The 57,671-nt window shown below is 58.1% G+C and carries 48 protein-coding genes and 1 other RNA gene; 40 read left to right on the forward strand and 9 right to left on the reverse strand.

The window, feature by feature from the left end; translation table 11 throughout:
• Positions 1-324 precede the first annotated feature (324 nt).
• The 5 genes from ABJZ52_RS10325 to ABJZ52_RS10345 all read left to right on the forward strand — a co-directional run bounded on the left by ABJZ52_RS10325 (position 325) and on the right by ABJZ52_RS10345 (position 8,497).
• Entirely contained in the window at positions 325-1,335 is a 1,011-nt protein-coding gene (locus ABJZ52_RS10325) for a metalloregulator ArsR/SmtB family transcription factor (RefSeq protein ID WP_348187935.1), read from the forward strand.
• A gap of 2 nt (positions 1,336-1,337) precedes the next feature.
• A complete protein-coding gene (gene metF / locus ABJZ52_RS10330; protein ID WP_348187938.1) occupies positions 1,338-2,252 on the forward strand; it encodes a methylenetetrahydrofolate reductase [NAD(P)H] in 915 nt (304 codons plus the stop codon).
• A gap of 21 nt (positions 2,253-2,273) precedes the next feature.
• Complete coding sequence (gene metH, locus ABJZ52_RS10335; RefSeq protein ID WP_348187940.1) at positions 2,274-6,002, forward strand: methionine synthase; 3,729 nt, start codon at positions 2,274-2,276, stop codon at positions 6,000-6,002.
• 122 nt (positions 6,003-6,124) lie between these two features.
• Positions 6,125-6,733 carry an NAD(P)H-dependent oxidoreductase gene (locus tag ABJZ52_RS10340; RefSeq protein WP_348187943.1) on the forward strand — a complete coding sequence of 203 codons (609 nt, stop codon included), beginning with the start codon at positions 6,125-6,127 and terminating at the stop codon, positions 6,731-6,733.
• A 621-nt stretch (positions 6,734-7,354) separates the two neighbouring features.
• Positions 7,355-8,497: a DUF2336 domain-containing protein gene (locus ABJZ52_RS10345; protein ID WP_348187946.1), complete on the forward strand. Its 1,143-nt coding sequence runs from the start codon at positions 7,355-7,357 to the stop codon at positions 8,495-8,497.
• Between the two features lie 16 nt (positions 8,498-8,513).
• On the opposite strand, the gene ABJZ52_RS10350 is transcribed toward ABJZ52_RS10345, so the two are convergent.
• Positions 8,514-9,134 (reverse strand): LysE family translocator, encoded by a 621-nt coding sequence (locus ABJZ52_RS10350; RefSeq protein WP_348187948.1) that lies wholly within the window; start codon positions 9,132-9,134, stop codon positions 8,514-8,516.
• A gap of 64 nt (positions 9,135-9,198) precedes the next feature.
• On the opposite strand from ABJZ52_RS10350, the gene ABJZ52_RS10355 reads away from it, so the two are divergent.
• A complete protein-coding gene (locus ABJZ52_RS10355; RefSeq protein ID WP_348200022.1) occupies positions 9,199-9,969 on the forward strand; it encodes an extensin family protein in 771 nt (256 codons plus the stop codon).
• Between the two features lie 111 nt (positions 9,970-10,080).
• Here the strand turns inward: ABJZ52_RS10355 and ABJZ52_RS10360 are convergent, their stop codons facing one another.
• On the reverse strand, positions 10,081-10,512 hold the full coding sequence (locus ABJZ52_RS10360) for a BA14K family protein (protein WP_348187954.1): 432 nt from the start codon (positions 10,510-10,512) through the stop codon (positions 10,081-10,083).
• A gap of 207 nt (positions 10,513-10,719) precedes the next feature.
• Here ABJZ52_RS10360 and ABJZ52_RS10365 point away from each other — a divergent pair, with 207 nt between their 5' ends.
• Positions 10,720-11,514 carry a HugZ family protein gene (locus tag ABJZ52_RS10365; RefSeq protein ID WP_348187956.1) on the forward strand — a complete coding sequence of 265 codons (795 nt, stop codon included), beginning with the start codon at positions 10,720-10,722 and terminating at the stop codon, positions 11,512-11,514.
• Between the two features lie 8 nt (positions 11,515-11,522).
• Here the strand turns inward: ABJZ52_RS10365 and ABJZ52_RS10370 are convergent, their stop codons facing one another.
• Positions 11,523-13,046, reverse strand: a complete 1,524-nt coding sequence (locus tag ABJZ52_RS10370) for a methyl-accepting chemotaxis protein (RefSeq protein ID WP_348187959.1) — start codon at positions 13,044-13,046, stop codon at positions 11,523-11,525.
• Between ABJZ52_RS10370 and ABJZ52_RS10375 the strand changes: the two genes are divergently transcribed.
• A complete protein-coding gene (locus ABJZ52_RS10375) occupies positions 13,017-13,457 on the forward strand; it encodes a hypothetical protein (protein ID WP_348187962.1) in 441 nt (146 codons plus the stop codon). The two genes, ABJZ52_RS10370 and ABJZ52_RS10375, sit on opposite strands and share 30 nt — an antisense overlap.
• 217 nt (positions 13,458-13,674) lie before the next feature.
• On the opposite strand, the gene ABJZ52_RS10380 is transcribed toward ABJZ52_RS10375, so the two are convergent.
• Entirely contained in the window at positions 13,675-17,259 is a 3,585-nt protein-coding gene (locus tag ABJZ52_RS10380) for a hydantoinase B/oxoprolinase family protein (protein ID WP_348187964.1), read from the reverse strand.
• A 237-nt stretch (positions 17,260-17,496) separates the two neighbouring features.
• Here ABJZ52_RS10380 and ABJZ52_RS10385 point away from each other — a divergent pair, with 237 nt between their 5' ends.
• Entirely contained in the window at positions 17,497-18,759 is a 1,263-nt protein-coding gene (locus tag ABJZ52_RS10385) for a glycosyltransferase family 87 protein (RefSeq protein ID WP_348188139.1), read from the forward strand.
• On the opposite strand, the gene ABJZ52_RS10390 is transcribed toward ABJZ52_RS10385, so the two are convergent.
• Together ABJZ52_RS10390 and ABJZ52_RS10395 are read right to left on the reverse strand one after the other, a co-directional pair.
• On the reverse strand, positions 18,697-20,157 hold the full coding sequence (locus tag ABJZ52_RS10390) for a glycosyltransferase family 39 protein (protein WP_348187966.1): 1,461 nt from the start codon (positions 20,155-20,157) through the stop codon (positions 18,697-18,699). The two genes, ABJZ52_RS10385 and ABJZ52_RS10390, sit on opposite strands and share 63 nt — an antisense overlap.
• Before the next feature lie 37 nt (positions 20,158-20,194).
• Positions 20,195-20,881, reverse strand: coding sequence for an MBL fold metallo-hydrolase (locus ABJZ52_RS10395; protein WP_348187968.1), 687 nt, complete (start codon positions 20,879-20,881; stop codon positions 20,195-20,197).
• A gap of 172 nt (positions 20,882-21,053) precedes the next feature.
• Between ABJZ52_RS10395 and ABJZ52_RS10400 the strand changes: the two genes are divergently transcribed.
• From ABJZ52_RS10400 to arsH, 7 genes are all read left to right on the forward strand, one after another.
• Positions 21,054-22,049, forward strand: coding sequence for a TRAP transporter substrate-binding protein (locus tag ABJZ52_RS10400; RefSeq protein WP_348187971.1), 996 nt, complete (start codon positions 21,054-21,056; stop codon positions 22,047-22,049).
• A gap of 72 nt (positions 22,050-22,121) precedes the next feature.
• A complete protein-coding gene (locus ABJZ52_RS10405; RefSeq protein WP_348187973.1) occupies positions 22,122-22,679 on the forward strand; it encodes a TRAP transporter small permease in 558 nt (185 codons plus the stop codon).
• Positions 22,679-23,983, forward strand: coding sequence for a TRAP transporter large permease subunit (locus ABJZ52_RS10410; protein WP_348187975.1), 1,305 nt, complete (start codon positions 22,679-22,681; stop codon positions 23,981-23,983). Before ABJZ52_RS10405 ends, ABJZ52_RS10410 begins: the two co-directional genes overlap by 1 nt.
• Before the next feature lie 62 nt (positions 23,984-24,045).
• Positions 24,046-24,579 carry a winged helix DNA-binding protein gene (locus ABJZ52_RS10415; protein ID WP_348187978.1) on the forward strand — a complete coding sequence of 178 codons (534 nt, stop codon included), beginning with the start codon at positions 24,046-24,048 and terminating at the stop codon, positions 24,577-24,579.
• Positions 24,580-24,680: 101 nt separating this feature from the next.
• Positions 24,681-25,013 (forward strand): metalloregulator ArsR/SmtB family transcription factor, encoded by a 333-nt coding sequence (locus ABJZ52_RS10420; protein WP_348187980.1) that lies wholly within the window; start codon positions 24,681-24,683, stop codon positions 25,011-25,013.
• 4 nt (positions 25,014-25,017) lie between these two features.
• Positions 25,018-25,431, forward strand: coding sequence for an arsenate reductase (glutaredoxin) (gene arsC / locus ABJZ52_RS10425; RefSeq protein ID WP_348187982.1), 414 nt, complete (start codon positions 25,018-25,020; stop codon positions 25,429-25,431).
• A 35-nt stretch (positions 25,432-25,466) separates the two neighbouring features.
• Positions 25,467-26,159 carry an arsenical resistance protein ArsH gene (gene arsH / locus ABJZ52_RS10430; protein WP_348188142.1) on the forward strand — a complete coding sequence of 231 codons (693 nt, stop codon included), beginning with the start codon at positions 25,467-25,469 and terminating at the stop codon, positions 26,157-26,159.
• Positions 26,160-26,189: 30 nt separating this feature from the next.
• On the opposite strand, the gene ABJZ52_RS10435 is transcribed toward arsH, so the two are convergent.
• On the reverse strand, positions 26,190-28,442 hold the full coding sequence (locus ABJZ52_RS10435) for an EAL domain-containing protein (protein ID WP_348187984.1): 2,253 nt from the start codon (positions 28,440-28,442) through the stop codon (positions 26,190-26,192).
• 246 nt (positions 28,443-28,688) lie between these two features.
• Between ABJZ52_RS10435 and ABJZ52_RS10440 the strand changes: the two genes are divergently transcribed.
• The 3 genes from ABJZ52_RS10440 (at position 28,689) to ABJZ52_RS10450 (ending at position 31,247) form a co-directional block, all read left to right on the forward strand.
• Positions 28,689-29,381: a DnaJ family molecular chaperone gene (locus ABJZ52_RS10440; RefSeq protein WP_348187987.1), complete on the forward strand. Its 693-nt coding sequence runs from the start codon at positions 28,689-28,691 to the stop codon at positions 29,379-29,381.
• Positions 29,378-30,136, forward strand: coding sequence for an N-acetylmuramoyl-L-alanine amidase (locus ABJZ52_RS10445; protein WP_348187990.1), 759 nt, complete (start codon positions 29,378-29,380; stop codon positions 30,134-30,136). Before ABJZ52_RS10440 ends, ABJZ52_RS10445 begins: the two co-directional genes overlap by 4 nt.
• A 568-nt stretch (positions 30,137-30,704) precedes the next feature.
• Positions 30,705-31,247 (forward strand): lytic transglycosylase domain-containing protein, encoded by a 543-nt coding sequence (locus ABJZ52_RS10450; RefSeq protein WP_348188144.1) that lies wholly within the window; start codon positions 30,705-30,707, stop codon positions 31,245-31,247.
• 121 nt (positions 31,248-31,368) lie between these two features.
• Here ABJZ52_RS10450 and ABJZ52_RS10455 read toward each other — a convergent pair whose 3' ends face one another.
• Positions 31,369-32,085 carry a pyridoxamine 5'-phosphate oxidase family protein gene (locus ABJZ52_RS10455; protein ID WP_348187992.1) on the reverse strand — a complete coding sequence of 239 codons (717 nt, stop codon included), beginning with the start codon at positions 32,083-32,085 and terminating at the stop codon, positions 31,369-31,371.
• A gap of 85 nt (positions 32,086-32,170) precedes the next feature.
• On the opposite strand from ABJZ52_RS10455, the gene ABJZ52_RS10460 reads away from it, so the two are divergent.
• The 21 genes from ABJZ52_RS10460 (at position 32,171) to recN (ending at position 57,298) form a co-directional block, all read left to right on the forward strand.
• Positions 32,171-33,634, forward strand: a complete 1,464-nt coding sequence (locus tag ABJZ52_RS10460) for a PLP-dependent aminotransferase family protein (RefSeq protein ID WP_348187994.1) — start codon at positions 32,171-32,173, stop codon at positions 33,632-33,634.
• Positions 33,635-33,696: 62 nt separating this feature from the next.
• Positions 33,697-34,118: RNase P RNA component class A (gene rnpB / locus ABJZ52_RS10465), an RNA gene on the forward strand.
• A 401-nt stretch (positions 34,119-34,519) separates the two neighbouring features.
• A complete protein-coding gene (locus ABJZ52_RS10470) occupies positions 34,520-34,990 on the forward strand; it encodes a division/cell wall cluster transcriptional repressor MraZ (RefSeq protein ID WP_348187997.1) in 471 nt (156 codons plus the stop codon).
• Positions 34,987-36,027, forward strand: a complete 1,041-nt coding sequence (gene rsmH / locus ABJZ52_RS10475; protein WP_348187999.1) for a 16S rRNA (cytosine(1402)-N(4))-methyltransferase RsmH — start codon at positions 34,987-34,989, stop codon at positions 36,025-36,027. The genes ABJZ52_RS10470 and rsmH overlap by 4 nt, the downstream gene beginning before the upstream one ends.
• A 2-nt stretch (positions 36,028-36,029) precedes the next feature.
• Entirely contained in the window at positions 36,030-36,386 is a 357-nt protein-coding gene (locus ABJZ52_RS10480) for a hypothetical protein (protein ID WP_153768242.1), read from the forward strand.
• 10 nt (positions 36,387-36,396) lie between these two features.
• Positions 36,397-38,109, forward strand: coding sequence for a penicillin-binding protein 2 (locus ABJZ52_RS10485; RefSeq protein WP_348188001.1), 1,713 nt, complete (start codon positions 36,397-36,399; stop codon positions 38,107-38,109).
• Positions 38,110-38,197: 88 nt separating this feature from the next.
• Positions 38,198-39,682 (forward strand): UDP-N-acetylmuramoyl-L-alanyl-D-glutamate--2,6-diaminopimelate ligase, encoded by a 1,485-nt coding sequence (locus ABJZ52_RS10490; protein WP_348188004.1) that lies wholly within the window; start codon positions 38,198-38,200, stop codon positions 39,680-39,682.
• Entirely contained in the window at positions 39,679-41,109 is a 1,431-nt protein-coding gene (locus ABJZ52_RS10495; protein WP_348188006.1) for a UDP-N-acetylmuramoylalanyl-D-glutamyl-2,6-diaminopimelate--D-alanyl-D-alanine ligase, read from the forward strand. The genes ABJZ52_RS10490 and ABJZ52_RS10495 overlap by 4 nt, the downstream gene beginning before the upstream one ends.
• Positions 41,110-41,119: 10 nt before the next feature.
• Complete coding sequence (gene mraY, locus ABJZ52_RS10500) at positions 41,120-42,205, forward strand: phospho-N-acetylmuramoyl-pentapeptide-transferase (RefSeq protein WP_348188009.1); 1,086 nt, start codon at positions 41,120-41,122, stop codon at positions 42,203-42,205.
• Positions 42,206-42,211: 6 nt separating this feature from the next.
• Positions 42,212-43,612, forward strand: a complete 1,401-nt coding sequence (gene murD / locus ABJZ52_RS10505; RefSeq protein WP_348188012.1) for a UDP-N-acetylmuramoyl-L-alanine--D-glutamate ligase — start codon at positions 42,212-42,214, stop codon at positions 43,610-43,612.
• Positions 43,612-44,769, forward strand: coding sequence for a putative peptidoglycan glycosyltransferase FtsW (locus ABJZ52_RS10510; protein ID WP_348188014.1), 1,158 nt, complete (start codon positions 43,612-43,614; stop codon positions 44,767-44,769). The genes murD and ABJZ52_RS10510 overlap by 1 nt, the downstream gene beginning before the upstream one ends.
• Before the next feature lie 19 nt (positions 44,770-44,788).
• Complete coding sequence (gene murG, locus ABJZ52_RS10515; protein WP_348188016.1) at positions 44,789-45,907, forward strand: undecaprenyldiphospho-muramoylpentapeptide beta-N-acetylglucosaminyltransferase; 1,119 nt, start codon at positions 44,789-44,791, stop codon at positions 45,905-45,907.
• Entirely contained in the window at positions 45,904-47,319 is a 1,416-nt protein-coding gene (gene murC / locus ABJZ52_RS10520) for a UDP-N-acetylmuramate--L-alanine ligase (protein ID WP_348188018.1), read from the forward strand. The genes murG and murC overlap by 4 nt, the downstream gene beginning before the upstream one ends.
• Positions 47,316-48,287: a UDP-N-acetylmuramate dehydrogenase gene (gene murB, locus ABJZ52_RS10525; RefSeq protein ID WP_348188021.1), complete on the forward strand. Its 972-nt coding sequence runs from the start codon at positions 47,316-47,318 to the stop codon at positions 48,285-48,287. Before murC ends, murB begins: the two co-directional genes overlap by 4 nt.
• Positions 48,287-49,213 (forward strand): D-alanine--D-alanine ligase, encoded by a 927-nt coding sequence (locus ABJZ52_RS10530; RefSeq protein ID WP_348188022.1) that lies wholly within the window; start codon positions 48,287-48,289, stop codon positions 49,211-49,213. Before murB ends, ABJZ52_RS10530 begins: the two co-directional genes overlap by 1 nt.
• A complete protein-coding gene (locus ABJZ52_RS10535; protein WP_348199975.1) occupies positions 49,201-50,115 on the forward strand; it encodes a cell division protein FtsQ/DivIB in 915 nt (304 codons plus the stop codon). The genes ABJZ52_RS10530 and ABJZ52_RS10535 overlap by 13 nt, the downstream gene beginning before the upstream one ends.
• On the forward strand, positions 50,112-51,434 hold the full coding sequence (gene ftsA / locus ABJZ52_RS10540; RefSeq protein WP_153768253.1) for a cell division protein FtsA: 1,323 nt from the start codon (positions 50,112-50,114) through the stop codon (positions 51,432-51,434). Before ABJZ52_RS10535 ends, ftsA begins: the two co-directional genes overlap by 4 nt.
• A 100-nt stretch (positions 51,435-51,534) precedes the next feature.
• The gene (gene ftsZ, locus ABJZ52_RS10545; RefSeq protein WP_348188147.1) at positions 51,535-53,304 is read left to right on the forward strand and encodes a cell division protein FtsZ; all 1,770 of its coding nucleotides are present in this window, start codon (positions 51,535-51,537) and stop codon (positions 53,302-53,304) included.
• A 254-nt stretch (positions 53,305-53,558) separates the two neighbouring features.
• The gene (gene lpxC, locus ABJZ52_RS10550) at positions 53,559-54,500 is read left to right on the forward strand and encodes a UDP-3-O-acyl-N-acetylglucosamine deacetylase (RefSeq protein WP_348188028.1); all 942 of its coding nucleotides are present in this window, start codon (positions 53,559-53,561) and stop codon (positions 54,498-54,500) included.
• 229 nt (positions 54,501-54,729) lie between these two features.
• On the forward strand, positions 54,730-55,587 hold the full coding sequence (locus ABJZ52_RS10555; protein WP_348188150.1) for an outer membrane protein assembly factor BamD: 858 nt from the start codon (positions 54,730-54,732) through the stop codon (positions 55,585-55,587).
• 40 nt (positions 55,588-55,627) lie between these two features.
• Entirely contained in the window at positions 55,628-57,298 is a 1,671-nt protein-coding gene (gene recN, locus ABJZ52_RS10560; RefSeq protein ID WP_348188030.1) for a DNA repair protein RecN, read from the forward strand.
• Between the two features lie 40 nt (positions 57,299-57,338).
• Here the strand turns inward: recN and ABJZ52_RS10565 are convergent, their stop codons facing one another.
• The gene (locus ABJZ52_RS10565; protein ID WP_348188033.1) at positions 57,339-57,554 is read right to left on the reverse strand and encodes a hypothetical protein; all 216 of its coding nucleotides are present in this window, start codon (positions 57,552-57,554) and stop codon (positions 57,339-57,341) included.
• Between the last annotated feature and the right edge of the window lie 117 nt (positions 57,555-57,671).

Consider the following 57,671-nt stretch of genomic DNA (forward strand, 5'->3'; position numbering starts at 1 on the left):
CAATCACCGGCGTCTTCTGGAGACCATAGGAAACATCCCTCCGGCTGAAGCGGAGGAACGATACTACGCCACGCAGGATCAACCGGCGGTGGCAGCATAACTTAAACCAAACAGCCTCCGGCAAACCCGGGGCGGTTCAAACCTTTTCTAGAGCCTTTTATGATCAAATTGCCTCGTGCTGCATCTAGGCGAGGTGGGTGCTTTTCTGTGTGCCTTGCGATGGGCGCGATCCATTGTTCCTTACACATGCTCTTGAATTAGGCGATTTTATCGTATAAAGATATCTTTATATCAAAACTTGATTTGGCAGACTTGGACGGCTTGATGATCGATCAGGACACTTTATCGGTTGAGGCGACGCTGGCATCGCTGCGTGCAGTGGGGGAGGCGACGCGTCTGCGCCTTGTTGCTTTGCTCGGGCAAAGTGAGTTGACCGTTAAGGACGCAACCGCGATCCTCGGTCAAAGTCAGCCCCGCATCTCCCGACATTTGAAATTGCTGGCGGAAGCTGGGCTGATCCTGCGATTTCCGGAAGGGTCCTGGGTTTACTATCGGCTGGCGGACGGACCCGCAGCGGATTTTGCGCGGGATCTGGTCAAACGGATCTCGGCGAGTGACCCAGTATTGACCGCAGACCGGGAGCGTTTCCAGGCGATCCGCAAAGCGAAGGCAGAAGAGGCTGCGGCCTATTTCGCCGAGAAAGCCGCTACCTGGGATACGGAGCGTTCTCTTCATGCAGCTGACAGCGACGTCGAACAGGCGCTGCTGGCGGCGCTCGGCGAGCGCCCATTCCAGAGCTTTCTGGATTTGGGAACCGGGACCGGACGGCTTTTGGAAGTGCTTTCAGACCGTTATGTGTCTGCGCTTGGAATTGATGCCTCTCATGACATGCTTTCCGTCGCCCGTGCCAATCTGGCGCGTGTGGGTCTGAGCAACGCTCAGGTTCGCCATGGCGACATCTATGCGCTGAATGTTCCTCCTCGGTCCTTTGACGTTGTGGCGATCCATCAAGTGCTGCACTTCCTTGACGACCCGGCGCGTGCGCTTGCGGAAGCTGCAAGAGCGCTGCGGCCTGGTGGTCGGCTGCTGATTATCGATTTTGCCCCGCATGAGCTTGAGTTTCTGAGGGAAACCCATGCGCATCGGCGCCTGGGTTTTGGCCATGACCAAATGAAGCGTTGGCTGGAAGCTCTGGATTTGGAGATGGAGCAGGTCACTGACTTGGCTCCCCAGTCCGACGAAAACACCAATTTGACTGTGACACTGTGGCTTGCCCGGGATCCGCGTATCGTGACGGACCTGCCGGTGGCCGACCCGACCCGAGAGGTTGCCTGAGCATGACACATACATTGACCAAACGGCGTTCGCGCCAGGCGAGCGTCGCGCCGATCACTGCGTCTTTCGAGTTCTTTCCGCCCAAGAACGAAAAGATGGCCGAGTCGCTCTGGACGACAGTTGAGCGTCTTGCCCCCCTTGCGCCGTCCTTCGTATCCGTGACCTATGGCGCGGGTGGATCAACGCGGGAACGGACACACAAGACGGTTGAGCGCATTCTGAATGAAACAGACGTGCTGCCGGCAGCGCATCTGACTTGTGTCGGTGCCTCCAAGGCCGAGGTCGACGCCATCATCCAGGATTACTGGGACATGGGCGTGCGTCATCTGGTTGGCCTGCGTGGTGATCCGCTTGAGGGCATCGGTGCAATCTACCGCCCGCATCCCGAAGGCTATGCCTATGCATCGGACCTTGTGGCCGGTATCAAGGCTATCGGCGACTTCGACGTATCCGTGTCCGGCTACCCGGAACGTCATCCCGAAAGCGCGGGCTGGGACGTTGAGATCGACAATCTGAAGCGTAAGGTGGATGCGGGCGCAGACCGGATCATCACCCAGTATTTCTTCGACAATGACCTGTTTGAGACCTATCTGGAACGGATTGCGAAGGCTGGCATCAGCATTCCTGTCATTCCAGGCATCGTGCCGATCCATAATTTTGAACAGACGATGGTGTTCTCAGCCAAATGCGGAACATCCATCCCTGACTGGCTGGCGCGGCGCTTTGCCGGTCTGCAGAATGATCCCGACACGCGCAAGCTCGTGGGAGCGGCGGTGGCTTGCGAGCAGGTCATGGACCTGGTCGACCGGGGTATTTCCGACTTCCATTTCTACACCATGAACCGCGCTGATCTGACGTATGCGATCTGCCACATGCTCGGCATGGGCAATCATGCTCCTGAACAACAGGCCGCCTGATCGGACCGGAAGGGTAATCTCGTGAAAAAGACTGATGTGTTTGATCGCCTGACCGAGGCAGCGGCTTCCCGTATTCTGGTCCTTGATGGTGCCATGGGCACAGAGATCCAGCAGCTGAAATTCGATGAAGCGGCCTATCGCGGTGCGCGCTTTGCCGACTGGCCTTCGGATGTAAAGGGTAACAACGATCTTCTGAGCCTGACCCAGCCGGATGCAATCCGGCAGATCCATGTTGACTATCTCAACGCGGGTGCGGATATCGTTGCAACCAACACGTTCTCCTCAACCACCATCGCCCAGGCCGACTATGGTATGGAAGAGCTCGCCTATGAGCTGAACGAAGTCAGTGCAAGGCTAGCACGCGAAGCATGCGATATCGTGGAAACACAGGACCCTTCGCGCAAACGCTACGTGGCGGGGGGGCTTGGGCCGACCAACCGGACCGCCTCGATCTCTCCGGACGTGAACAATCCGGGCTATCGGGCGGTGAGCTTTGATGATCTGCGTATCGCTTATGCCGAGGCCGTGCGCGGGTTGATTGCTGGCGGTGCAGACCTGATCCTCGTCGAGACGATTTTTGACACGCTCAACGCCAAGGCAGCGCTTTTTGCAATTGATGAAGTGTTTGACGAAGTCGGCAAAAAGCTGCCTGTCATGGTTTCTGGAACGATCACCGATTTGTCGGGACGTACCCTGTCTGGCCAGACGCCGGAAGCCTTCTGGAACTCGGTTTCTCACTCTGAACCACTGACCATCGGGCTCAACTGTGCGCTCGGTGCCAGGGAAATGCGGGCGCATGTGGCCGAACTCGGACGGGTTGCGGACACGCTGGTCTGTGCCTATCCGAACGCCGGTCTTCCCAATGAGTTCGGCGAATACGATGAAAGCCCGGAGCATATGGCCGGGTTGATCCGGGAGTTCGCAGAAGCGGAACTGGTCAATGTGGTAGGCGGCTGCTGCGGTACGACGCCTGCGCACATCAAGGCAATCGCCGAAGCTGTCGAGGGGCTGGCGCCTCGAGCGATTCCGGATGTGCCACGACACATGCGATTATCCGGCCTCGAGCCGTTCGTGGTTACGCCGGAAGTCAATTTCGTCAATGTGGGTGAGCGCACCAACGTTACCGGTTCGGCAAGGTTCCGCAAGCTGATCAAGAATGGTGACTACAATACTGCCCTTGATGTGGCCCGTGACCAGGTGGAGAACGGCGCTCAGATCATCGACGTCAACATGGATGAAGGGCTGCTCGATTCCGAGGAAGCCATGGTCACCTTCCTCAATCTGATTGCGGCGGAACCGGACATTGCGCGCGTTCCGATCATGATCGACAGTTCCAAGTGGACTGTGATTGAGGCCGGTTTGAAGTGCATTCAGGGCAAGGGTGTCGTCAATTCCATCTCCATGAAGGAAGGCGAAGAGGCTTTTATCGAGCAGGCAAAGCTCGTGCGCCGGTATGGTGCTGCGGTCGTGGTCATGGCGTTTGATGAACAAGGTCAGGCAGATACCTATGAGCGCAAGATCGAGATCTGCGAACGGTCCTACAAGATTCTGACCGAGAAGGTTGGCCTGCCGCCGGAAGACATCATCTTCGATCCGAACGTCTTTGCGGTTGCGACCGGCATTGAGGAGCACAACAACTACGGCAACGACTTCATCGAGGCGACCGGCTGGATCCGTCAGAATCTACCGCACGCACATGTTTCCGGCGGTGTCTCCAACCTGTCATTTTCATTCCGGGGAAATGAAGGCGTGCGCGAGGCCATGCACTCCGTGTTTCTCTATCATGCCATTGCCAAGGGCATGGACATGGGTATCGTCAACGCCGGACAGTTGGCGGTCTATGACAAGCTTGAGCCGGAACTACGCGAGTTGTGCGAGGACGTTGTCCTCAATCGTTCATCGGAAGCGACCGATAGGCTTCTCGATGCTGCCGAGCGCTGGAAAGGCGAGGGCGGCAAGAAGAAGGAAGCCGATCTGACCTGGCGGACCTGGGACGTTGCCAAGCGTCTTGAGCATGCGCTGGTGAACGGCATCGACGATTACGTTGTCGAAGACACAGAGGAAGCCCGCCAGAATTTCGACCGGCCGCTGCATGTGATCGAGGGGCCGTTGATGGACGGAATGAACGTGGTTGGAGACCTTTTCGGCTCGGGCCAGATGTTCTTGCCGCAGGTCGTCAAATCTGCTCGCGTCATGAAGAAGGCCGTCGCACATCTGATGCCCTTCATGGAGAAGGAAAAGGAAGAGAAGGGCCTAGAAGGTCATTCCTCCGCAGGCAAGATCCTGATGGCGACGGTGAAAGGCGATGTCCACGATATCGGCAAGAACATCGTCGGGGTTGTTCTCCAGTGTAACAACTTCGAGGTGATTGACCTTGGCGTGATGGTATCTGCCGCCAAGATCCTTGAAGCGGCGAAGGAAGAGAAAGTCGACATTGTCGGTCTCTCCGGGCTGATCACGCCTTCGCTCGATGAAATGTGTCATGTGGCTGCCGAACTGGAGCGTGAAGGGCTGGATGTTCCGCTGCTGATTGGTGGGGCGACGACCAGCCGTATTCACACGGCGGTCAAGATCCACCCGAACTACGAGCGTGGCCAGGCGATCTATGTGACCGATGCCGGCCGTGCGGTCGGTGTGGCTTCCCGGTTGATGAGCGAAGGCCAACGCGCGCCCTATTATGCCGAGGTTCGTGAGGAATACGTCAAGATCGCCGAGGATCACGCGAAGAGCCGAGGCGGCGCGAAGCGTGTTTCCATTGACGTAGCACGTGACAATCGCCTGCAGCCCGATTTCGTCGCCCATGCGCCGGTCAAGCCGTCGTTCCTTGGAACGAAGTCGTTTGACGCTTTCCCGCTTGAGGAGCTCGTGCCTGTCGTCGACTGGACGCCGTTTTTCTCTACTTGGGAAATCAAGGGACGGTATCCGGACGTTCTGACTGACAATCGCTATGGCCCTGCGGCCAAGGCGCTTTACGACGACGCCCGTCGCATGCTGGACGAGATCGTCGAGAAGAAACTTCTGACGGCACGTGGCGTGGCTGGCTTCTGGCCGGCAGCAAGTCGTGGGGACGATATCGTCCTCTTTGCAGATGATGAACGGTCACAGGTGCGAGCGACACTGTACAGTTTGCGTCAGCAGATGAGCCGCACGTCCGGTGGGCGGGCCAATGTCGCGCTGAGCGATTTCATTGCGCCTGAGGCGAGCGGGATTGCGGATTACATCGGTGGCTTCGCGGTGACTGCGGGGCATGGCGAAGAAGAGCTGGCCGCGCGCTATGCTCGTGAGAGTGACGACTATAACAAGATCCTCAGTCAGGCACTTGCCGATCGTCTTGCGGAAGCCTTCGCCGAGAAGCTGCATCAAATCGTACGCAAGGAGCTTTGGGGATATGCAGCCGGCGAGACTCTTTCAAATGAAGAGCTGATTGCAGAAAAATACCAAGGCATTCGCCCAGCACCGGGTTATCCTGCGCAGCCGGATCACACTGAGAAAGCGACTCTGTTCGATCTTCTCGAAGCGGAGAAAGCAACGGGTATTCGGCTTACGGAGAGCTTTGCGATGGCACCTGGATCTTCTGTCTCCGGGCTGTATTTTGCGCATCCGGAAAGCCACTATTTCGGCGTCGGCAAGATCGAACGTGATCAAATTGAAGACTATGCAATGCGCAAGGGATGGGATGTTGCTCTTGCCGAGCGCTGGTTGGCTCCGATCCTCAACTATGATCCGCGCCGGCTAGAAGCGGCTGAGTAGTCGCGGAGACTCGATGGATCGAACGCAATGTTCACCAATCCGGGCCTAGTGTGTCCGGATTGGTCACATTATTTCCAGGACGAAGCGGTGCATGGCACCTGCGCTAGTCCCTGGAGATACAAATGTCTGCAAATTCAAAGACAATCCTGAAGATCGATGCATCGGCGCGCAAGGAAGGGTCCATGACCCGCGAACTGGCCGATGAGCTCGTTGCACGCCTTGTCGAGGCTCGGCCGGAAGACAAAGTCATTACACGCGATGTGGCGGCCGGCCTGCCGTTTCTCGATGAGGCGTGGATCGGAGCAAATTTCACCGACGCCGCTGAACGCAGTGATGAGCAGAAGCAGACACTTTCGCTTTCGGACACGTTGATCGAAGAGCTGCGTAGCGCAGACGTTCTGGTCATTGGCGCGCCGATCTACAACTTCGGCGTTCCTGCAACGCTGAAGACCTGGATCGATCATATCGCCCGCGCACGCGAGACGTTCCGCTATTCCGAGGCGGGACCGGTTGGCCTGTTGGAGGGCAAGAAAGCCTATGTGATTGTGGCATCCGGTGGCACCAAAGCGGGGTCCGAGATTGACTTCGCAACAGGTTACATCAAACACGTGCTTGGCTTTGTCGGCATTACGGATGTGACGATGATCGCAGCCGATCAGCTGATGGAGAATGCCGCCGACAAGCGCGCCTTAGCGTTGGGCGAGGTGCGCGAAGCAGCGGCTGCTGCCTGATCGCAAGTGATCAGAAACGTTGCCGTTCAAGGCTGGCGCTTTTGTGAGATCAATAAAAAAGGCAGTGACGGGTTTTCCGTCACTGCCTTTTTTGAAAACTTCACGCCACTTTTTACTGAGAAACAGTTTCTGGCTCAGGTGGCTTTTGATGTGACCGCTGTCAAACGATCCCCAGCACGATCGCGCCCAAGAACGCGAATGCGACGAAGAATGCGAGCATGTTTATATTGCGTGTCAAGGTCATGTTGGCCTCCCAATAACCGCTCCAACCCGACGCCGATAGTAGGCTAATGCAAGGTTAACGCGAAAGCAAAAAAGTTGCTGCACTGCAATGTGCACACGTTTTTGGTGTTTACAGTTGTATCAGGGATTTGATTTTCTCTTTGAATTCAGTTTCTTAATGCTCATACTTGCCGTGTGAATATCTGATGACGGAATTTTTTCCGGAAATATTCATTGTGAAATGCACATGTCGTTTTCAGAATTCGACTTCGTTCTTTTTATCATTGTTATTTTTAATTATTATTCATCTTCAGTGGGGTATGAATCCTTAAGGTAGTCTATTGTTAAATATAAGATGTTAGGCATTTTAGTGGAAGTCAGCCGAACGAGAGGGTGCGGATGCTGAGCTTAAGCAAGCTGGCGGAACTTGCCAAGGATGGCAGCAAAGGCGGGCGAAAGAGTCTGATCAGTGCATTGATCGACCTCTTTGTTTCGCCTGAACGCGAGCATGCCGAGCAGGTCAGCATCATGTTTGGCGAGATCGTGATGAGCGTTCTCGACCAGCTTGAGGAAGAAACGCGGATGGCACTGGCCCAAAGGGTGGGTACGTTGCCTACGGCGCCTCATGACCTTGTCGTCAAACTGGCGGGCGATGATTTCAAGATTGCTGAGCCGGTCCTGAAGGAGTCTCCGCTTTTGAATGCTGAGGAGCTGGAAGCTATTGCACTCGGCGGCTCGATGGAACACCTCGAGGCGATTGCGGAACGAGATGTCCTGGATGAAAAAGTGACCAACGTTCTGGTGGATCGCGGCAATCGCAAGATCCTGGAGAGCGTGGCAAACAACGAAAACGCCCGGATGGCTGACCAGACCTTCCTGAGGCTCGTTGAGAAGGCCAGAGCATGTCCCGAAATTCAGGAAGCGCTCATCCAGCGTAAAGACATGCCGGCCGAGTCTGCAAATTGTCTTCTGAGTTTCCTCAGTGCAGAGTTGATGGAAAGGGTCAAGGCGCTCGGTGGTGACAATGTCCTCGCCGAAGTGATGGCGGAACGCGCTGCCGAAGAAGTGAAGGCGCGCGCCAGCCGCCTGGAGGCCAGCCGGAACGAGGCGGCAGAAATCATCGATGATGTTGCCAGCAAGAAGAAGACCCTGGACGAGGCCGTTTCCCAGTTCGCTCGTTCGGATCGGGCTGCGGAGCTTGGTATTCTCCTTGCCAAAGTTGGCGAACTTCCAGCTGCTGCAGTGTCACGGCTGATCTATAGCCCGTCGGACAAGCCGCTCATCATTCTTTGCAAGGCCCTTTCGGTATCGGATGCGGCCTTTAAGGACATTCTGACCATGCGGGCGAGAAAGCTTCAAAGCGGCGGCCTTGAGCTCAACGACGCAATCAATCGTTACGCGGCCGCGTCTGTCGCCGGTGCAAAGCAATCTCTGGAAGCGATCCGGGCGACCGGAGAAAACATGGCCAAGAAAGACGAGCCAGAAGTTGTTCAGGAGCGCGGGGCCTTCATGCGCAGCAAGAAAAAGCCGAAGGCGGACTAATCTACCAGCTCTTTTCTTAGTTGCGCTGCAGGCTTGCGGTCATCGCTGCCGCCGACATCAAGAACCCACCACCGACGCGATTGACCACGCGAAGGAACGACGGTGACCTCATCCGATTGCCGACCGCCGAGGCAGCGAGCGCGTATATGGCCGCGTTGAGGACGCCAAGCACCACAAAAGTTGCGCCGAGGAGGAGCAACTGCGGCGCGACCGCTGCATCAGGGGCGATGAAGTGGGGCAAAAAGGCCATGAAGAAAATGATGCCCTTCGGATTCAAGGCTGTCACCACGTAGGCATGCAGGAAGACCTTGCGTGCTGGTGCTTCAGCGACCTGATGCGGTTCCAGTGCCTGGGGGCGGTTGCGCCACATCTTGATGCCGATCCAGAACAGATAGATGGCGCCGACCCACTTCAGAATATCGAACAGATAAGCCGATGTCGCCAGGATCGCACCAAGTCCGAGAAGGGACGCGGTTGCAGCTGTTGCGTCACCAAGACCGACACCCAACACACTGGCGGAGGCGGACTTGCGTCCTTGCGCCAGAGCGTAGCTTACTACGAGCATGATGGTGGGCCCTGGAATTGCCAAAACGATCAGCGTCGCGATGACGTAAGCCGAATAAAGTTCGAGTGTCATGGTCGAAAAGCTCCGCGAAGTGGTTCACTGTCGTAAAGACTAGCGCCTTTAGCCCAAGGAGAGAATGGTGAATTCCGCTATGCTGCGTCGAAGCGAACGATTGCATGAGCTATGGCAAAGCGTTTGGTTTCTGGGGGGACTCTTCTTTGCTGCTCACGTTTGTGCGGCGACAGGGTCTGAGATCGAAGCTCCGGTTCCCATTGCCAAACCATTTATGTCGACAGAGGCAGATGACAAACTCGCTCAAGTTCCAACTGCGAAGACAGAAAACAAGGTCAAGAGTGTTGCGAACCAGGCCGCTTGCGAGATTGAGCTTGCTGAGGTCGAGCGTGTCGAGAGCATTGTAGGTGACAATGGCTGTGGCGTTCCGGAGGCGGTCATTTTGAATGCAGTCACCGGTTCTTCGCCAGTCAGTTTGTTGCCGCCGCCCACGGTTGGTTGCGCCTTTGCCGACAAGTTTGCAGAGTTCCTTTCCGGGCCGGCTGTGAAGAAAGCGGGCGAGGAAATTGGAAGCGATCTTAAGGGGCTCAGGGTCGGTCCGGGATATGTTTGCCGTCGCCGGAACAATCTTCCTGACGGGAAATTGTCAGAACATGCGAGGGGCAAGGCACTGGATATCACCACCTTCGTCTTTGCAAATGACGTGGAGGCTTCTGTTTCGGAGGATTGGGGAAAGGATACGCCTGAGGGGCGGGCGCTGAAGCATCTTCATTCTGGTGCTTGTGAAGTCTTCACCACGGTTTTGGGGCCGGATGCGGACCCTAATCACCGTGCACATTTCCATGTTGATACCGGATGTCACGGTCGGGACTGCAGCTACCTGATCTGCCAGTAGGGCTGTCTGAGCGCTGCGCACAAGAGCCCACCGGAAGACCGGCAGGCCCTTGCTTCTGTCAGGGCTGGCGGGGTGGGACCTGCCAGTCTCAGATATCGGGCCGAGATCTGATCACTGACAGAATTTCTGTTCGCCGCGATAGGTTGTGTATGTTCCCGTGGACGGTTGGAAAGAACGGAACTTGTTGGAGCAATAGCGGTACCAGGCCGGGCTCCAGGGCTGAAGGCCATAGCCAGCTCCATGAACACGTCCAGGAGCCGGTGCTGGTGGGTAATAGGTTTGGGCGGGAGCGGCATAGCTGCGCTGACTGGTCGCGCCGAGGATGATGGCGCCTGCGGCCAGACCGATGATGCCCGCTGCGACGGCTGCGCCGGCGTTATTGTTGTGCTTCTTTGGTGCATGCCCGCGATGAGGACGATGATGACCGTGGCCGCCATGGTGCTTGTGCCACCCCTTACGAGGGCCGGCCTCAGCCATGGAAATTGCCGGCAACAGCATGGCACCGGAAAGGGCAACTGCGAGAATGCGCTTGGTCTTGGTCATGTCATGCTCCTTCGTCTTCTGGGCGGCGCCTTGGCGTCTTTGCCGTGCGCCTCTTGATCTGATGGAGGCACTATGACGTGCGGCCACTGAACCGGTTCTGAGACTGGCATTCATCTTCCGTTCAGGTTTGAAGACTGGGACGTTTCGCTCATCGCCCGGTCAGGATATCAAGGGACTGAGGGAGATTCGGCGCGCAGGAGAATGGACATGGCCACGAAACCAGGCGGCAAGAAGAAAGACGTGCTCAGGGAAACCGACGATGAGGCGAGGCGGCTTGCCAAAGACTTGATGCGCAAGGCGCGTTTCGGTGCGATTGCGGCTCTCGAGCCTGAGTGTGGTCATCCCCTGGCAAGTCGTGTTGCTGTTGCAAACGACATGGATGGGGCACCTTGCATTTTGATCTCGACGCTGTCCGGGCATACCTCAGCGTTGCATGCGGACGCGCGCTGTTCTCTTCTGCTTGGAGAGCCCGGAAAGGGTGATCCGCTTGCACACCCCCGCATAAGCCTGTTTTGCAGAGCTGAACGCCTCGAGAGGGAGAGTGTGGATCATGAGCGGGTGCGCCGTCGTTATTTGGCACGTCATCCGAAAGCCGCGCTCTATGTTGATTTCGGCGACTTTGCCTTCTTCAAACTGAAGGTCGAGCGAGCGAGCTTGAACGGTGGCTTCGCCAAGGCCTATGCCCTGAATAAGGACGACCTGGTCTTGCCCCAAGAGAGTTGGTCCGATCTTGCCGGTGCTGAAGAGGGGGCAGTTGGCCACATGAATGAGGACCACGGTGACGCCATCAAGCTCTATGCCGAAGTTCTCTTAAGGCAGCCGGAAGCCAATTGGACACTCGCGAGCCTTGATCCGGAGGGTATGGATCTGCAGGCTGGCGACCGCACCGCAAGACTTTGGTTTGACGAGCCGCTTGCCAATATGGCAGCGCTTCGGCCGGTTCTCGTGACCCTGGCAAAATCTGCGCGGGCGCTGCAGGAGGCCGCCGTGACGACCTCCTGATGAACTCGTCAGGCAGCCCGGATTGTCGTCAGGAAGTCGCCAAGTTCCTCGTTCAGCGTATCCGATTGATGGGAGAGGTTGGCCACCGTCGAGCGGACCTGTTCGGCACTTGCGCTGGATTGGTTCGCTGCTTTGCTGACATCGGTGATGTTGACCGAAATATCTTCGCTGCCGGCTGCCACACCATTGGTGTTGCGAGCGATCTCGTCAGTCACCGCATTTTGCTCTTCGACGGCGGAGGCAATGCCGGTGACCTGCTGGTCGATGTTGGAGATGGCCGTCACGACTGTCTGGATGGACTTGAATGTGTTTTCTGAGCCGCTTTGGAGTTGGGTCACCAGTTCGCTGATATCCTCTGTCGCTCTGCCGGTTTGAGTGGCAAGGGCTTTGACCTCTGCGGCGACGACGGCAAAGCCCTTGCCGTACTCTCCGGCTCTGGCTGCCTCGATCGTCGCGTTCAGAGCCAGCAGGTTGGTCTGTTCGGCAATGTCATTGATGAGTTTCACCACGTCGCCAATTCTCTGGGCAGCTTCCGATAGGCTTGTAACCGATGCGGTCGATGCCTCCGCCTTCTCCCGCGTGACGGTTGTCTCGCTCATGGCCTGAGAGACTTGCCTGCTGATCTCCTGAACCGAAGAGGACAGTTCTTCGGTGGCCGAGGCAACGGTCTGGATGTTGGTTGATGCTTCATTGGCGGCTGCCGCGACTGTGTTGGCGCGTTCTGAAGTCTGGATTGATGTGGCAGACAAAGAGTTTGCGGTTCCTTCAAGTTCGTGAACCGCAACCGAGATTTCATCAGAGACACTCTTCACCGTCCGTTCCAGCTCGTCCGCCAGACGCATGGTGGCCTCGCGTTTTTCGAGGACGATTCGCTCCTCCTCTTCCTTCGCCTCCAGACGCAAACGTTCGATTTCGATCATGGTCGCCTTGAACTTCTCGAATGCCTCTGCAACCTGCCCGATCTCATCCCGGCTCTTGACCTGGACGCTGGCGCTCGTATCACCCTGCGCCAGACTGGCGAGAGCCGACGCGACCGAGCGTAGCGGCCGGGCTATGCCGACTGCGGCGAAAACATAGGCAATGATGGCACCGAGGAGGGTCGAGAAGATTGAAAGGATGGCAAGTTGCTTTACGCCTTCCTTCTCATGAGCAAGCGCGGTGCGGGCCGACACGCTCGTGGAGTTTTCCAGTTCCTCCAGCAGGTTCACCAGGGCATGATCCAGGTTTTCTTCCTCGATCTCAATCTTGCGGGCCATGAGGCTGGCTTTCTCGAGATCTCCCGTCTCGACTACCTCGATGATCTCTTCCACATGCTCTTCGAACAAGGCGTGCTCGACTTCGATGGCTTTCAGCTTTGAAAGCACAGATCTGAATTTCTCGCGATCCTTTGAAGCCTTTGAGTTTTCAAGGGCGCGTTCGGCGAGGTGTTCACTCTCAATGATCTCCTGATCCACTTGTCTGGCGAGGCGCCTGAACTCTTCTTCCGTATGAAGGAGAGCTGCGTGGTCCCTGTTGTCCTTGATGCCGGCCATCCGCAGCATCCGCTCCAGCAATACGGCCTGCTGGAGCTGGTGGGATGTCACGGCGCTGACCGTTTTGGTCAAAGGGATGTCATTTTCGGAAATCGAGCTCAGTTCCTGGCCGATGTTGTTCATCTGAACAATACCGATCGTGGCAACGGCGAATGTTGCAGCACTGACGAGCCCAACCAGGGTAAGAATTTTGGTGGAAACGGTGCGAAGTTGAAAAATGCGCATCTGTTCAAAGCCTTCTCGCACGAGAATTTGAAGTCGAAAGTTTCGCGCAAGGTAGAGATTGAATTATTTACAACTGATGAAATTAACATTGACAAATATATCAATCACATATGTATTTTTGTTAAAGTTTTGAGACGTTTTAAAGTTTCCTATGGTTACTTTTGTATAATTCTCTGGATTCTGTAGTTTAATTTCGTTATTTTGCGATAATTTATTTGAGTTTGTTTGATCTGAGTTTATTTTTTTGTAAATTATATTTATTATATTTCATTTTATCTATGATTATTGTTTTTTATTTGGTTTTTTCAGTAATTTCGAGGGACTGATGAAGATTCAGACGCAAATCTGCTACAATTTAATGCATACAGAATTGCGCCTGATTTGGTGCGCTGCACCGTTGCGGTTAGACCTTGCCCCAGCCGCCGGCCGTCGGGGTGATGACCGTTACGGCTTCGCCGACTTCAAGAACGGTTTGGTCGCAGCCCTCGAGCTTTTCAACCTTGCCGTCCAGGCGCCGGACTTCGGTGCTGCCCAACTCGCCGTTGTCACCGCCGGCCATGCCCTTCGGCTCGATCGTGCGATGTGAGGCGAGGATCGCGCAGTCCATCTTCTCCAGGAAGCGCAGGGTTCGCTTGGTGCCGTCACCAGCTGACCATTTGCCCCTGCCGCCCGAGCCCTTGCGGATGTGGAAGTCCTCCAGCAACACGGGGAAGCGGAATTCCAGAACTTCCGGATCTGTCAGGCGCGAATTGGTCATGTGAACATGGACGCCGTCGGTGCCATTGAAACCGGGGCCTGCCGGAGAACCGGAGCAGATGGTCTCATAGTACTGGTAGGTGTCGTTGCCAAAGGTCAGATTGTTCATCGTACCCTGGCTGTTCGACATGGCACCAAGGGCCGCAAACAGCGCATTGGTGACATGCTGGGAGGTCTCCACGTTGCCGGCAACCACAGCAGCCGGATAGGAGGGACGCAGCATGCAGTCGTCCGGCAGGACGATGTTGATCGGCTTCAGGCAGCCGGCGTTCATCGGAATGTCGCCTTCCACCATAACGCGGAAGCAGTAAAGAACTGCGGCGCGGGTGACAGGTTCCGGCGCGTTGAAGTTGTTCGGTTTCACAGGCGATGTACCGGTGAAATCAACCGTCGCTTCGCGGCTTTCCTTGTCGACCGTGATCTTGACCTTGATCGTTGAGCCCTGATCCGTCGGATACTCGTACTCGCTGTCGGTCAGTGCGGAAATCACGCGCCGAACGCTTTCTTCGGCATTGTCCTGCACGTGGTTCATATAGGCTTGAACGACATCCAGGCCGAAATGGCCGACCATCTTGCGCAGTTCCTGCGTGCCTTTCTCGTTGGCCGCGATTTGCGCCTTGAGGTCGGCCACATTCTGATGAGGGTTACGCGCCGGATACTTGTGGTCTGTCAGGAGGTGCACCAACTCCTCTTCACAGAAATGGCCCTCATCGACGATCTTGAAGTTGTCAAAGAGCACACCTTCCTCGTCGACGGTCGTGGCGCGCGGGGTCATTGACCCGGGGGCCGAGCCGCCCACATCCGCATGGTGACCGCGAGAAGCTGACCAGAACAGGATCTCCTTGCCGTTGTCGTCAAAGACCGGTGAGACAACAGTGATGTCCGGCAGGTGCGTTCCGCCATTGTAGGGGGCGTTCAGGGCAAAGACATCGCCCGGCTTGATCTTGCCTTTGTTGAGCTTGATCACGGTTTCTACTGAGCGGTCCATGGAACCCAGATGCACCGGCATGTGCGGCGCATTGGCAACAAGGGCACCAGAGGCGTCAAAGACGGCGCAGGAGAAATCCAGACGTTCCTTGATGTTCACCGAATAAGCGGTGTTCTGCAGTGTCACGCCCATTTGTTCGGCAATGGACATGAAGAGGTTGTTGAAGACCTCAAGCATGACGGGATCAGCATGGGTGCCAATGGCGTCGGTGCGATCGAGCGGAACCACGCGGTTGAGGATCACGTGATCCTTGGCGTTGATTTCAGCTTCCCAGCCTGGTTCGACCACGATGGTTGCATGCGGTTCCATGATCAGGGCCGGACCGGCGACACGGATGCCTGGCTTCAGCACGTCACGGGAGTAGATGCTGGCATCGTGCCATGCGCCCTCGGAGAAGAAACGCGTGGTCTTGGTGGCTGCGACATCGCCTGAAGCCAGGGTGTTGTCCGGCTCGGCGATCCCTGCGCCGCCGCCGAAGGTTTCCACTTCAAGGGCTTCCACGACCACCGGCTTTTCCTCATAGGCAAAGCCGAACTGCTTCTTGTGAGAGACTTCGAATGCAGCACGCATCTCGGCTACGCCGCTAAGCGCAACGGGAAGAGGCGTATCTGTTCCATCATAGCGCAGGTGCGCAATAGCGCGGGTCTCGCGGGTGTCAGCACTGATGCTTTGTGCTTCAAGCTCAGCCTCGGTCAGAGCAGCGAGTTCATCGCGCAGTTTGCCAAGTTCAGGGATCAGTGCGTCATCCAGCGTCTTGACCACCGCCTGTTGACGGTTGGCGCGAATATCCGCCAGACCCATGCCATAGGCCGAGAGAATGCCGGAAAACGGATGCAGAATAACCGTTTTCATTCCGAGGCTGTCGGCAACGCGGCAGCCAGCCTGTCCACCGGCTCCACCGAAGCAGGTGAGGGCGTATTCGGTGACATCATAGCCGCGCTGGACCGAGATCTTCTTGATCGCATTGGCCATGTTCTCGACCGCAATCTTCAGGAAGCCGTCGGCGACATCCTCAGGTGTGCGGCCGCCGCCGATTTCCAAGGCCATGGCGGTGAATTTCGATGTGACCGCATTCTCGTCCAGCGGCTCGTCCCGGTTCGGCCCGAAGATCTTCGGGAAAAACTCAGGCGCAAGCTTGCCGGTCATCAGGTTGGCATCGGTGACGGTGAGGGGGCCGCCGCGGCGATAGCAGGCAGGGCCAGGATTGGCACCTGCGCTGTCCGGACCGACCTGGAAGCGACCGTCCTTGTAATGCAGGATCGAGCCGCCACCGGCGGCCACCGTGTGGATCATCATCATCGGTGCGCGCATGCGTACGCCTGCAACTTCAGTCTCAAAGGCACGCTCATAGTCGCCATCGTAGTGGCAAACGTCGGTCGAGGTGCCGCCCATGTCGAAGCCGATGATCTTGTCGAAGCCGGCCATGCGTGAGGTTTCAACCGCGCCGACGACGCCTCCGGCCGGGCCGGACAGGATCGCGTCCTTGCCCTGGAAAAGATCTGCTGCGGTGAGACCTCCGGACGACTGCATGAACATGAGGCGTGGGCCTTCGCCAAGTTCGTCTTGAACCTGCTTCACGTAACGCCGCAGGATCGGCGACAGATAGGCATCGACAACTGTCGTATCGCCACGGCCGACCAGCTTCATGAGCGGCGAGACCTTGTGGGAAATGGAGATCTGCGGGAACCCTATGTCACGGGCAATTGCGGCCAGCGTCACTTCATGGTCGGGGAAAGCGTAGGCGTGCATCAGGACAATCGCGATGGAACGGATGCCATCGTCGAAGGCTGACTGCATCTGCATGCGGGCACTGTTTTCATCCAGAGGAGTCTCTGATGTTCCGTCCGCTCTTACGCGCTCCGTGATCTCATAAACCTTTTCGTAGAGAAGCTCGGGCTTGATGATTTCCTTGGCGAAGATGTCCGGGCGGGCCTGATAGCCGATTTCCAGCGCATCGCGGAAACCCTTGGTGATGAACAACGCCGTGCGTTCACCCTTTCGCTCGAGCAACGCGTTCGTGGCAACGGTCGTGCCCATTTTGACCGTGGCGATCTGCTCTGCCGGAATAGGCGCTCCGGTTGCGATGCCCATGAGTTCGCGAATGCCCTGGATCGCAGCGTCGCGATAGGCTTCCGGGTTTTCAGACAGAACCTTGTGCGGATGGATGCTGCCATCAGGCGCGCGGCCGACGATGTCGGTAAAGGTGCCGCCGCGATCAACCCAGAAATCCCACTTGGCCGTCATCTTGAAAACCCTCTTGTTATTTCCGGACGCCTTTTGATCCGGTTTTTGAAAGTGATGAATTTGAGCCTAGAACAACGATGACAAAATGTCGATAAATTATCGATGTAAATTTCATTGGTCGTTTGTAAGGTCAACGTTCTGATCGTTTAGAGGATATTCAGAGCCGCATCCTAAACTTTCCGCCATTGCGTGCGGGGCAATTGTGAAGTCGGCGAATTTCGGAGCATATCATTGGCTGTGAACGAGGATAGCAACACAGACTTCAAGTTAAACGGCACGCGTACCGCTTTCGAAGTCGCCATCGAACGATTCATTACCAGTGAGGCGGCCAAAGGCGTTGCGGCGTTTCTTGTGGTTGTGATTGTGGTGCGCCTTCTTCTTGATATTGCGAACACCTACATAGGGACGGGCAAACCCTTCTTCGCAGATTTCATTTCCTTTTGGACGGCCGCGAACAGTGCGGTGAACGGCGATTTCCTGCTTCCCTATCATTTCGAGGAGTTTTCTGCCCGGCAGCTGGAGTTGTTCGAACGGGGCAAGTTTGCGTTTTTCTACCCACCCACATGGTTGCTCTACCTATTGCCCTTTGGTTTGCTGCCCTATGAGGCGGCGGTCATCCTTTTTGAAGCCATCACGCTTAGCGCAGCGTGTCTCGTGCTCGCGCTGCTGGCGCGCCGAATGAATGCGGTTTGGATAGTGTTTGTGTTTCCGGGCCTGGCATTCGGGGTACTGCACGGTCAAAACAGTCTTCTGAATGTTGCGCTTTTTGGGGGCGCACTTGCGGCGCTGGACCGAGGGCGACCCATTCTAGCCGGAATCTTGATCGGCTTGATGGCCTACAAGCCGCATTTTGGCGTCTTGATCCCTTTTGCGCTTCTCGCCGGTCGTGAATGGCGTACCTTCTTCGCCGCCGGTGTTACCACGGTGGCGATCGCACTCATCAGTTATGCGGTCTTTGGGCTGGCGACATGGCAAGCTTTCCTTGATCAGGCGCCTGAAGCCAACGCGTGGATGCTGGAAGCCAAGGTCAGCATGGCGAAATATGCGTCTGTGTTTGGCTGGTTGCGGCAATATGACGCCCCGGTTGATGTCGCCATGGCTGCTCAAGCACTTGTCTCCGCCGTTGCTCTTGGCTCTGTCGTCTGGATCTGGTCGCGGAATGTGAGCATCAGCATCAAGGGGGCTGTTCTGGTGAGTGCTGCCTGCGTGGCGACGCCTTTCATTCTGGACTACGATCTTGCTCTTCTGGCCATACCCTTGGTGTTGATCGTTCGCCAGGGTTTGGAAACAGGCTTTCTTCGCTTTGAATGCGAAGGTCTCTTGATCGCCTCTCTGCTAATGCTGGCGACCAACGGCTGGGGTTTTGGTTTCGACAAGACGCTCGCTTACCTTCCTCCGCTCCTGTTCTTCGCGCTCAGTCTGCGGCGCGCGGTCATTTCAGTCATCACCTTCGGCTTCGAGGCGGAGCAACGTGAGGCCACTCTCGCCCCAGCCGAATGAACGCCATCGTCCCGTTTCCTTGAACCGGAAAGGCAACTGATCCCGGAGCTCGGTCATCTCGGAGTGGCTGGCGTGGGCGAAGAGCAACCAGACTGCTGACCGCAGGCTGTCCTCTGACAGATCCTCTGCTTTGGCGAGCGGTTGAAAGGCGATTTTGCCGTGGAGATAGTAGTCGAGCGCCGGTGCGGAAAATCCCTTGTAGAGATAGAGTGCGTCTGTGGTCTTTCTCTCGGCGAGATAGATGGACGAAATCTCGCGCCATTCAGGACGGATCTTTTGCAGCAAGGTGAAGCGCAGCGGTTGGATGGTCAGTAAAACGACTGCCGCAAGCAGTGCGATCGGCCCAAGCTTTGGCAGGAAGCGGCAGGCACCGGCGCTGGCAAGCAGGATGAGCAAAGGCCAGGCGGCAATCAGGTATCGGTCGAACAGGATGGGCCTGAGTGTGATCGACAGACCATAAGCGATGAAAACAGGCGCGATGGCGAAGGCGGCCAGGAGCGCTGCCGCGCGGCGGTCCACATCTGTCTTCGCTGATGGTTTGTGCGTTGGGATCAGGAGCAGAAGTGTGGCGGCGACAAGAGCCAGGAAAAGCGCCTCGGATCCCGCCATATCGCGCATCATGATCTTGATGAATGGCCAATTGGGATAGGCTATCCAGAAGCCATTGTTGACAACATCCCTGGCCCGCGTTGCGAGGATCATCATCCAGGGCAAGAACAGGATGCACGCCGCGCAGAAGGCTGCAAACGCACGGGTGATTACATCCTGTTGGCCAAATCTCTGCTCTCTGATTGAGCGCACCTGCCAGAAAAGTAGGAGCGCGCCGATACCGGCCATCGAAAAGGCAGCGTAAATGTGGCTGTAGAGAAAGAGCGCTCCAAAGGCGGCAGCAAGAATCGGCCACAACAGGCGCCCTCCTTGAAGGGTTCGCACCAGAGCGATCAGAAAGGCCAATCCGGTCATCGCAAAGAGTGCGTACACGCGCGCCTCGGTCGAATACCAGATGTGAAAAGGCGAAATCGCAAGGATGGCCGCTGCAAGCAGGCCCGTGTTTCGGGTGAAGACCAGACGCCCAAGCTTATAAACCAGCCAAATCGACAGGATCCCGGCGATGGCTGAGGGGAGGCGCAGAGCGGTTTCGCTGTCCCCAATGATTGGCATAGTCAGCCAGAGCAACAGATTGTGCAGCGGTGGATAATTGTCGGCTGCGACCAATGCGATCAGTTCACCAAGGCTTCCGCTTGACTGGCTCCACGATACGGCCTCGTCATACCAGAGACTGGTGCGGTCGAGATCCCAGAGGCGGAGCGCAGCGCCAATACCGATAATGCCAGCCAAGGCGAGATGATGCGGAGCAAACCGTTCGCGCACGCTCCGCCGGTTGATTTCACTCTTCATGTGTCCTCCCCAAGGAAGGGAGAGAGTGGCAGAGGTTCTATCGAATCAAAAGAGGCATTTCCTGCATATCTGTCCAGGTGAGATGTCCCGCATCATCCTGAAACAGGGTTGGGAAGTGGCCGGGTACGATGACTTTACCACGTCGCAGAACCTCCTGGATCGATGCCTTGCCGCGTTTTTGCGGATCGATCTCCATGTCAGGGATGCCACTGAGCGCTTCACGGGCGGTCTTGAGCGCATCTGCGGCCAGAACGACCGGCCCGCCGTCCGTCGCCAACTCAAGAGAGATATGCCCGGGAGCGTGGCCGGGCGTCGGGAACATGATCACTCCGGGCAGAACTTCCTTTTCGCCGTCAATCAGGTCCACCGAGCGCTGGGCGAGAAGAGTAGGCAGGTAGCGCGGGGTCGCCGGATCATCCTCGATAGGTGCCTTGATGTAGTCTGCTTCATCGCGGCTCATCAGGATCGGAACGTCCGGAAACAGGTCCATGTTCAGAACATGGTCGAAGTGGGCGTGAGAAAAGATGAGCAGATCAATATCCGCGGGGTTTAGCCCGCGCCTGGATAGTGCGTTCAGCAGCAAGCCTCTCGTTGTGCCATGGCCACAATCGAATAGCGCACGCTTGCCGCCGGCTTCGACGAGGCAGATCGAGGAAATACCGAAGAAACCGCCTTCGAAGGCGAGGCTTGAGCCTGGTACGAGGACATCATAGGTGGCTGGCATCTTTGGTTCCTTCATGGCGTGATGCAGGGCGGCTCGACGGCATTGATGATAATTTGTCGATAAATTGTTGATGTTTGAGAATTGTAAGTCTAGCGTAGGGGATCACGCTGCGGTCGAAAAGGGCAGCGCGTGAGCAATGAGGACAAAGTCCCGCTTCCAAGAGGAGAATAACATGCTGCATTCACGTCGTATTTCGGTTGCGGGCGCCCGTCTGGTCGCTGCCGCTGCCTTTGGTCTTGCTGGTTTGAGCCTTGCTTCTGCCGAGACCAAGTGGGACATGCCAACGCCTTATGGCGATAGCAACTTCCACACTCAGAACATTGCAAAGTTTGCCGAGGACGTCTCGGACAAGACGGGCGGGTCTCTTACGATCCAGGTCCATTCTGCCGGATCCCTGTTCAAGCATCCGGAAATCAAGAATGCTGTCCGTAAAGGTCTGGCTCCGGTTGGTGAAGTGCTGATTTCGCGTCTGTCCAACGAAGATCCGGTTTTCGGCGTTGATAGCGTACCTTTCATGGCGAACTCCTATGACGCAGCCTGGGACCTGTATCAGGCTTCCAAGCCCGTCCTGGAAGAAAAGCTTGCTGCTCAGGGCCTGCAGCTTCTCTACACTGTGCCTTGGCCGCCTCAGGGCATTTACGCCAAGAAAGACATCAACACGATCGATGACCTGAAGGGTCTGAAGTTCCGTGCCTACAACGCTTCAACAGAGCGTCTTGCCCAGCTTGCTGGTGCCGTTCCGACCCAGGTTGAAGTACCTGATCTGCCGACCGCTTTCTCCACCGGTCGCGTGGAAGCCATGATCACGTCTCCTTCGACGGGTGCAAATGCCAAAGCCTGGGACTTCCTGGATCACTACTATGACACGCAAGCCTGGCTGCCGAAGAACATGGTCATCGTCAACAAGAGTGCCTTTGATGGTCTGAGCGATGCGGAAAAGGCCGCTGTTCTGGAAGCTGCTGCCACTGCGGAAACGCGCGGTTGGGATGCTTCCAAGGCTGAAACCGCTTCCAAGACCCAGATCCTGAAGGACAACGGCATCGCTGTTGCTGCGCCGTCTGACGCGCTGCAGGCCTCCATGAAGGAAATCGGCGCCACCATGGTTGGCGAGTGGAAAGAAAGCGCCGGAGCAGACGGCACCACCATCGTGGAAGCTTTCTCCAAGTAAGCTCATTTCGAGTTGGCCGGTCCCTGGGGACCGGCCATTTTTCTATTCCCGCCGGCACTGGAGACCCTGCCGATGCGTGCCTTTCTTGACGGGCTTTACCGGCTCGCGGGCGGCCTTGCCGCCGCATGTCTTGTTACCATTGCAGTTATGGTCGTTGCTCAAGTCGTTGGCAGGTTGATCGACGGCGCCCGGAAAATCTTCGGACTCGAGCCACTCGGCTTGCTCGTGCCGTCACTGGCGGAGATCGCGGGTTTTCTGTTGGTCGGAGCGTCTTTTCTTGCGCTGGCCGCCACTTTGCGGATGGGGGACCATATCCGCGTTTCCATCCTGCTGCAGAACGTGCCTGCAAGTGCTGCCAAGATTCTTGAGATCTGGTCGCTTGCAGTGGCCTTGGCACTGATTTCCTACTTCGGATGGCATGCTGGCTGGCTTGCCTATGACAGCTATGCCTATCACGAGGTTTCCTTCGGTATCATTCCTATCCCGCTTTGGATCCCCCAGGCCGTCATGACCCTGGGCATCGGTGTCTTCGCACTGTCTCTAGCGGATGACTTTCTGGCCGCGGTGACGGGCCGCGCTCCAAGCTATGCGAGCGCCGATCGTGGCGACGCCATCGAGGGAGTTGAATAATGGACCTCTCTCTTGTTGCCCTTTGTCTTGGCGTTGGAATGCTTGCGGCTCTTGCCACCGGCATCTGGGTGGCCGTCGCCCTGTTCTCTGTTGCGCTTGCGGCAATGATGCTTCTGGTTTCCGCTCCGACCGGCCCGGTTCTCGCGACCACTGTCTGGGGCGCGGCCAATTCCTGGGATCTGACAGCCTTGCCCATGTTCATCTGGATGGGGGAGATCCTGTTTCGATCCCGCCTGTCGGAGGACATGTTTGCGGGACTGTCACCCTGGATGCGAAATCTACCCGGTCGCCTTCTGCATGTGAATATTCTCGGCTGCGGGATCTTCGCTGCGGTGTCGGGGTCTTCTGCCGCGACAACGGCGACAATCGGAAAAATGTCTCTGCCGGAGCTCAAGCGCCGCGGTTATGATGAAGTCATGGCCATCGGCACGCTCGCGGGTTCCGGTACACTTGGTCTCCTGATCCCACCTTCGATTATACTGATCGTTTATGGAGCTGCCACCGAGCAATCCATCGCGCGATTGTTCATGGCAGGCGTTCTGCCAGGCGCGATGCTCTGTGTGCTCTTCATGGGCTATGTCGCGGTCTGGGCTCTGCTGAACCGAGCGAAAATGCCAGAGCGGGAGGAGCAGCTGCCCTTCCTGGAAAGGTTGAAAGCCACCCGGCGTCTGTTTCCCGTCGTCGGCCTGATTGCCGGGGTAATCGGCTCGATCTACGCCGGGCTTGCATCTCCAACGGAAGCGGCTGCCATTGGTGTGCTTCTCTCTCTCGTGTTGTCCTGGGCATCAGGAACGCTGTCACGGGAGAGCTTCACCAGTGCTCTTATGGGGGCGACACGAACATCCTGCATGATCGCTTTCATTCTGGCGGGGGCGGCTTTCTTGACCGTCGCCATGGGCTTTACCGGTATTCCACGCGAACTGGCAGGCTGGATTGGGTCGCTTGACCTGTCACCTCTGCAGCTGCTGGTCGCTCTGACGGTTTTCTTTGTGGTTCTTGGCTGCTTCCTTGATGGTATTTCGGTCGTGGTTCTGACCACCTCCGTGATCCTTCCGATGGTCGAACAGGCCGGTATGGATCTGGTCTGGTTCGGCATCTACTTGGTTCTGGTCGTCGAGATGAGCCAGATCACGCCGCCGGTCGGCTTCAACCTCTTTGTCCTTCAGGGCATGACGGGACACAATATCTTCAAGGTTGCGAAGATGGCGCTGCCGTTCTTCCTGCTGATGATCCTCGCCGTTGTGTTGATTGTCGCCTTTCCGGGACTTGCTCTGTGGTTGCCTGAAACCATGCTATCCAACTAGCAAGAAAGAGAAGATTCGGCAGCTTCTGACGCCGGATTGAAGAAGACAAAGAGGGGCGTGGCATGAGTGAGGACAACACGCGGGAGGGGCAGGGTATCGGGCCGGTGGTGTCGGCGGCTCACTTGGCTTCCGGCGCCATGCCTGCGCTGTCGGAGATCGAGTTCGCTGTCACCATGATGGTGAATGCCTATCACCGCTGGATGGTGCGGTGCATGGCTGCCAGTGGTTCGGAGGGTCTCAATGCACTGGATGTTCAGGTGCTGCATTCCGTCAATCATCGAGGTCGTGCCAAGACGCTCTCTGATATCTGCCTCGTGCTGAACATCGAAGACACGCATACGGTCACCTATGCGCTGAAAAAGCTCGAAAAGGCGGGGCTTATCGAGAGTGGACGCCGCGGCAAGGAAAAGACCGCCGGGATCACCAAGGAGGGAGTCGACGCTTGCCTTGAGTACAGGCGTCTTCGCGAGGCGCTCCTGGTTGAGCCTATGAAAGCTCTCGGTCTGGATGAGACTGAACTCTCCAAACTTGCCGCCACATTGCGGCTGGTTTCCGGAAATTATGATCAGGCAGCTCGCGCCGCTGCGGCCATGTAGGCTCACTTCGCTCCGACGATGACGCGGCTTCTCTCAGAAACAAGGGAGAGGACAACTTTCTTTCTAATTGAACTCTACAAGAATTCTTGTATTATCGAATTATGAGAGATGATCTGGCTGTCGAGAGCCTTTCCGCACTTGCGCAGGAAGATCGCCTGGCCGCGTTTCGCCTGTTGGTGAAAGCCGGGCCTGAGGGACTTGCCTCTGGTGAAATCGCAGAAAAACTGTCGATAGCACCGACGCGAATGTCCTTTCACCTCGCGACGCTTGAGCGAGGCGGACTTGTGGTCAGCCGCAGAGACGGCAGGCGGATCTTCTACTCGGTTTCTTTTGACAGGATGCGCGGACTTCTTGAATTCCTCACCGAGGACTGCTGCGCCGGACATCCCGAAATCTGCGGCGTATCTCGCCGCCAGAACGAAGAGGACTGCTGATCCGATGGCCATCACCATCTACCATAACCCCAAGTGCGGGACCTCTCGCAACACGCTTGCCATGATCCGTGAGACTGGCGAAGAGCCAACAGTGATCGAATACCTCAAGACGCCGCCAAGCCGGAATGAGCTTGTGGACCTGATCAAGCGCATGGGTATTTCCGTTCGCGAGCTCCTGCGCCAGAAGGGGACGCCTTATGATGATCTGGGTTTGGCGGATGGCAAATGGTCCGATGACCAGCTGATCGACTTCATGATGGAGCACCCGATCCTGATCAATCGTCCGATCGTGATTACCGACAAGGGAGTCGCGCTCTGCCGCCCGTCTGAAAAAGTCGTTGAGTTGCTAGAAGAAGGGTCGCTCGGAACCTTCACCAAGGAAGACGGTCAGGTCGTGAATGGCGAGGCGGGTCAGTGAGCGACTGGAAGAACGATAAGGAAGGTCTTCCGGCGCTGGATTCTGATTTGCTGCCCGGAGTTGATGAAGAGCGGCTTTTGGCGCCTGCGACGGCAGACCATGCCCCGCGAGTGCTGATGCTCTATGGATCCCTGCGAGAGCGGTCCTACAGTCGGCTTTTGACACAGGAAGCAGCCAGGTTGCTGACGCGCCTGGGTGCAGAAGTGAAGATCTTCGACCCGTCAGGACTGCCGCTTCCCGATGATGAAGGCCCAGAGCATCCCAAGGTTCAGGACCTTCGGGACCTTTGCGCATGGTCGGAGGCGCAGGTCTGGTGCTCTCCCGAGCGCCATGGTGCCATGACAGGGATCATGAAGGCGCAGATCGACTGGATCCCACTGAGCCTTGGAGCTGTGCGTCCAACCCAGGGCAAGGTGTTGGCACTCATGCAGGTGTCTGGGGGCTCACAGTCGTTCAATGCGCTCAACCAGATGCGTGTTCTGGGGCGCTGGATGCGCATGGTGACGATCCCGAACCAGTCTTCCGTTCCCAAGGCTTTTCTGGAGTTTGAGGAAGATGGCCGCATGAAGCCGTCAGCGCTCTATGATCGCGTTGTTGACGTCATGGAAGAGCTGATGAAATTCACGGTTCTGTTGCGTGGCCGTTCGGACTACCTGGTCGACCGCTATTCGGAGCGCAGGGAAACAGCTGCCGAACTGTCGAAGAGGGTCAATCAGCGATCCATCTGACCTGTGTGATCCATTGCGCCAACGCTGGTCCTATCGCGCAGTGGCGCTGCCACGCGGGCGCGATGCGGGGTCAGGTTCAGGCTCCGTGGATTGCAGTTGCTCCGCCGCCTGGCTAGAGGCTGGCTCTGGCACATCTGTCGGGTCGCTGACCTCCAGCCGCTTCAAGGGCTCGGGGATGGACGAGTGTTCCGACCAGCGCGCACGGTGGGTTTCGTGTGCCTTCACGGTGTCTGGGCGGCCGAACAGGTAGCCCTGCACCAAGGTGCAGCCGGCGGCGCGCAGCAGTGTGACCTGCTCCTGGTTCTCGACGCCTTCAGCCGTGATCGTCACATCAAGCGAGCGACCAAGGCCGATGATTGATGTAACGATTGCGTCTGTTCCCGTATCCTTGCCGAGGTTCTTGATGAAGCTGCGATCGATCTTGATCTTGTCGAAGGGAAAACGGCTCAGATAGCTGAGGGATGAGTAGCCCGTTCCGAAATCATCCATGGCGATGGAGACGCCCATGGAGCGAATGTGATTCAGGGTTTCGACAACTGCGTCCGTATTGGCAATCAGCAGGCTTTCCGTGATTTCGATTTCCAACCGAGAGGGATGAAGGCCGCTTTCCTGAAGGGCTTGGGCAACCTTCAACTCGGTGATCCCGGGGCTGAACTGCGCAGCCGAAACATTCACCGCAACACGCAGGTTATCGTCTTCCCATTTGGCGGCTTCCTTGCACGCACTGAAAAGCACCCAGTCGCCGATCGCCTCGATGAGGCCGGATTCCTCGGCGACGGGAATGAATACCTCGGGAGAGATCTGCCCTTTTGTCGGATGCTCCCAACGGATCAGCGACTCGTAAGCTTTCAGCTTGTTGTCGATCAAAGAGTATTGGGGCTGAAAGAGCACTTCGAACTGGTCCAGCCGCAATGCCTTCGTCAAGCCTTCTTCGATTTCCTTACGCTTTTGGGCGTCAGAATCCATCTCCGCCGTGTACCAGGCAAATTGCGAGCGACCGGAGAGCTTGGCGCGGTAGAGCGCCAGATCGGCGCAATGCAGCAGACGGGATGAGCGCCAGCTGCCGTCGCTCGCGCGGGCAATGCCGATGGAGAGAGAAATCCGCAATTCCTTGCCGTCAATGATGCAAGGTTCCTTGGTCGCCGCGATCAGATCGGAAGCCAGTTTGGTCAGGCGTGCGACGTCTGAAACGGATTTGATCATCACCGCGAATTCATCACCGGACAGACGCGCCACAAGATGGTCCGAGAACACGGATCTCAACCGGTCGGCGATCACCTGAAGGAAAATGTCACCTGTGCCGTGACCGTGTGTGTCGTTGACTTCCTTGAACTTGTCGACATCGATGAGCATCACGCCCATGTTGCTTGCTTTCGCGTGGACAAGACGGAGCGCCTCGGTGAGGCGAGCGCTGAAAACAGCTCTGTTGGGTAGTCCGGTCAGCGGATCATGATGCGCGAGGAATTCGATGTCGCGCGTGGTTTTGACCTGATCACGGAAGCGTATCCACAGCAACAGGCCGGCGATCAGGAATGATGCAAGGCAGAGTATTGCAGTGATGTAGCCGATGATCTTGGTGATCATTTCAAGACTGGCAATTTGTGGCTCATGATCGGCAACCATGATCAACGCACCATCGAGCTCGCCGTCCACGATATGTGGAACAATCACAAAGGAACGCGTGTCCAACAGGCCCGACCAGTTCTTGTAAAGGAGAGTGAAGGGTCTCGTGCCATTCGGCAAATCCGACAAGGTCTGGCGCATGAGGCCTTCCGGAAGGCCTGAAGTCTTCACAAAATTGGCAAGGTCTTCGGTTAGATCCTTGCCGGACCGGAGGTCGTTTTTTCCGGCGACAAAGATACTGTCAATGAGTGAGGGGGCCAAGGCGCCCGACAGGGAAGCACTCAATATTGCAGAAGGAGCAGGGGTCGGATCTTGCGTAGTCACAGGTTCCTTCGCCGCTTGTTGGGACACAGCCTCTTTGGTGCGCGGGCTTGAAAGACGCATCCCGAGCGTGGGGTCTTGTGCCGTGCCCGCTTTCGACGGGGCCTTTTGAGGCTGCAGCTCCGCATTGCGCTTCTGGATCAGAGCGTCGAATTCTTGTGTTCGCCCTGATGAAGCAACGGCAGGGGTTATCTGGGCTAGAGCATTGTTCACGTTGCTCGCAACAAGCCAGTCATTCAGGGCACGATTGACCCCATAGACGCCAAGCGCCAGCCCGACGATCAAAGATGCCGTGATTAGAAATAGTGCAATTTTTCTGCGCTGTGAGACCTGTCTCATGCAAGCTCAAACTCTGTAAAAAATAACAATTGAGGAAAAGCTACATGTGATAGGTTTAGTCATCGTGAATCTTCATACCCACATTCTGCGGTATCTCTTGCTTTCGGGGCGATTTGACCGGAGTTTGTGGCTGCGCTTCCAATCCATTGGTTCTCTGGGTAAGACTGTGGCTGTGAACAGAGAACGACTTATGATTCCGCCTTCCTCCAGCGCATGTCCTTTTGAGAACCCGGTCAGGAGTCTTCCTTGAGCGTTTGGAGCAGTCTTGCCAGCATTGTATCGGCGATCGGCTCGGGTGGAGCCCAGGTCGTCGACCGCCTTGTTCAGCTTGTCCTGGCAAAACCCGAAGGGGCCAACACGGTTGGTTTTACCGTTGCGATGATCGCGCTTTCCGCCAAGATGGCGAAAGCGGACGGGGTCGTCACGGCGGACGAGGTGCTTGCCTTTCAGGAGCTTTTTGATGTTCCCCAGGGCGAGGAGCGCAATGTCGCGCGACTGTTTAATCTGGCGCAGGAAGACGTCGCCGGTTTTGATGTCTATGCCAAAAAACTCGCGGATCTGTTTCCCTATGACAGGATCACGCTGATCGATATTCTCGATGGGCTGTTCCACATCGCCAAGGCCGATGGCGTCGTTCACGAGAGCGAGGTCGCCTATCTGGCGCGCGTGGCGGAAGTCTTCGGTCTCGATGAACGCGAGTTCAAACGGGTTCTGGCGCGCCATGTGCGTGAAAGCGGCGATCCCTATGCGGTGATCGGCCTCGGCCCAGAGGCCAGCGACGCTGAGCTGAAGACGCATTACCGCAAGGAAGTTCAGGAAACCCATCCCGACCGTCTGATCGCAAGGGGAGTGCCTGAGGAATTCGTCCGTATTGCAAACGACCGGCTTGCCGCGTTGAATTCTGCATGGTCCCAAATTTGTGCCGAAAGAGGCCTATGAGTGTTGCCACAGATACGGGCGTGACCGCCCGGGTCCATCCGTCTCCCAATCACGGAGAGCGCGCGCGGGACGCGCAGATCGATATGTTGATCCTCCACTATACCGGTATGCAGGATGCTGACAGGGCACTTCGTCGGTTGTGTGATCCACGCAGCGAAGTCTCTGCGCATTACTTTGTCTACGAGGACGGCAACATCCTCCAATGTGTGCCCGAAGCGCGTCGTGCCTGGCATGCAGGCAAGGGCAACTGGCAGGGCCAATCAGACATCAACTCCAGATCCATCGGCGTCGAGGTCGTCAACCCGGGGCATGAATGGGGTTATCGCGACTTTCCGGATGTCCAGATTGAAGCGGTTGCCAACCTATGTGTCGACATCTGCCGCAGACACGATATCGAACCTCGAATGGTGCTTGCGCATTCCGATGTCGCGCCGGCGCGCAAGGAGGATCCTGGCGAGAAGTTTCCCTGGGCCCATCTGGCCCGCCGACAGGTCGGTCACTATGTTGAGCCAGCGCCGATCACGAGCGGGCTGTTCATGCAACTAGGTGAGAACGGCCAGCCAGTCGAAGCCATTCAGTCCATGCTGGCGCTCTATGGATATGATGTCGCGATTACCGGGTCTTTTGATGAGGCCACACAGGCTGCCGTCACTGCTTTTCAGCGCCATTTCCGTCCTGCGAAGGTCGACGGTGTCGTCGATCAGTCAACTGTAGAGACGCTGCACAAACTCTTGAGCGCGCTTCCGGCGCTTTGAAATCATCAAACCTGTGCTGGAACAACTTCGCAGGTCTCGCGTTTGACCATTGATGGGGTCTTGTTTGCGCCACTGGATCACGTAAGCTCCAGAGAATTCTGTGCTCGCATTCGAGCCCGCGCTGATCGTGCCGCCGAGGGCTGCTTTTTTGCGAGACTTTGAATCAAGTTCAAAAAGACGTTTCATTCAATTATCGCACTTTGGCCTTTTCTGGACAGGTTCCCGCTTTATTTCGGCCGTAATCTGCATGTTCTGCTGAGAAATTGCCTGAAACATCAGGGCTTTTCTGTAATAATTTGAAATATTTCGTGATCCGGGATGGCTGATTTTCGTCCCATACGGGAGGCACTTCTCCTCCCCACAAACAAACCCATTCTATCACCAAGAAAAATAAGGGCTCGACGCAATGTTGAAGTCGACGAAGACGCTCGTAAGAGCAGCCTGCCTAACCCTCTCCACGCTGGCTGCTGTCGGATCCGCCAATGCATCTGCCGGTGCCATTGTGCGCCCGGAGCCGATCGTGAAGAAGAAAGCCGTCAGCAAAGATGACGTGCCTGTTGCTTTTGATGTGAAACGCAGCAGCGGTGACATCATCCGCTCGGTCAACACGGGCAAGGCGGTTACCGAAGATGCCCAGGGAACGAAGGCAGCCAAAACCAAGGCCGCTTCCAAGACACGGCACAAGAAGACCGCCTCGAAGCGCACCAAGAGCACGAAGAAGACCGTTTCGGCCCGCAGGTCTTCCTACACCCGCATGATCCAGGCGGCAGCGCGCAAACACGGTGTGCCAATCAAGATTGCGAAGGCCGTTGTTCAGGTCGAAAGCAACTTCAATCCGCGTGCCCGTGGCGGCGCAGGTGAAGTCGGCCTCATGCAGATCAAACCGGCGACAGCACGTGGCATGGGCTATCGTGGCTCAACTCGCGCCCTCTATGATCCGGAAACCAACCTGGAATGGGGCATGAAATATCTAGCTGGCGCTCACAAGCGCGCATCTGGTGACGTTTGTGGCACGATCCTGCGTTATAACGCTGGCCACTACGCCAAGCGTATGAACCCGATCAGCCGTCGCTACTGCTCCAAGGTCAAAACCATTCTGGCCTCGAGCTAAAGAATAGGGTTTCAGGTCTCCTGGGCTCGTGAAACCAGCAAGGTACTCGGAAACGGAAAACCCCGCGCAGCAACGCGGGGTTTTTGCATGTCTGGCAGATCAGCGGGACTTGATCGTGTTGTCAGGCGAATCTGCGCTTGGCAGCCTGAAGGGATGCGGGCACAGGCTGATCCGGTTTGACGTGCTGGTCGGCCAGAGGTTGGCCAATTGCGGTCGCCACGGGAAGAACGCCAGCCCAGATATCGAGTTGATGGTCTTCCTCGTCATCGACGGGCGGCCCTGACCGGACCTTGGTCGCCACGTGTTCGATTTCAACTGCGAGAATGCCTGTTGCCTTGAGCTCCTTGGCAAGCATGGGACGGCTCTCGTTCCAGCGCCCTGGAAGCATGTGATCGGTTATCGCGGCCATGGCTTCTTCTTTTTCCGCGTCGCTGCGAACCTGCCGGGCGGTCCCGTGGACCACGGCGCTGCGGTAGTTCATGGACAGGTGAAAGGCTGCCCGTGCGACAACGAGACCATCGAGCAATGTCACGGCCAGCGTCACTGGCGCGCCGTCCTTCTGGCTCTTGACGATACGGGTCGTGCTGGCCCCATGAATGTAAAGCGTGTGCCCTTTGCGGGCGTAAACCATTGGAATGACCATCGCCCTGTCATCTGCCAGGAAGCCGAGGTGCCCGATCAGCCCTGCGTCCAGAATGGAAAATGCAAGATCCTGATCATAGCTGCCGCGGTTCATCTGCCTGATCTTGGCGTAGGAAGGTCGGTCTGATGTGCTCCGGTTGGTGGATTGCTTGCTGGATGCCGGTTCGACGGGCTCTGGCTGGCTGGGACTGTCCATGATTGTCTCCGATAAGTGGCTTGAACTTGTCAGAATTCTCATTTGCGGCATAATCTGGTTCTATAATAGATCCGGATTTTGAAAAATGAAGGTACCAGATTTGCCGGAAGGGGTGTTGAGCCTCGACCGAGCAAGCGCGCTGTCCTTGAGCCAGCAGATTTACCGCCGCGTTCGCGAAGCGGTTGGCAACGGTCAGCTGAAGCCGGGAATGCGTCTTCCCTCTTCCAGGAAGCTTGCCAATCGGCTTGAGGTCTCGCGCAATACGGTGAATGCGGCCTATGAGTTGCTGCAGGCGGAAACCATCATAACCGTCGAACCCGGGTCGGTTCCGACGATTTCCGGCGGAGTGCAGATCGACGGAGTGCCCGCTCAGGGACCATTGGTATCCGTTGGCGGCAAGCTTTCGGAGCGCGGGCGGTTGCTTGCAGAGAACCTGCGTGGTGATAGTTGGGCCTTTCGGCACGGTGCCTTGCAGCCTGGCGCACCTGCGCTGGACGCATTTCCGCATGATCTTTGGGGCAGATATCTTCGCCGCGCCGCGCGCGCCAGTCCTTGCGCTGAACTTCTTTATGAGAACGCAACGGGTCATCCGGACCTAACGCGCGTTCTGGCAGACTATCTGGCAAGCGAACGAGGGGTGAGGACAGAGCCGCACCAGATACTGGTGACGAGCTCCATGCAGGCTGCGCTTTCCGGGTTGGCGCAGGCTCTTGCAGACCCGGGCGATCATGCCTGGATGGAGGATCCTGGCTATATCGGCGCCCGATCAGCTTTCCACGGAGCGGGATTGAACATTTGCGGCATCCCCGTGGACCGGGAAGGGGCCGTGATTGACGCCATGACGGGTCGACATCCGTCTCCGCGTCTTGTCTATGTCACTCCCTCTCACAGTTACCCTTTTGGCAGCCGTATGCCGCTGTCCCGCCGTCTGCAGTTGATTTCGGCTGCTCGCGAAATGGGGGCAATGGTTCTAGAGGACGACTACGACAGTGAGTTCCTGTTTGAGGGGCGGCCAATCGCGGCCTTGCAGGGGCTGGCAAGCGCGGGTGAGGTGATCTATCTGGGCACCTTCTCCAAGAGCTTTCTTCCAGGTCTCAGAATTTCCTACTGCGTCCTGCCGGAGCCGCTTGTCGAAGGCGTTCGGTCTGTGTTTCGGCAAACGGGACGCCTGTCGAACGTACATGCGCAGATCGCCCTTGCTGATTTCATGTTGTCGGGCGAGTACAGGGCACATCTCAAACGCATTCGGGATCTCTATCAACATCGCGGCCTTGCTCTGGTCAATGCGCTGCGAGGGCGCCTTGGCAACAGGATCGAGGTGGATACACCCACTGGAAATGTCCAGGTCGCGGTGCGCTTCCGCACAGATGTGGATGATGAGCAGCTTGCAAGAGACCTTCAGGTCAACGGCTTTGCTGTCTCACCTCTGAGCCCCTGTTTTGTGGAGCGTCGCCCTGAAAAAGGTCTCGTCATCGGTTTTGCTGCCGCAACCGGGCAACAGATCGCGCAGTTTACCGATCTCCTGGCCGACCGTCTTGGAGGCGGCTGAATTTTCTCATGTGTCTCCGAGCTTGCTTGACCTGCCTGCCAATCCCACATAAGGCAGCGAAGCCAGTCGGCCGGACAGCCGCTGCCGCAAGTGCCGAAAGGCCGCGGGGGAGGAAAGTCCGGGCTCCAGGGAAACACGGTGCCGGGTAACGCCCGGCGGGGGCGACCCTAGGGAAAGTGCCACAGAAAGCAAACCGCCCCGAATGCAGGTCCTGAATCTGTTGGCGGGGTAAGGGTGAAAGGGTGGGGTAAGAGCCCACCGCGCGGCCGGCAACGGACGCGGCACGGTAAACCCCACCGGGAGCAAAACCGAATAGGGGCGACGCGGGCTCAGAAGCGATTTTGAGACCAGGCCAGTTTCCGGGCCAGTCGCTCGGGTAGGTTGCGAGAGGCGCTCGGCAACGGGCGTCCCAGATGAATGGCTGTCACGTATGAGGCTTCGGCCTCGTGCCATACAGAACCCGGCTTATAGGCCGACTGGCATTTTTCATCCTGAGATCGCCGCCCAATCCGTCTTGAGACTCAGTTCTCTGTCCACAGATTTGCATGGCTGTCCAAGGCCCTGTCGGAACTCTCCATGGGGAGTTTTACGAGGCGGGGGACTCCGATTCTCCTTTATTGTCAAGCCTTCGTTAACCATAGGCATGTCATAACTGACGCATGGGCATTAAAGGGTGCGTCAGACGGTTTGAATCCGGTCGATTCCATTGACCTCCCATGAAATCCCATGTTATCCCATAAAGACCCAGAACGGGGAGCGGCGTCCCGTATCGTGTTGGCGCCGACGGATCAGATCTGAACCGTCTCAGGCCCAAGGCCTTTCTCTTCGTGTTTTGGATGATTTTGGGGTTCGTCAGGCTGTTTCAGCCTGTCCAAAGGGGAATTCATGGCCGGCTTCGTGTCGCACTTTACCAACCGGCTGGATGCCAAGGGTCGCGTGTCGATCCCTGCACCCTTCCGTGCGGTTCTGGCGCGCGACGGATTTGAGGGCCTCTATTGCATTGCCTCTCCCCACAATCCGGCCATTGATGCCGGCGGCAATGAACTTCTCGGTGAAATCCAGAACCGCCTTGACGCCTTCACGAAGCTGTCTCCCGACCATGACGATCTTGCCATTGCGCTCTTCGGCGCGAGCGAGACGCCAAAGATCGACAGCGATGGTCGCATGATGATCTCCGACCTGGTGCGCGAGAAGACAGGGGTGACCGATCACGTCACGTTCGCCGGGCTCGGCTACAAGTTTCAGATCTGGGAGCCGGAAAAGTTCCGCGAGTACCGCGCAGAGGCCACCAAGCGCGCGCTCGCCATGTTGTCGGGTCAAGTTCCCCCGACGCACCTGCCAGGAGGGCCGGCATGACGGCGCGCAGCGAACAGGACATTGCTCCGGACGCTGGCGGACCAGCGCGCCACGTGCCGGTCCTCCTCGAGCCGGTTCTGGAGTATCTGGCGCCCAAGCCTGACGAAGTCATCATCGACGGAACATTCGGGGCTGGCGGTTACAGCCGCGCTCTGCTGGAGCGTGGTGCGCAGGTGATCGGCATCGACCGTGATCCGGATGCAATCAGGGACGGGCAGGATCTGGTTGAAGGCTCAAACGGCAAGTTGACGCTGGTTCCCGGACAATTCGCCGACCTCGACCAGCACGCGCGGGCATGCGGCTTCCAGGGCGTTGACGGTGTTGTCCTCGATCTTGGCGTCTCGTCCATGCAGCTCGATCAGGCCGAGCGCGGATTTTCCTTCTTGCGTGACGGGCCGCTCGACATGCGGATGGAGCAGGCAGGGCCGTCGGCTGCAGAAGTGGTCAACGAGCTGCCGGTGCGCGACCTGATCCGGATCATCGGCCTGCTCGGCGAAGAAAAGCGGGCAACCAGTGTGGCGCATGCCATCGACAATGCGCGCAAGGAAAAGCCCTTTACCCGAACCATTGAGCTCTCCGCCTTGATCGAGAAGGTGCTCGGCCGCAATCCGAAGAAGGCTCAGATCCATCCTGCGACTCGAACTTTCCAGGCACTGCGGATCTATGTGAATGGCGAATTGCACCAGGCGGCCAAAGCGCTGGGCGCGGCAGAGCAGATCCTGAAGCCAGGTGGCCGATTGGTGCTCGTGAGTTTCCATTCTCTGGAAGACCGGATCGTCAAACGCTTTTTCGCAGATCGCAGCAAGACACGGGGTGGTGGCTCGCGTCACTTGCCGGAAGAGGATGTGCCGCCGGCCACATTCGAAATGCTGACGCGCAAGGCGGTCGATCCGACGCCTGCCGAGGCGGAGGCCAATCCGCGCGCACGGTCGGCAAAGCTCAGGGCCGGAAAGCGCACGGATGCGCCCGTCCGTACACTCGACATTCACTCCGTTGGCGTGCCGAAGCTCGCCGCGTTTCACGGGCTAGGGGGCTGACCATGGTTCGTTACATCAACATCTTTTTTATACTTCTGGTCGTCGTCGGCGCGGCTGCGGTTTACGATATGAAACTTGCGGCGAAGAAATCTGCGTCTCATGTGGCCGAGCTGCAGCGAGAGATCGATGCGGAGCGGGAGGCGATCCGCCACTTGAAGGCGGAGTGGAGCATGCTCAATCAGCCGGAGCGTCTTCAGCGCCTTGTCGAGCGCTACAACGAGTACCTGCAGCTTCAGCCGCTCGATGTTCATCAAATTGTTTCGCCGGAAGAGTTGCCGGCACGGCCGGTCATGCTTGAGCCGATCGGTGGAGAAGATCCTCTGGGGGGCTATGCCGGCTCTTCCTCGGTGATCAGGTGAGGACACGCTTATGACAATGACAGCGGAAACCACCTCTTTTCTGCAAGTGCGGCAGCGTCGCCCTCGCAAATCGGCGGGCTCGATCTCCTCCGGGGCTGTGAAGTCCAGGGTCTATGTCGCCATGGCGGCCTTCGTCTTTGTTTATCTGGCCATTGGCGGGCGGCTTGTGCTGCTAGCACAGATGGATGAAGCGCCATCCTCTGCCTGGATCTCCGCGCAGGATTCGGTTGCCGCTTCTCGCCCGGATCTGATCGACCGCAATGGGGAAATTCTGGCGACCGACATCAAGACAGCTTCCCTCTATGCGGAGCCGCGCCGCATTCTGGACGTTGATGAAGCCGTTGAAGGTTTGATGAAGGTTCTGCCTGAGCTTGACGCGGATGTGGTGCGTCGGCGGTTGGACAGCCGCGCCGGGTTCGTCTGGCTGAAGCGCGAACTGTCTCCCGGGCAGGCAGATGCGGTCCATGATCTCGGCCTGCCTGGCGTGGGTTTCCTGTCCGAAAGCCAGCGGTTCTATCCGGGCGGTCCTACTGCCGGTCATATCGTCGGGTCGGTGAATGTCGATAATGCCGGGCTGACCGGTATCGAGAAATACATCGATGGCGAGTGGCTCGGTGACCTGCAGGATCTCGGATTTGCCTCCGACCGGTCCATGGAGCCGGTTCAGGTTGCTATGGACCTGAGGGTCCAGCACGTGGTGCGCGATGAGTTGATGAAGGCGATGGATCGCTACAAGGCGATCGCTGCCGTTGGCATTGTGCTGGATGTCAAAACCGGCGAAGTCGTCGCCATGTCGTCCCTTCCGGACTACGATCCAAACGACCGCGCACAGGCGCTCGAAAAGGACCGTTTGAACCGCGCCACCGGTGGTGTCTTCGAGATGGGGTCGGTCTTCAAGACCTTTACGACGGCGATGGCGCTTGATTCGGGCAAGGTTGGCATCAACGACAGCTTCGATGCGACGCGCCCGATCCGTGCTGCCGGCCGCACAATCTCGGATTTCCACGGGAAAAATCGCATCTTGTCGGTGCCCGAGATCTTCATTTATTCGTCGAACATCGGTACCGCCAAGATGATGCTGGCCACCGGCATCGACAAGCAGCAAGAGTTTCTCGGTCGCCTGGGCCTGACCACTCGCCTTCATACCGAGCTGCCGGAAAATGCCAGGCCGCTGCTGCCACCGAAATGGAATGAACTTGCCGCCATGACAATCTCCTTTGGTCACGGCATTTCGGTCACGCCGATGCAGACAGCAGTGGCTGCCGCAGCGCTCGTCAATGGCGGAACCTTGTTGCAGCCGACGTTTTTGCCTCGGTCCCAGCAGGAAGCTAAGGAACTGGGAAAACAGGTGCTTTCGCCTGAAACCAGCCGCATCATGCGCTATCTGTTCCGCTTGAATGTTCTTCGCGGATCCGGTCGTCGCTCGGACGTCCCAGGCTATACGGTTGGCGGCAAGACCGGGACCGCAGAGAAGATCGAGAACGGACGTTATGTCTCCGACAAACGGCGCAACTCATTCTTGTCTGCCTTCCCGATGGATGACCCGCGCTACGTCGTTCTGACCGTGATTGACGAACCAAAGCCAGAGCGCAGCGGTGTTGGGGCCACGGCCGGGATGAACGCCGCGCCGATGGTCGGGGCCATCATTCGCCGCGCTGCGCCAATGCTTGGCGTCATGCCGCGCTTTGGCGAGGGAGAAGAACCGATCGAAATATCCTATTAAGGGCGGGGAAAGACCGACGGGGTCGCAGCCGAAATCCGGTCTTTCCAATACCGCTTGAGACGACGCACAAACCGGACTGACGTATGATATGCAACTTGAACAACTCGCCTCGGGCCTGACGGGCGCGGACGCGTCCTGCCCGGAGGAATTCGGCGGGCTTTCCATTTCCGGGCTGACGGCCGACAGTCGGCAGGTGAAGCCGGGCTACCTCTTTGCCGCTCTCAAGGGCGTGCAGGTTGATGGTGCCCGCTTCGCGCCCAAGGCTGTCGAACAGGGCGCGGTTGCCATCCTTTGTGCGCAAGAAAGCGTTGCCCAGCTTCGCAAGGAGTTGCCGGGGACTGTTGCTGTTCTCGGAAGCGACGAGCCACGCCATGCGCTCGCTATGATGGCGGCACGTTACTACAACAAGCAGCCCAAGGTCACTGTTGCAGTGACCGGTACCAGCGGCAAAACCTCAGTCGCCCACTTTGTGCGTCAGATTTTCCAGTCCGCGGGCCATGCGGCTGCGAGCCTTGGAACCATCGGCACCGTGACGGCCGATGGCCGCGTCTATGGCGGATTGACCACGCCGGATCCGGTGGCGCTTCATTCCGAGCTGAACCGTTTGACCGAAGAGGGTGTCACCCATGCGGCGCTGGAGGCCTCCAGCCACGGCCTTGATCAGCACCGCCTCGATGGTGTGCGCATTGCGGCAGCCGGGTTTACCAACCTCGGTCGTGATCACATGGACTACCATCCGACGATTGAGGACTATCTCGGGGCCAAGCTGCGCCTGTTCAAGGACCTTCTGCCGACGGGCGGCACGGTCGTCGTCGATCCGGGCGAGAAATACGCTGATCGTGTGATCGAGGTCGCCCAGGCTCGTGATCTGCAATTGCTGACGGTTGGTGAAACTGGCAATGATCTCAAGCTGACCGGATTGCGCCAGTCGGGCTCTGCTCAGGTTCTGACCCTTGCAACTCCACGCGGTGACTACACTGTCACACTGCCGCTCATCGGACGTTTCCAGGTCTCCAATGCTCTGATTGCCGCCGGGCTCGCGATTGCAATAGGCCATGAGACCGGACCGGTCTTGCGGGCGCTTGAGAACCTCAAGGGAGCGCCGGGACGTCTCGAATTTGCGGGTCACACCCAAAATGGCGCGCTGGTCGTGATCGACTATGCCCACAAGCCGGACGCGCTGGAAAACGTGCTGGCAGCTCTGCGTCCAATCGCGTCAGGGAAGCTGTCTGTTGTGATTGGCGCTGGCGGTGATCGGGACCCCGGCAAGCGACTGCTGATGGGCAAGGCCGCGGCGGAACAGGCCGATTTCGTCATCGTCACTGATGACAATCCCCGCAGTGAGGACCCTGCTGCGATCCGAAAGGCGGTCATGGAAGGGGCACCCGGGGCGCTGGAAATTGGAGATAGGGGCGAAGCTATTCGGGAGGCAGTCAGGCGCCTTCAACCCGGAGATGTTCTGTGTGTGGCCGGAAAAGGCCATGAAACGGGCCAGATTGTCGGCGAGACCGTTCTTCCCTTTTCCGATCACGAGGCTGTGGCTGACGCCATCGCCGAGGGAGGTAACGAATGAGCGAGCCGCTTTGGACCCTGACGGACTTTGTAGATGCGACCGGCGGTGAGATGCTTGGAGAACCGGGCGAGGAAGTTTCCGGGATCTCCATTGACAGCCGTACGTTGCAGCCTGGCGAAGCCTTTGTCGCAATCAAAGGTGACCGTTTCGATGGCCATGATTTCGTCGGGACCGCTCTGGAGGCTGGGGCATCTCTTGCTCTTGTTGCATCCGAGCGTCTCGACGATCTGCCAGCCGATGGCCGTTATGTTGTTGTCGAGGATCCGTTGGAAGCTCTTCGCCAGCTTGGCGTGGCAGCAAGAGCCCGAACCGAGGCTCGTATCGTTGCGGTCACAGGTTCCGTCGGCAAGACCGGCACCAAGGAAGCCCTGCGCCTGTGCCTTGAGCGGTCCGGCAAGGTTCATGCCTCGGTTGCCTCTTTCAACAATCACTGGGGCGTGCCACTGACGCTTGCCCGGATGCCGGCGGATACGGAATTCGGCGTTTTTGAAATCGGCATGAACCATGCAGGCGAAATCACGCCGCTGGTGCAAATGGTACGGCCGCATACGGCGATCATCACCACCGTTCAGCCCGTACATCTGGAATTCTTTGGATCGGTCGAAAAGATCGCACAGGCCAAGGCTGAGATTTTTTCGGGGCTTGAGCAGGGCGGGGTCGCCATCCTGAACCGGGACAATGCCCAATTTGACCTGCTTTCCTTTCTGGCCACAGCAGCCGGGGTCAAGAAGGTGAAGACCTTTGGCGAAAAGGCAGGTGCGGACACAGTTCTGGAAAAGTCTTCGCAGCAGGTCGGTGGATCAAGCGTTCAGGCGCGAATTTTGGGCCAGGAACTCACCTACAAAATCGGAGCGCCGGGACGCCATCACGTCAAGAACAGCCTTGCTGTTCTGACTGCGGTCGTGGAAATGGGCGGAGATCTGGCTCTGGCCGGTCTTGCCTTGGCCGAGATGCATGCGCCGAAGGGGCGCGGCGAGGTGACGACCCTTCAGACCCCGGGTGGTTTCATCGATCTGGTGGACGAAAGCTACAACGCCAATCCGGCCTCGATGCGCGCCGCGCTTTCCGTGCTTGGCGAAACGCCGGTCACGCGGCCCGGGCGGCGCATTGCAGTCATTGGCGATATGCTCGAGCTGGGCGCCGACACTGACGCGTTGCATACCGCACTCGCTGAGCCTCTTGAAGACGCCGGGATTGATCTTGTGTTCTGTGCCGGGGCGCATATGCATGCGCTGTGGGAGGTCTTGCCCAAGGCGATGCGCGGGATCTACTCCGATGATGCTTCCGGTTTGGAAGAAGCGCTGCTTGCAGACGTTCGCCCTGGCGACGTCATCATGATCAAGGGATCACTCGGGACCCGCATGGGACCGTTGGTCGAGGCGTTGAAAAGGGAATTTCCGCCAGCGGACGAAACCGAGGCGGCTTGAGGACGGCTGAATGTTTTATTTTCTCGGCGAATTCGCCGACCAACTCTCTGCCCTGAATGTGTTCAGGTACATCACCTTCCGAACCGGCGGTGCCATTATGACGGCGTTGCTGTTCGTGTTTTTGTTCGGGCCCAAGATCATTTCAAGTCTGCGGATGCGCCAGGGCCATGGTCAGCCTATCCGTGAGGATGGTCCCGCTGGCCACCTCCTGACGAAAAAGGGCACGCCGACCATGGGCGGGCTCATGATCCTCTCGGGAGCGTTGGTCGCTGCTCTCTTGTGGTCGGACCTGTCAAATCCCTACGTCTGGATCGTCATCGCGGTGACTGTCGGCTTTGGTGCCATCGGCTTTTACGATGACTACCTCAAGGTGACCAAGTCCTCCGACAAGGGCTTTGGGGGACGAGCACGTCTTGGCCTCGAGTTCATCATTGCAGGCGCGGCGGCCTTCGCCGTTACTGCGCTGGACAATGAACCTTTCTCGACATCGATCGCCTTTCCGTTCCTGAAAGACCTGACACTCAATCTCGGAATCTTCTTCATTCCCTTTGCAGCCTTCGTCATGGTCGGCGCGGGCAATGCTGTGAACCTGACCGACGGGCTCGATGGTCTGGCGATTGTTCCCGTCATGATTGCTTGCGCATCGTTTGCCTTGATCGCCTATCTGTCGGGTAATGCAGTCTTTGCCAGCTATCTTCAGATCCATCATGTGCCAGGCACAGGCGAGCTCGCAGTGATCGCCGGCGCCGTGATTGGTGCGGGGCTCGGTTTCCTCTGGTTTAATGCGCCTCCGGCTGCGATCTTCATGGGAGACACGGGTTCCCTCTCGCTTGGCGGCATGATCGGTGCGATCGCCGTTGCTACCAAGCACGAGATCGTGCTCGCGATCATTGGCGGTCTGTTCGTTCTCGAAGCGGTCTCGGTCATTGTCCAGGTTGTTTCGTTCAAGCTGACCGGAAAGCGGGTTTTCCGCATGGCGCCGATCCACCACCACTTTGAATACAAGGGCTGGACGGAATCTCAGGTCGTTATTCGCTTCTGGATCATTGCCGTGGTGCTTGCACTCATCGGCCTTGCCACGCTGAAGCTGAGGTAAGCACTGATGATCCCGCTCACCTCGTTTTCAGGCAAAAAGGTTGCGCTCTTCGGTCTCGGTGGATCGGGGATGGCAACCGTGCGTGCACTGATTGCGGGTGGCGCAGAAGTTACCGTCTGGGATGACGCCGAGCCCCGTGTGGAAGCTGCGATTGCAGCGGGCTTTTCGGCTGAAGACCTGCGCGATGCGGATTGGTCCCGCTTCGAGACCCTGGTGATTGCTCCAGGCGTCCCATTGACCGACCCGGCGCCGCATTGGACTGTTGATCGGGCACGGGACGCGGGTATCGAAGTCATTGGTGATGTCGAGCTCTTTTGCCGCGAGCGGCGCAAGCTCTGTCCAGAAGCACCTTTGATTGCCATCACAGGGACGAACGGCAAATCCACGACAACCGCGTTGATCGCGCATTTGCTGCGCACGCTCGGGTTTGACACGCAAATGGGCGGCAACATCGGGACGCCGGTCCTTGAGCTGGAGCCGCCAACACCGGCGCGTCACTACGTCATTGAATGTTCGTCTTATCAGATCGACCTGGCACCGAGCCTTGATCCGACCATCGGTGTGCATCTGAACCTTTCGCCCGATCATCTCGACCGGCACGGAACGATGGAGAACTACGCCGCGATCAAGGAACGTCTGATCGCGGGTTCGCGAATTGCGGTTGTTGGCGTCGACGATCGCCTGTCGGCGGAAATTGCAGATCGTCAGGATCTCGCGCGCATGCCGGTGCGCCGGATCTCCGGTGAGATGGAACTTCCAGATGGCGTTTTTGCCAAAGGCACGGACCTGATCGAGGCCAATGACGGTGCCCAGGTCAAGGTCGCCGACCTTGGCGGAATCGACAGTCTGCGCGGCCAGCATAACGGCCAAAACGCGGCTGCTGCTTTCGCAACTCTCAGCGCCCTTTGCATAGAAGGTGATCGGATCGCGGAAGCCTTCCGGAGTTTCCCGGGTCTGCACCATCGGATGGAGCTTGTTGCGCGCTCCGGGCGGGTTTTGTTCGTCAATGATTCCAAGGCGACCAACGCAGACGCGGCGGCGCGAGCGCTTGACAGTTTTGAACGGATCTACTGGATCGCGGGTGGAAAACCGAAATCGGGCGGTATTGCTCCGCTTGATGAGTATTTCGGCAAGATCGCGAAGGCCTATCTGATCGGTGAAGCCGCCAAGGACTTCGCCAAGACCCTGAAGGGCAAGGTAGACGCCAAGATCAGCCGTACGCTGGCAAAGGCAGTCGCTCAGGCGGCTGCTGATGCCTCCGCCGACGGCGCGGCCGAAGTTGCGGTTCTCCTGTCTCCCGCTTGCGCTTCCTTTGACCAGTTTCCGAATTTTGAACTGCGTGGGGAAGCCTTCTCCAAAGCGGTGCTTGAGCTCGATATGGTCCGCAAAAGCCGAGAGGTCGCCTGATGGTTAGCCGTGCAGATCGCAGCCGCTTCGCCGAATGGCTCTGGACAGTGGACCACTATCTGCTTGCGGCTTTCTTTCTGCTGATGTTCGGCGGTGTGGTCTTGTCCTTCGCGGCAAGCCCGCCGGTCGCCGAACGGCTTGGCGTTGAAACCTTCTTCTTCGTCAAACGCCAGGCGATCTACCTGATTCCGGCGATCGGCATCATGCTGGCGGGTTCCCTGATGACACCGCGCATGGTCCGGCGGATGGCCCTGGCGGTGTTTGTCGTATCGGTGGTGATGCTTGTTGCGACGCTGTTTCTCGGCATGGAAGCCAAGGGCTCCCGCCGCTGGATCTACATTGCCGGTTTTTCGCTGCAACCTTCGGAATTTCTCAAACCTGCGTTTGTTGTCCTGATCGCCTTCCTGTTGTCGGAATCCGGGCGGCGCCGGGAGGTGCCGGGCGTGCTGTTCGCAGTGCTCTTGTTTGCAATGTGCGCGGCGCTGCTGATTGCTCAGCCGGATTTCGGCCAGACCATGCTGCTCGGTCTGGTGTGGGCCGGGCTTTTCTTCCTCAACGGCTTGCCCTGGTTCGCAATCGCGGGCCTTGGCATTGCAGGTATCAGCGGCCTGATGGCAGCCTATTTCTTCCTGCCGCACGTGACCAACCGTGTAAACAGGTTTCTGGATCCCAGTTCGGGCGACACCTATCAGGTGGATACGGCAATTGAGTCCTTTCTGGCAGGTGGCTGGTTCGGACGCGGGCCGGGCGAGGGGACTGTGAAGCGGATCCTTCCCGATAGCCACACGGATTTTATCTTTGCCGTTGTAGCGGAAGAGTTCGGCATCATCGTCTGCCTGTTTCTCGTATCGGTTTTTGCCTTCATCGTGATCCGCGGGTTGTCTCATGCAAGTCGGGATCAGGATGCCTTTGGCCGCCTTGCGACGGCGGGGCTGGTCGTTCTCTTCGGGCTTCAAGCCACCATCAACCTGTCCGTCAATCTCAATCTGATGCCGCCCAAGGGCATGACCCTTCCATTCATCTCCTATGGCGGCTCATCGCTGATGTCTTCTGCAATGGTTGCCGGGGCCATTTTGGCCCTGACCCGCAAGCGGCCTCGTCCCTCGCGCGGAGATGTCGTGACTGTCAGTCGTCTGTCCCCGTCGAGCCTGATGTAAGGACACAAGCAGGAAGCCGATGACCAAGACTATTTTGCTAACAGCGGGCGGCACTGGCGGCCACCTCTTTCCTGCCCAGGCGCTTGCCAGCGAACTTGGTCGTCGTGGCCATATTGTTGAACTGGCAACGGATGAGCGCGCCGACAAATACGGTGATGCGTTTCCCGCGCGAAAGGTGCATATCGTTGCTTCCGAGACGCTTCGTGGAAAATCTCCTGTGGCACTCGCGAAGACAGCACTCAGCCTGCTTCAGGGAACATTGCAAGCACGCGGGATCGTCAAGCGACTGAAACCGGATGTCGTGGTTGGTTTCGGCGGCTATCCGACCTTTCCGCCCATGTTCGCTGCGCGGCTGACCGGAACACCATCCATCCTGCACGAAGCCAACGGTGTGATGGGCCGGGCCAACAAGATGCTCGCACGTGGAGCGACCGCAATCGCGACGAGCCTGAAGCTATCTGGTCTTCATTCGGCTCTCTTGGCCAAATGTGTCCAGACCGGAAATCCCGTTCGCGACGCGGTGGTCGAAGTCGCCAAAGCGCCTTATCCTGAATTGGCGCCCGAAAGCCCGTTCCACCTTCTCGTGTTTGGCGGATCGCAGGGGGCTCGGTTCTTTTCTGATGTGCTGCCGCCGGCGCTGGAGAAACTGCCTGATGCTCTGCGGCGCAAGTTGAAGCTGGTGCAGCAATGCCGTCCTGAAGATCTGGCCCGTGTCGGCAAGGCCTATACGGACATGAAGGTGGACGCAGAGTTAAAGTCCTTTTTCAAGGATATTCCAAAACGAATTGCAGACAGCCATCTGGTGATCAGCCGCTCGGGAGCCTCCACCGTGAGTGAATTGGCCGTCATCGGCCGGCCAGCAATTCTGATCCCATTTCCTGGAGCGCTTGATCAGGACCAGTTGGTCAATGCTGAGACGCTGGCGGCCGTGGGCGGCGCCTGGCCGATCCGGCAGTCGGAGCTGACACCCGACAAGCTGGCTGATGAAATCGCGCGCCTGATGAGCGCGCCAGACATATTGAAACAGGCGGCAGAGGTCGCTGTTGGCGAGGGGAGACCGGATGCCGTCGGCCGTTTGGCCGATCTGGTGGAGCAGGTCGCCGCTGGCGCAAACACGTTCAAGGGAGACGGCACATGAAAATGCCGCAGGATATCGGGCCGGTGCACTTCGTCGGCATCGGGGGCATCGGCATGAGCGGCATCGCCGAAGTGCTGAAGACGCTTGGCTATACGGTTCAGGGTTCGGACATGGCTGAAAACGCCAATGTTGTCCGGCTACGTGAGCACGGCATCAAGGTGATGGTTGGTCATGCTGCCGAAAACCTTGCTAACGCCGAAGTTCTGGTGGTGTCTTCGGCGATCAGGAAGGACAACCCGGAGCTGGTCGCTGCGCGCGAGCGGTTGATCCCGGTCGTGCGCCGGGCCGAGATGCTGGCTGAGCTGATGCGCTTCAAACAGGCCATCGCGGTTGGGGGAACCCACGGGAAGACTACAACTACCTCCATGATTGCGGCGCTGCTGGACGCAGGAAGTCTTGATCCGACGGTAATCAACGGTGGCATTATCAACGCCTATGGCACCAACGCCCGCATGGGCGACGGCGACTGGATGGTGGTCGAAGCCGACGAAAGTGACGGTACCTTCGTCAAGCTGCCTGCGGATGTTGCGGTGGTGACGAACATCGATCCTGAGCATCTGGATCACTACGGCGACTTTGCTGGCGTTCGAGCGGCCTTCAGCCAATTTGTCGAGAACGTGCCTTTCTATGGCTTCGCGGCCATGTGCCTGGATCACCCGGATGTGCAAACTCTGATCGGTCAGATCGAGGACCGCCGGATCGTCACCTATGGCTCCAACCCTCAGTCAGACGTCCGGTTCACGGATGTATCGATGGATGGCGGCAAGTCCACATTTTCGGTTGCTATCCGCGACCGGCGCAGCGGTGAGACGGTGGCATTGGAGAACCTGGTGCTGCCGATGCCCGGGCTGCACAATGTCTCCAATGCAACGGCTGCCATCGCAGTTGCCTCACAGCTTGGTGTCGGGCCTGACGACATTCGAAAGGGTCTTGCCGCATTTGGCGGCGTTAAACGGCGCTTCACGCATACAGGCACTGCGGGCGGGATCGACGTCTTTGATGACTATGCGCATCATCCGGTGGAAATCCGTGCCGTGCTTCACGCTGCAAGGGAGTCCTCCCGGGGCAAGGTGATTGCCGTTGTTCAGCCGCACCGCTACTCGCGGTTGGAAAGCCTCTTTGATGATTTCTCAAGCTGCTTCAATGATGCGGACACGGTGATTGTCGCGCCGGTCTATGCAGCAGGGGAACAGCCTATCGAGGGAGCGGGGCATCTGGATCTCGTATCCGGACTGAAGACGCGCGGACACCGGTCGGTCCATGCCATCGAGGGACCGGAAAAACTGGCTGACCTTGTGCATGAGCTGGCTGAACCAGGCGATTACGTCATTTGCCTTGGGGCAGGGAACATCACTCAGTGGGCCTATGCCTTGCCTGATGGTCTCAGGCGCTTGCAGGAGGGCGGTGCGTGAGTTTTCCCGACCTCCTCGAAACTCACCCCGGCCTGGGCGAGGGCATTCGGGGCAAGCTGACAGCCAATCAGCCGCTGTCGGCAGTGACCTGGTTCCGCGTCGGCGGACCGGCTCAGCTCCTGTTCCAGCCCGCAGATGAAGCTGATCTTGCGACTTTCCTGTCCCGGCTTCCTGAGGACATTCCTGTCCTTCCGGTTGGCCTTGGGTCCAATCTGCTGATCCGGGACGGCGGGCTTGAAGGCGTGGTGATCCGCCTCAGTGCCAAAGGGTTTGGCGGCATCGAAGAGGTCGGAAATCATCGTTTGAAGGTTGGTGCTGCTGTTCCTGATAAGCGGCTCTCGGAGGCGGCGGCAAAGGCCGGTCTTGGCGGCTTTGCCTTCTACACGGGGATTCCTGGCGGTGTCGGAGGTGCCTTGCGTATGAACGCGGGCGCCCACGGCACGGAAACGCGCGACCGTATGGTTGAGTTGATCGGCATAGACCGACAGGGTCATCGTCACGTGCTGAGCAACGCGGACATGAACTATGCCTATCGGCACTCCGAAGCGCCGAAGGACATGATCTTCACTGAAGCGGTTTTCGAGGGCGAGGCCGTGTCGGAGGACGTGATCCGGCAGGAAATGGACGAGGTTGTCGCGCATCGCGAGCGCGCCCAGCCAATCCGCGAAAAGACCGGAGGTTCGACCTTCAAGAACCCGCCGGGCACTTCTGCCTGGAAAGAGGTCGATGCTGCGGGTTGCCGAGGTCTGAGCGTCGGCGGTGCGCAGATGTCAGAGATGCACTGCAATTTCATGATCAATACGGGTCGGGCGACCGGCGCTGATCTGGAACGTCTCGGCGAGACAGTACGCAAACGCGTGTTCGAGCATTCGGGCATTCGTCTCGAATGGGAAATCAAACGGCTTGGCCATTTTGGTGAAGGCGATGCGATCGAACCCTTTTTGGGTGCACACAAGGAGCAAGGCTGATGTCCGGCAAACATGTTGCTGTCCTGATGGGTGGCTGGGTCCATGAGCGGCCTGTCAGCCTGTCAACCGGAACGGAGTGTGCGGATGCCCTTGAAAAGGCGGGCTATCAGGTCAGCCGCATCGATGTGGACCGCGATATTGCAGCTGTTTTGAAGGCACTGTCGCCCGACGTTGTGTTCAACGCACTTCACGGTCCCTTCGGTGAAGATGGGTGCATTCAGGGTGTCCTGGAGGTGCTTGATATTCCCTACACCCATTCGGGTGTCATGGCCTCTGCGCTGGCGATGAACAAGATCAAGGCCAAAGCGGTCATGTCGGCGGCCGGTGTTATGGTTACTCAACACTTAATTGTGAATCGTCACGATGTGGGCAATCAGCACCCCATGGACCCTCCTTATGTGATCAAACCGATCAACGAAGGATCGAGTTTTGGCGTGCTCATCGTGAAGGAAGATCAGGCCCATCCACCACAGGAGCTGACCGGCTCGGATTGGCCGTATCCCGACGTTTTGATGTGCGAACGCTACATCCCCGGGCGGGAGCTTACCTGTGCCGTGATGGGGGACCGTGCCCTTGGTGTGATCGACATCGTCCCCACCGGTCCAGGGTTCTATGACTTTGATGCGAAATATGCGGATGGAGGATCAAAACACATCCTTCCTGCAAAAATTTCACCGATTGTTTACCAAGAAGTACAGACACTGGCACTGAAGGCGCATCAGGCTCTCGGTTGCCGTGGTGTTTCGCGAGCGGACTTCCGATTCAACGAGCGGGAAGACGGCACTGGCGAGCTGATATGCCTCGAAGTGAACACACAACCAGGCATGACGCCTACTTCTCTGGTGCCCGAACTTGCGGCGCATGAGGGGATCGGTTTTCAGGACCTGGTCAGTTGGATGGTAGAGGAAGCAAGTTGCTGTCGCTAAGGCGCAAATACGAACGAGACGAGCTCACTCCGATGGAGGCCGAACTGGCTCCGCGGGGACGTGGCGTGTCACGTTTGCACCGGCAGCCAGTCTGGCGCGCGGCGGGCCGTTTGGCCCAGTTGCCGAGCTGGACCGGTTCCGCGGCGGCGCTCGCCTTTTTGTCCCTCACCATCGGCTACGGCATCGTCCTTGGCGGTTATGGCAGGGAAGTGTCTGACGCACTTCTGTCCGCGGGCGGCCTCGGCATCGAGACCGTCAAGCTCTCCGGCCAGCGCGAAACCAATGAATTCCAGATCCTCGAAGCGCTCGAAATTCAGGAAGGGTCGTCTCTGGCTCTCTTTGATGCTGAGGCTGCACGCGAGCGTCTTACCGAAATCGCCTGGGTCAAGCAAGCCTCGGTGATGAAGCTCTATCCGGGCACGCTGCAGATCAAGCTCGACGAGCGGATTCCCTATGCGCTTTGGCAGCGCGGAGAACTTGTCTCGATCATCAATGAGCAGGGTGACGTGATCACCGATGAAGTGGATGGACGTTATGCCAATCTGCTTCTGGTGGTGAACCATGGCGCACAGCGCAGGGCCGGTGAGATCATGGCCGCGCTCGATACGGTGCCTGAGCTTCGCTCGCGTGTTCGGGCTGCCTTCCTGGTGGGCCAACGCCGTTGGGATTTGATGCTGGAAAACGGCATTTCCATTCGCCTGCCGGAAAATGACGTCGAAACCGCACTGGCCGATGTGGTCGAGATGGATGCGGAGTCCGGTCTTCTGACACGCGACATCGCGGCCGTAGATATGCGTCTTGCCGACCGGGTGGTGGTGCGGCTTTCAGACGATGCGATTGCACGTAGAAAGGCCGGTAGCGGCAGTGACGAGAAATTGGTGAAACTGGAGCGAGATACATGAGCCGCTCCGGATCCTCCCTTTACCTTCCGCGCATGCGCCCGCTTCCCGGACGCCGCGCGGTTGTCATGTCTGTGCTCGACGTCGGTTCGACCAAAGTGTGCTGCTTGATTGCCAAGCTTACACCGCGCGAGGATTCCGACATTCTGGCTGGCCGGTCTCATTCCGTCGAAGTTCTGGGCTACGGCTACCAGCGCTCGCGTGGCATCAAGTCCGGCGTTGTCGTTGATATGGATGCCGCCGAACAGGCAATCCGGCTTGCGGTGGATTCAGCTGAGCGCATGGCCGGCGTGACGGTTGAATCCCTGATCGCCAATGTGAGCTGTGGCCGCCTTCAAAGCGAGATTTTCTCCGCAGGCGTTCCGCTTGCCGGCGACGCTGTCACGGAAGCCGACATCCAGCGGGTTCTTTCGGCCGGGTCTTCCCATTCGGTGACGGAAGGCCGGGCAGTGACCCATGCCTTGCCGATTTCCTATTCGCTCGACGGCAACCGCGGCATGCGCGATCCGCGCGGCATGATGGGCCAGAAGCTGGGCGTCGACATGCAGGTTGTGACGACCGAAGTCGCTCCTGTCCGCAACCTCGAGCTCTGCATCAACCGCGGCCACCTTCACGTCGAAACCATGGTTGCAACACCTTTCGCAAGTGGTCTGTCGACGCTTGTCGATGACGAGACCGAACTCGGCGTTGCCTGCATCGACATGGGCGGCGGAACGACGACACTGTCCGTCTTTGTCGAAGGCCACATGGTGCACCTTGATGCCATCGCCGTCGGTGGACACCACGTTACAACAGATATCGCACGGGCCTTTGCCACGCGCCTGCAGGACGCAGAGCGGCTGAAGACCCTTCATGGATCGCCTCTTGCCAGTTCCTCCGATGACCGCGACATGCTCACGGTTCCGGCTTTGGAAAGTGATAGCGATCTGCCAAACCAGATTCCCCGTTCGGCGCTGACACGTGTCATTCGTCCGCGCGTGGAAGAAATCCTCGAACTTGTGCGTGATCGCCTGACTGCCTCCGGCTTTGCCGGCCGGGTTGGCAAACAGATCGTTCTGACTGGTGGTGCCAGTCAGCTCACGGGTTTGAGTGAAGTTGCGCGCCGGGTCCTGGGGCGTAACGTTCGTCTTGGCCGGCCGCTTGGCGTTGCCGGTCTCCCGGAGGCTGCGAAGGGCCCGGCTTTTGCCGCAGCCGTTGGCCTCCTGATCTACCCGCAAGTTGCCCAGATCGAGCAGTTCGAGCACAGGAACCGCAGATCCGGGTGGACAGGGCAATCTGGCTATCTGGCCCGTGTCGGTCAGTGGATCAGGGAAAGCTTCTGACGAAATGAGCGCAGGACAGGAACCGCCGGTAACGGCTGACGAGATTAGGGAAGAAGAGGGACATCCCGTTGCGGGAGCCCCAGAGGGTCGCGAGGACAACATGACCATCAACCTGAAGATGCCCGACATTCAGGAGCTGAAGCCGCGTATTACGGTTTTCGGCGTCGGCGGAGCGGGCGGCAATGCCGTCAACAACATGATCACTGCAGGCCTCCAGGGTTGCGACTTTGTCGTCGCCAACACGGATGCACAGGCGCTGGCCATGAACCACTCGGAACGTCTCGTCCAGATGGGCGTGGCTGTGACCGAGGGTCTCGGTGCCGGCTCCCAGCCTGAGGTTGGTTCGGCAGCCGCTGAAGAGGTGATCGACGAAATCAACGATCATCTTTCCGGTTCGCACATGGTGTTCATCACCGCCGGCATGGGCGGTGGCACCGGTACAGGCGCAGCCCCGGTTATTGCCCGTGCAGCTCGCGAGCAGGGCATCCTGACCGTTGGTGTTGTCACCAAGCCGTTCCAGTTCGAAGGTGCGCGCCGCATGCGCATCGCGGACAGTGGCATCGAAGAGTTGCAGCGCAACGTCGACACGCTGATCGTGATCCCGAACCAGAACCTGTTCCGTATCGCCAATGCGCAGACGACCTTCGCGGACGCCTTCGCCATGGCCGACCAGGTGCTCTACTCCGGTGTTGCCTGCATCACCGACCTGATGGTCAAGGAAGGTCTCATCAACCTCGACTTTGCTGATGTGCGCTCGGTCATGCGCGGCATGGGCAAGGCGATGATGGGCACCGGCGAAGCCAGTGGCGAGAACCGCGCTCAGCAGGCAGCTGAAGCGGCGATTGCGAACCCGCTGCTCGACGAGTCCTCCATGAAGGGCGCTAAGGGTCTGCTGATCTCCATCACCGGCGGCAACGATCTGACGCTGTTCGAAGTGGATGAAGCTGCGACCCGTATCCGCGAAGAAGTGGATTCAGACGCGAACATCATTCTCGGCGCGACCTTTGACGAGAGCCTTGACGGCATCATCCGCGTTTCCGTCGTGGCGACCGGCATCGACCGGGAGGCCGAAGCGGAATTCCTGGGAAAGTCTGAGATCAAGCCAGCGATCGCGCCCAAGCCGGTCGAGATGGCTGCTCCGGCCGCTGCGCCTGTCGCAGCCAAGCCGCGGGTTGAGGATGTTGCAGCCCGCGCGGTTGCAAGTCTTGAACGCGAACTTGCGATCCCTGCGCCGGTTGCAGCCGAGAGCGATCCGGAAGTCGAGATCAAGCCGTTTCAGCCCTCTGAAGAGCTGATGAACGAGAAGACACCTCTGGTGAATGTCGAGGAAGAGACACCGGCACCTAAAATGGATGCCGAGCCGATCAGCAAGCCTTACATTCCGCCGGTGGCCGAGCAGCACAGCCCGGCTCCGCGGATGCCTCGGGTCGAGGATTTCCCGCCGATTGCCCAGCGTGAGATTCTGTCCCAGCAGACGCCTGCAGCCGCTCCGGCTCCGGCACAAGCTCAGGCAGCCCCTGCAGCTCAGCCCGCAGCCACATTCGACGGCGAGTTCGACGAGCATGATGACGAGCGTCGCCCGATGGGCCTGCTGCGCCGTCTTGCCAGCGGTCTCGGCCGGAAGGATGAGCTCGATGAGGAGCATGAGGCTCTGCATCATGAAGAGCAGCCGCATATGACGGCTCCGGTTCAGGCAGCGCGCCCGGCACCTGTTGCTGCAGCGCCGGCACCGCGTCCCGCCCCACGGCCTGCCGCTCATGGTGCTGCCGGTCAGCTGGACACAACCGGACGTGCAAGCCCCAAGGCTCCGGCACCGATGGATGATGATCAGCTTGAGATCCCGGCCTTCTTGCGGCGTCAGTCAAACTGATTCCCTGCCAGATCCGGTCCTGACAAATCAGACGGCTCGATGCGAATGTATCGAGCCGTTTTTGTTTCTATAATTTACGCATAGAAAACAAATGCTTGCATCTGTGACAAGCGTTACAAAGCGTAATAAAGCTTTATTTCAAGTCAGGCTGTCTTGTGGGTATGTTCTGCCCAACTCGTGATCGTTAACAAATCGTAAGGGTTTCAAAACTCCACCGAATTGTTGACGAGGTCTCAGACAAACCGGGCAGCCATATGACACAGCACATCGATCGCCAGACCACCATTGCAGATCAGGTCACTCTGACAGGTATCGGTGTTCACTCGGGGAAACCGGCGTCGATCACGCTTGTGCCAGCAGACGCAGGGACCGGTATCGTGTTCCAGCGGACCGACGTGGAAAACGCACGCGAAATGCCGGCGCTCTGGAAAAACGTGACACAAACGTCCCTGCAGACAGTCCTCGGCGATCCTTCCGACAACGGCATGTCCACGGTTGAGCATCTCATGGCTGCGCTCAGCGGTCTTGGCGTCGACAATCTTCTGATCGAGATTGATGGCCCTGAAATGCCGATCATGGACGGCAGCAGTGCTGCTTTCGTGGAAGCGATCGATCAGGTTGGACTGAAGCGTCTGGATCGTGGCCGTCGTTATTTGCGGGTCAAGAAGACGGTTCGTGTCGATACCGGCAGCGCCTGGTGCGAGCTTCAGCCCTACAACGGCATTCATTTCGACATCACCATCGACTTTGACACACCGTTGATCGGCCGGCAGCAATTCGCCTCCGACATGACACCGGATGTGTTCCGGTCGGATCTTTCGCGTGCGCGCACCTTCGGCAACGTCAAGGACGTCGAGCAGCTTTGGAAGATGGGCTTTGCCCTCGGATCCTCACTTGAGAATTCCGTTGCGATTGCGGATGACAAGGTTCTCAATCCGGAAGGCACTCGCTGGTCGGACGAATTTGCCCGGCACAAGGCGCTCGATGCGGTGGGAGACCTGTCGCTTGCAGGGCTGCCGATTCTTGGCCTCTACCGCTCGTACAAGGGCGGCCACAAGATGAACCACGCGATCCTCGTCAAATTGTTTGAGGACAAGGACGCGTTCGAAATCGTGGAGGCGCCTGCTTTTCGCGAAGCTGGCCATGCCGAGACTGTAGGGCTTGCAGCGGCCGCATTTGGTCCGGACGTTTCCTGATCTGGCTCATAACTTCGCTCTCAGCTCGTGTTTGTCAGACTGCCGTTTTTCGCGCTTGCCACAAAAAAGCTCAAAAAAAGCGACACATGGCTGTTCTGGGGCGTGACGGAAGCAGTTGATTTCCGCTAAACACCTTCAGTCATAATTGCCAAATGAACCTGTCGCGAAGCTTGCGGGCCGATTGAACAGGCGAGGAGTGCTTGGGGTGAAATTGATGAATTGGCGCCAGATGGATGAACAGGTGAACCTGGAAGCAGGTCAGCCGACGACCGGCATCCTCAAGATCGCGGCGCTTGCGATTCCCCTGGCTCTCGCGGCTTGCTCGTCGAAAGACGACCTTGATGACCTGGCGCTGAACGATACGCCGCCGGAAGTTCTCTACAATGAAGGCCTTGCGCTGCGTGCGCAGGGCAGGTTGGCACCGGCCAGCAAGAAGTTTGAAGAACTCGACAAGCTCTACCCCTATTCCGAGTACGCCAAGAAGTCGCTGGTCAATATGGCCTATGTGAACTTCTCGCGCGGCAAATATGCCGAAGCCATCAGCGCGGCGCGGCGGTTCCTGACGCTCTATCCGGGCAACGAAGACGCAGCTTATGCGCTTTACATCATCGGGCAGAGCTATTTCCGTCAAATGCCGGACATCACCCGGGACCAGGAAACCACCGAGAAGGCCAGGTCTGCCTTCAACGAGCTGCTGCAGCGCTACCCTGATTCGGAATATACCTCTGATGCAGAAGCCAAGCTGCGCGTCGTTCAGGATCAGCTGGGCGGCAAGGAAATGCAGGTCGGCCGCTATTACCTGGAAAAGCGCAATTACATTGCAGCGATCAACCGCTTCAAGACCGTGGTCATTCACTATCAGACCACACGACACGTCGAAGAAGCCCTGTTTCGCCTGACCGAGGGCTATTATGCGCTTGGTGTTGTGAGTGAAGCGCAGACTGCTGCAGCTGTCCTTGGGCACAACTTCCCGGACAGCCAGTGGTACAAGGATGCCTATTCGCTGTTGAACAAAGGGGGATATGAACCCTCTGAAGACAGTGGAAGCTGGATCAGCAAGGCATTCAGGGGTATCAACGTCTTCTGATCTTAGTGGACTACTGACCTGGATCCGGAGCTTCCTGCCCATGCTCGTGACGCTGGCCATTCGCGACATTGTCCTGATTGACCGTCTCGATCTCGATTTTTCAAACGGAATGTCCGTGCTCACCGGGGAAACCGGCGCGGGCAAATCCATCCTGCTCGATTCGCTGTCACTGGCGATCGGCGGGCGAGGAGATGCCGATCTTGTGCGCCATGGCGAGAGCCAGGGACAGGTGACAGGCGTTTTTGACGTGCCTGGCGATCACGCTGTTCGTCAGTTGTTACGGGAGAATGATGTCGAGGACGACGGAGACATCATCTTGCGCCGCGTCCAGACCTCTGACGGACGGACACGAGCCTTTGTCAATGACCAACCGGTCAGCGTCGGCCTGATGAAGCAGGCGGGTGCGTTACTGGTCGAGATCCATGGTCAGCATGACGACCGGGCGCTGGTCGATCCGGAAAGTCATCGCCAGCTTGTCGACAGCTTTGCAGGCCTCCACGACGATGTGGAGCGGGTCGGTGATGCCTATTCAACCTACCGGCAGGCGGAAAAAGCGGTCCGCGATCACACGGCAAGAATAGAGACTGCGCGCCAGGAAGCCGATTACCTCAAGGCTGCGGTGGATGAGTTGACGCGGCTGGCGCCGGTGGGCGGTGAAGAGGAAGACCTGGCGACACGCCGGACCACCATGATGCAGGTGGAGAAGATCGCCGGCGATCTCAATGATGCTTTCGAGACGCTCAATGGTGGTGCATCCCCGATCCCCGAGCTGTCCAGCCTCCTGCGCCGTATGGAGCGCAAGGCCGACCAGGTGCCGCATTTGCTCAATGCGCCTGTGAGGGCGCTGGCTTCAGCGCTCGATAGCCTCGAGGATGCGCGTGGCGGGCTGGAAACGTCTCTTCGCGAGACAGATTTCGATCCAAGGGAACTGGAAACCGTCGAGGAGCGGCTCTTCGCGCTGCGGGCTGCAGGGCGCAAGTTCTCTGTTCCGGTTGATGAGCTCGCAGCGCTCTGTGCCCGGATGAGCGCTGACCTTGCTGATCTGGATGCCGGCGAAGACAAGCTTGCTGCTTTGGAGGCGGCGGCGGTCAAGGCAAAAGAGACTTATGACGCCAGGTCCATGAAGCTTTCGGACAAGCGCCAGAAAGCTGCGCGAGCGCTGGAGAAGGCTGTGGGCGCAGAACTGCCGGCGCTGAAACTGGAGCGTGCCCGGTTCATCGTTGAGACAACGCGAGATCCGGAAGCGCGTGGTCGGTCCGGCATCGACCAGATGGAGTTTCACGTCCAAACGAATCCGGGAACCCGGCCCGGGCCCATGATGAAAGTAGCGTCCGGTGGAGAACTGTCCCGCTTTCTGCTGGCGCTCAAGGTGTCGCTGGCAGACAAGGGCTCCGCGCCGACGTTGGTGTTCGACGAGATCGACACCGGTGTAGGCGGGGCCGTGGCCGAAGCCATCGGCGTGCGGCTGGCTCGTCTCGCTGCCAATGTTCAGGTTCTCACGGTTACACATGCTCCGCAGGTCGCAGCAAGGGCTGCAGGCCATTTCCTGATCGCGAAGGAAGCTGCGGACAAGGAGCGGGTTGCGACGCGTGTTCGCCTGATCGACGAAGATCACCGGCGCGAGGAAATCGCGCGGATGCTTGCCGGCAGCACCATCACCGAGGAAGCCCGGGCGGCAGCCAGCAAGCTGATTGCCGAAGCGGCGCAGTAGAGATTAAACGTGCCGCGTTCGGTTTGATCCCTCTTGGCTGTTAGTCATCGGTGCCGGGAATTGGCGTCGTAATTGTCTTCGTGTCCATATTCGGCAGATTCAGTTCGATGCTGACCTCATCGTTCGAGCCAAAGTAGCCGTTGGTATAAAGAATGCCGCCAATGATGAGGGCGACAGCGAGGCCGCCGGCAATGAACCAGCCTGCGCCCAGGGCTGCTGTTTCCGTTTTGGACGTCTCTCGGTCCTGATAAGCCATTTCAAGATCTCCTGTGCTCTCGCCGGGAACCGGTTTCCCCGTCCGACTTCTTGATGGATCAACCCTTGAGACTGGACTTTGGTTCCGTTAAGCGATCAGCTGTCCATATGGGGGCAG

This window comes from Roseibium sp. (genome assembly GCF_039982295.1).
GTDB lineage: Bacteria > Pseudomonadota > Alphaproteobacteria > Rhizobiales > Stappiaceae > Roseibium.

What these genes read in the sequence shown, in the direction of transcription:
- ABJZ52_RS10415 (WP_348187978.1), top strand. Translation starts at nt 24,046, where the DNA reads ATGAGTGAGGACAACACGCGGGAGGGGCAGGGTATCGGGCCGGTGGTG.
- arsC (WP_348187982.1), top strand. Translation starts at nt 25,018, where the DNA reads ATGGCCATCACCATCTACCATAACCCCAAGTGCGGGACCTCTCGCAAC.
- ABJZ52_RS10485 (WP_348188001.1), top strand. Translation starts at nt 36,397, where the DNA reads ATGACAATGACAGCGGAAACCACCTCTTTTCTGCAAGTGCGGCAGCGT.
- metF (WP_348187938.1), top strand. Translation starts at nt 1,338, where the DNA reads ATGACACATACATTGACCAAACGGCGTTCGCGCCAGGCGAGCGTCGCG.
- ABJZ52_RS10420 (WP_348187980.1), top strand. Translation starts at nt 24,681, where the DNA reads ATGAGAGATGATCTGGCTGTCGAGAGCCTTTCCGCACTTGCGCAGGAA.
- ABJZ52_RS10455 (WP_348187992.1), bottom strand. Translation starts at nt 32,085, where the DNA reads ATGGACAGTCCCAGCCAGCCAGAGCCCGTCGAACCGGCATCCAGCAAG.
- ABJZ52_RS10355 (WP_348200022.1), top strand. Translation starts at nt 9,199, where the DNA reads ATGGTGAATTCCGCTATGCTGCGTCGAAGCGAACGATTGCATGAGCTA.
- ABJZ52_RS10470 (WP_348187997.1), top strand. Translation starts at nt 34,520, where the DNA reads ATGGCCGGCTTCGTGTCGCACTTTACCAACCGGCTGGATGCCAAGGGT.
- ABJZ52_RS10495 (WP_348188006.1), top strand. Translation starts at nt 39,679, where the DNA reads ATGAGCGAGCCGCTTTGGACCCTGACGGACTTTGTAGATGCGACCGGC.
- ABJZ52_RS10400 (WP_348187971.1), top strand. Translation starts at nt 21,054, where the DNA reads ATGCTGCATTCACGTCGTATTTCGGTTGCGGGCGCCCGTCTGGTCGCT.
- mraY (WP_348188009.1), top strand. Translation starts at nt 41,120, where the DNA reads ATGTTTTATTTTCTCGGCGAATTCGCCGACCAACTCTCTGCCCTGAAT.
- ABJZ52_RS10405 (WP_348187973.1), top strand. Translation starts at nt 22,122, where the DNA reads ATGCGTGCCTTTCTTGACGGGCTTTACCGGCTCGCGGGCGGCCTTGCC.
- ABJZ52_RS10565 (WP_348188033.1), bottom strand. Translation starts at nt 57,554, where the DNA reads ATGGCTTATCAGGACCGAGAGACGTCCAAAACGGAAACAGCAGCCCTG.
- ABJZ52_RS10410 (WP_348187975.1), top strand. Translation starts at nt 22,679, where the DNA reads ATGGACCTCTCTCTTGTTGCCCTTTGTCTTGGCGTTGGAATGCTTGCG.
- ABJZ52_RS10365 (WP_348187956.1), top strand. Translation starts at nt 10,720, where the DNA reads ATGGCCACGAAACCAGGCGGCAAGAAGAAAGACGTGCTCAGGGAAACC.
- ABJZ52_RS10510 (WP_348188014.1), top strand. Translation starts at nt 43,612, where the DNA reads ATGGTTAGCCGTGCAGATCGCAGCCGCTTCGCCGAATGGCTCTGGACA.
- ABJZ52_RS10445 (WP_348187990.1), top strand. Translation starts at nt 29,378, where the DNA reads ATGAGTGTTGCCACAGATACGGGCGTGACCGCCCGGGTCCATCCGTCT.
- murD (WP_348188012.1), top strand. Translation starts at nt 42,212, where the DNA reads ATGATCCCGCTCACCTCGTTTTCAGGCAAAAAGGTTGCGCTCTTCGGT.
- ABJZ52_RS10480 (WP_153768242.1), top strand. Translation starts at nt 36,030, where the DNA reads ATGGTTCGTTACATCAACATCTTTTTTATACTTCTGGTCGTCGTCGGC.
- ABJZ52_RS10490 (WP_348188004.1), top strand. Translation starts at nt 38,198, where the DNA reads ATGCAACTTGAACAACTCGCCTCGGGCCTGACGGGCGCGGACGCGTCC.
- ABJZ52_RS10345 (WP_348187946.1), top strand. Translation starts at nt 7,355, where the DNA reads ATGCTGAGCTTAAGCAAGCTGGCGGAACTTGCCAAGGATGGCAGCAAA.
- ABJZ52_RS10380 (WP_348187964.1), bottom strand. Translation starts at nt 17,259, where the DNA reads ATGACGGCCAAGTGGGATTTCTGGGTTGATCGCGGCGGCACCTTTACC.
- ABJZ52_RS10395 (WP_348187968.1), bottom strand. Translation starts at nt 20,881, where the DNA reads ATGCCAGCCACCTATGATGTCCTCGTACCAGGCTCAAGCCTCGCCTTC.
- ABJZ52_RS10370 (WP_348187959.1), bottom strand. Translation starts at nt 13,046, where the DNA reads ATGGCCGGCATCAAGGACAACAGGGACCACGCAGCTCTCCTTCATACG.
- ftsZ (WP_348188147.1), top strand. Translation starts at nt 51,535, where the DNA reads ATGACCATCAACCTGAAGATGCCCGACATTCAGGAGCTGAAGCCGCGT.
- ABJZ52_RS10360 (WP_348187954.1), bottom strand. Translation starts at nt 10,512, where the DNA reads ATGACCAAGACCAAGCGCATTCTCGCAGTTGCCCTTTCCGGTGCCATG.
- ABJZ52_RS10555 (WP_348188150.1), top strand. Translation starts at nt 54,730, where the DNA reads ATGGATGAACAGGTGAACCTGGAAGCAGGTCAGCCGACGACCGGCATC.
- ABJZ52_RS10435 (WP_348187984.1), bottom strand. Translation starts at nt 28,442, where the DNA reads ATGAGACAGGTCTCACAGCGCAGAAAAATTGCACTATTTCTAATCACG.
- lpxC (WP_348188028.1), top strand. Translation starts at nt 53,559, where the DNA reads ATGACACAGCACATCGATCGCCAGACCACCATTGCAGATCAGGTCACT.
- murC (WP_348188018.1), top strand. Translation starts at nt 45,904, where the DNA reads ATGAAAATGCCGCAGGATATCGGGCCGGTGCACTTCGTCGGCATCGGG.
- ABJZ52_RS10350 (WP_348187948.1), bottom strand. Translation starts at nt 9,134, where the DNA reads ATGACACTCGAACTTTATTCGGCTTACGTCATCGCGACGCTGATCGTT.
- recN (WP_348188030.1), top strand. Translation starts at nt 55,628, where the DNA reads ATGCTCGTGACGCTGGCCATTCGCGACATTGTCCTGATTGACCGTCTC.
- rsmH (WP_348187999.1), top strand. Translation starts at nt 34,987, where the DNA reads ATGACGGCGCGCAGCGAACAGGACATTGCTCCGGACGCTGGCGGACCA.
- ABJZ52_RS10460 (WP_348187994.1), top strand. Translation starts at nt 32,171, where the DNA reads ATGAAGGTACCAGATTTGCCGGAAGGGGTGTTGAGCCTCGACCGAGCA.
- ABJZ52_RS10340 (WP_348187943.1), top strand. Translation starts at nt 6,125, where the DNA reads ATGTCTGCAAATTCAAAGACAATCCTGAAGATCGATGCATCGGCGCGC.
- murG (WP_348188016.1), top strand. Translation starts at nt 44,789, where the DNA reads ATGACCAAGACTATTTTGCTAACAGCGGGCGGCACTGGCGGCCACCTC.
- ABJZ52_RS10530 (WP_348188022.1), top strand. Translation starts at nt 48,287, where the DNA reads ATGTCCGGCAAACATGTTGCTGTCCTGATGGGTGGCTGGGTCCATGAG.
- ABJZ52_RS10325 (WP_348187935.1), top strand. Translation starts at nt 325, where the DNA reads ATGATCGATCAGGACACTTTATCGGTTGAGGCGACGCTGGCATCGCTG.
- ftsA (WP_153768253.1), top strand. Translation starts at nt 50,112, where the DNA reads ATGAGCCGCTCCGGATCCTCCCTTTACCTTCCGCGCATGCGCCCGCTT.
- ABJZ52_RS10390 (WP_348187966.1), bottom strand. Translation starts at nt 20,157, where the DNA reads ATGAAGAGTGAAATCAACCGGCGGAGCGTGCGCGAACGGTTTGCTCCG.